55 protein-coding genes and 3 riboswitches (1 of these 58 running past the window's edge) are annotated in these 57,671 nt (G+C 34.5%); of the genes, 48 read left to right on the top strand and 7 right to left on the bottom strand.

The genetic code is table 11. The annotated features are described in order from the left end of the window. The 11 genes from tsaB to T335_RS0119095 all read left to right on the top strand — a co-directional run. Positions 1 to 427, top strand: the 3' portion of a protein-coding gene (gene tsaB, locus T335_RS0119145; protein WP_026478958.1) for a tRNA (adenosine(37)-N6)-threonylcarbamoyltransferase complex dimerization subunit type 1 TsaB. Its footprint begins 290 nt before the window's first position; 427 of the gene's 717 nt are visible here — the last part of the coding sequence; its start codon lies off the left edge, out of view; the stop codon is at positions 425 to 427. Beyond that, on the top strand, positions 427 to 873 hold the full coding sequence (gene rimI, locus T335_RS0119140; protein ID WP_026478957.1) for a ribosomal protein S18-alanine N-acetyltransferase: 447 nt from the start codon (positions 427 to 429) through the stop codon (positions 871 to 873). Before tsaB ends, rimI begins: the two co-directional genes overlap by 1 nt. A gap of 17 nt (positions 874 to 890) precedes the next feature. Next, on the top strand, positions 891 to 1,487 hold the full coding sequence (locus T335_RS0119135) for an ATP-binding cassette domain-containing protein (protein WP_026478956.1): 597 nt from the start codon (positions 891 to 893) through the stop codon (positions 1,485 to 1,487). 493 nt (positions 1,488 to 1,980) lie between these two features. Further along, positions 1,981 to 2,064: riboswitch (cyclic di-GMP riboswitch) on the top strand. A 55-nt stretch (positions 2,065 to 2,119) separates the two neighbouring features. Continuing rightward, positions 2,120 to 2,665 carry a signal peptidase I gene (locus tag T335_RS21380; RefSeq protein WP_051569425.1) on the top strand — a complete coding sequence of 182 codons (546 nt, stop codon included), beginning with the start codon at positions 2,120 to 2,122 and terminating at the stop codon, positions 2,663 to 2,665. A gap of 213 nt (positions 2,666 to 2,878) precedes the next feature. Then, entirely contained in the window at positions 2,879 to 3,745 is an 867-nt protein-coding gene (locus T335_RS0119125) for a SipW-dependent-type signal peptide-containing protein (RefSeq protein ID WP_026478955.1), read from the top strand. Between the two features lie 126 nt (positions 3,746 to 3,871). Next, the gene (locus tag T335_RS0119120) at positions 3,872 to 5,101 is read left to right on the top strand and encodes an S-layer homology domain-containing protein (protein WP_026478954.1); all 1,230 of its coding nucleotides are present in this window, start codon (positions 3,872 to 3,874) and stop codon (positions 5,099 to 5,101) included. A gap of 19 nt (positions 5,102 to 5,120) precedes the next feature. Beyond that, complete coding sequence (locus tag T335_RS0119115; RefSeq protein WP_026478953.1) at positions 5,121 to 6,317, top strand: hypothetical protein; 1,197 nt, start codon at positions 5,121 to 5,123, stop codon at positions 6,315 to 6,317. A gap of 204 nt (positions 6,318 to 6,521) precedes the next feature. After that, entirely contained in the window at positions 6,522 to 7,094 is a 573-nt protein-coding gene (locus T335_RS0119110) for an RNA polymerase sigma factor (RefSeq protein ID WP_051569424.1), read from the top strand. Continuing rightward, entirely contained in the window at positions 7,067 to 7,681 is a 615-nt protein-coding gene (locus T335_RS0119105; RefSeq protein WP_026478951.1) for an anti-sigma factor family protein, read from the top strand. The genes T335_RS0119110 and T335_RS0119105 overlap by 28 nt, the downstream gene beginning before the upstream one ends. Then, complete coding sequence (locus T335_RS0119100) at positions 7,654 to 8,559, top strand: hypothetical protein (protein ID WP_026478950.1); 906 nt, start codon at positions 7,654 to 7,656, stop codon at positions 8,557 to 8,559. Before T335_RS0119105 ends, T335_RS0119100 begins: the two co-directional genes overlap by 28 nt. A 2-nt stretch (positions 8,560 to 8,561) precedes the next feature. After that, positions 8,562 to 9,716: a bactofilin family protein gene (locus tag T335_RS0119095; protein WP_026478949.1), complete on the top strand. Its 1,155-nt coding sequence runs from the start codon at positions 8,562 to 8,564 to the stop codon at positions 9,714 to 9,716. A 33-nt stretch (positions 9,717 to 9,749) separates the two neighbouring features. On the opposite strand, the gene T335_RS0119090 is transcribed toward T335_RS0119095, so the two are convergent. Then, on the bottom strand, positions 9,750 to 9,956 hold the full coding sequence (locus T335_RS0119090) for a hypothetical protein (protein WP_026478948.1): 207 nt from the start codon (positions 9,954 to 9,956) through the stop codon (positions 9,750 to 9,752). Positions 9,957 to 10,215: 259 nt separating this feature from the next. Between T335_RS0119090 and tsaD the strand changes: the two genes are divergently transcribed. Together tsaD and T335_RS22430 are read left to right on the top strand one after the other, a co-directional pair. Next, complete coding sequence (tsaD, locus tag T335_RS0119085; RefSeq protein WP_207640700.1) at positions 10,216 to 11,259, top strand: tRNA (adenosine(37)-N6)-threonylcarbamoyltransferase complex transferase subunit TsaD; 1,044 nt, start codon at positions 10,216 to 10,218, stop codon at positions 11,257 to 11,259. Positions 11,260 to 11,366: 107 nt separating this feature from the next. Next, positions 11,367 to 11,528: a hypothetical protein gene (locus tag T335_RS22430; RefSeq protein ID WP_156943733.1), complete on the top strand. Its 162-nt coding sequence runs from the start codon at positions 11,367 to 11,369 to the stop codon at positions 11,526 to 11,528. Positions 11,529 to 11,873: 345 nt separating this feature from the next. Here T335_RS22430 and T335_RS0119075 read toward each other — a convergent pair whose 3' ends face one another. Beyond that, positions 11,874 to 12,431 (bottom strand): biotin transporter BioY, encoded by a 558-nt coding sequence (locus tag T335_RS0119075; protein WP_026478946.1) that lies wholly within the window; start codon positions 12,429 to 12,431, stop codon positions 11,874 to 11,876. Between the two features lie 62 nt (positions 12,432 to 12,493). Next, a complete protein-coding gene (gene abc-f / locus T335_RS0119070) occupies positions 12,494 to 14,422 on the bottom strand; it encodes a ribosomal protection-like ABC-F family protein (RefSeq protein ID WP_026478945.1) in 1,929 nt (642 codons plus the stop codon). A gap of 715 nt (positions 14,423 to 15,137) precedes the next feature. Between abc-f and T335_RS0119065 the strand changes: the two genes are divergently transcribed. The 3 genes from T335_RS0119065 (at position 15,138) to T335_RS0119055 (ending at position 18,389) form a co-directional block, all read left to right on the top strand. Continuing rightward, positions 15,138 to 16,823 (top strand): L-lactate permease, encoded by a 1,686-nt coding sequence (locus T335_RS0119065; RefSeq protein ID WP_026478944.1) that lies wholly within the window; start codon positions 15,138 to 15,140, stop codon positions 16,821 to 16,823. Between the two features lie 439 nt (positions 16,824 to 17,262). Next, a complete protein-coding gene (locus T335_RS0119060; protein WP_026478943.1) occupies positions 17,263 to 17,910 on the top strand; it encodes a redox-sensing transcriptional repressor Rex in 648 nt (215 codons plus the stop codon). Positions 17,911 to 17,945: 35 nt separating this feature from the next. Beyond that, positions 17,946 to 18,389 carry a MarR family winged helix-turn-helix transcriptional regulator gene (locus T335_RS0119055; protein WP_026478942.1) on the top strand — a complete coding sequence of 148 codons (444 nt, stop codon included), beginning with the start codon at positions 17,946 to 17,948 and terminating at the stop codon, positions 18,387 to 18,389. A gap of 84 nt (positions 18,390 to 18,473) precedes the next feature. Here T335_RS0119055 and T335_RS0119050 read toward each other — a convergent pair whose 3' ends face one another. Further along, positions 18,474 to 18,647, bottom strand: coding sequence for a DUF362 domain-containing protein (locus T335_RS0119050; protein ID WP_026478941.1), 174 nt, complete (start codon positions 18,645 to 18,647; stop codon positions 18,474 to 18,476). A gap of 412 nt (positions 18,648 to 19,059) precedes the next feature. Here T335_RS0119050 and T335_RS0119045 point away from each other — a divergent pair, with 412 nt between their 5' ends. The 16 genes from T335_RS0119045 (at position 19,060) to groL (ending at position 37,828) form a co-directional block, all read left to right on the top strand. Further along, on the top strand, positions 19,060 to 19,875 hold the full coding sequence (locus T335_RS0119045) for an Asp23/Gls24 family envelope stress response protein (RefSeq protein ID WP_026478940.1): 816 nt from the start codon (positions 19,060 to 19,062) through the stop codon (positions 19,873 to 19,875). A 210-nt stretch (positions 19,876 to 20,085) separates the two neighbouring features. Continuing rightward, positions 20,086 to 21,339, top strand: a complete 1,254-nt coding sequence (locus T335_RS0119040; RefSeq protein WP_026478939.1) for a Glu/Leu/Phe/Val family dehydrogenase — start codon at positions 20,086 to 20,088, stop codon at positions 21,337 to 21,339. Between the two features lie 310 nt (positions 21,340 to 21,649). After that, the gene (locus T335_RS0119035; protein ID WP_026478938.1) at positions 21,650 to 22,357 is read left to right on the top strand and encodes a FadR/GntR family transcriptional regulator; all 708 of its coding nucleotides are present in this window, start codon (positions 21,650 to 21,652) and stop codon (positions 22,355 to 22,357) included. Positions 22,358 to 22,906: 549 nt separating this feature from the next. Then, complete coding sequence (gene larA, locus T335_RS0119030) at positions 22,907 to 24,181, top strand: nickel-dependent lactate racemase (RefSeq protein ID WP_026478937.1); 1,275 nt, start codon at positions 22,907 to 22,909, stop codon at positions 24,179 to 24,181. Between the two features lie 177 nt (positions 24,182 to 24,358). Beyond that, a complete protein-coding gene (locus tag T335_RS0119025) occupies positions 24,359 to 25,144 on the top strand; it encodes an electron transfer flavoprotein subunit beta/FixA family protein (RefSeq protein WP_026478936.1) in 786 nt (261 codons plus the stop codon). A gap of 28 nt (positions 25,145 to 25,172) precedes the next feature. Next, positions 25,173 to 26,354, top strand: coding sequence for an electron transfer flavoprotein subunit alpha (locus T335_RS0119020; RefSeq protein ID WP_026478935.1), 1,182 nt, complete (start codon positions 25,173 to 25,175; stop codon positions 26,352 to 26,354). Positions 26,355 to 26,365: 11 nt separating this feature from the next. Further along, complete coding sequence (locus T335_RS0119015; RefSeq protein WP_026478934.1) at positions 26,366 to 27,763, top strand: FAD-binding oxidoreductase; 1,398 nt, start codon at positions 26,366 to 26,368, stop codon at positions 27,761 to 27,763. A 282-nt stretch (positions 27,764 to 28,045) separates the two neighbouring features. Further along, positions 28,046 to 29,311, top strand: a complete 1,266-nt coding sequence (locus T335_RS0119010; protein ID WP_034328937.1) for a uracil-xanthine permease family protein — start codon at positions 28,046 to 28,048, stop codon at positions 29,309 to 29,311. A gap of 220 nt (positions 29,312 to 29,531) precedes the next feature. Then, positions 29,532 to 30,344: a selenium-dependent molybdenum cofactor biosynthesis protein YqeB gene (gene yqeB, locus T335_RS0119005; protein ID WP_026478932.1), complete on the top strand. Its 813-nt coding sequence runs from the start codon at positions 29,532 to 29,534 to the stop codon at positions 30,342 to 30,344. 2 nt (positions 30,345 to 30,346) lie between these two features. Continuing rightward, positions 30,347 to 31,096 carry a glucose 1-dehydrogenase gene (locus T335_RS0119000; protein ID WP_026478931.1) on the top strand — a complete coding sequence of 250 codons (750 nt, stop codon included), beginning with the start codon at positions 30,347 to 30,349 and terminating at the stop codon, positions 31,094 to 31,096. Between the two features lie 109 nt (positions 31,097 to 31,205). Then, entirely contained in the window at positions 31,206 to 32,486 is a 1,281-nt protein-coding gene (locus T335_RS0118995; RefSeq protein ID WP_026478930.1) for a YcdB/YcdC domain-containing protein, read from the top strand. 43 nt (positions 32,487 to 32,529) lie between these two features. Next, a complete protein-coding gene (locus T335_RS0118990) occupies positions 32,530 to 33,441 on the top strand; it encodes a DNA-3-methyladenine glycosylase family protein (protein ID WP_026478929.1) in 912 nt (303 codons plus the stop codon). Next, positions 33,422 to 34,129 carry a DUF554 domain-containing protein gene (locus T335_RS0118985; RefSeq protein ID WP_026478928.1) on the top strand — a complete coding sequence of 236 codons (708 nt, stop codon included), beginning with the start codon at positions 33,422 to 33,424 and terminating at the stop codon, positions 34,127 to 34,129. The genes T335_RS0118990 and T335_RS0118985 overlap by 20 nt, the downstream gene beginning before the upstream one ends. Before the next feature lie 154 nt (positions 34,130 to 34,283). Continuing rightward, positions 34,284 to 35,486: a hypothetical protein gene (locus T335_RS0118980; RefSeq protein WP_026478927.1), complete on the top strand. Its 1,203-nt coding sequence runs from the start codon at positions 34,284 to 34,286 to the stop codon at positions 35,484 to 35,486. A gap of 368 nt (positions 35,487 to 35,854) precedes the next feature. Continuing rightward, entirely contained in the window at positions 35,855 to 36,139 is a 285-nt protein-coding gene (gene groES, locus T335_RS0118975) for a co-chaperone GroES (RefSeq protein WP_026478926.1), read from the top strand. Positions 36,140 to 36,199: 60 nt separating this feature from the next. Next, positions 36,200 to 37,828 (top strand): chaperonin GroEL, encoded by a 1,629-nt coding sequence (groL, locus tag T335_RS0118970; protein ID WP_026478925.1) that lies wholly within the window; start codon positions 36,200 to 36,202, stop codon positions 37,826 to 37,828. A 352-nt stretch (positions 37,829 to 38,180) separates the two neighbouring features. On the opposite strand, the gene T335_RS0118965 is transcribed toward groL, so the two are convergent. The 3 genes from T335_RS0118965 to T335_RS0118955 all read right to left on the bottom strand — a co-directional run bounded on the left by T335_RS0118965 (position 38,181) and on the right by T335_RS0118955 (position 39,066). Then, positions 38,181 to 38,459, bottom strand: coding sequence for a spore coat protein (locus tag T335_RS0118965; RefSeq protein ID WP_026478924.1), 279 nt, complete (start codon positions 38,457 to 38,459; stop codon positions 38,181 to 38,183). Between the two features lie 38 nt (positions 38,460 to 38,497). Next, entirely contained in the window at positions 38,498 to 38,758 is a 261-nt protein-coding gene (locus T335_RS0118960; RefSeq protein WP_330371298.1) for a hypothetical protein, read from the bottom strand. A 107-nt stretch (positions 38,759 to 38,865) separates the two neighbouring features. Continuing rightward, a complete protein-coding gene (locus T335_RS0118955) occupies positions 38,866 to 39,066 on the bottom strand; it encodes a hypothetical protein (protein ID WP_026478922.1) in 201 nt (66 codons plus the stop codon). Positions 39,067 to 39,291: 225 nt separating this feature from the next. Between T335_RS0118955 and T335_RS0118950 the strand changes: the two genes are divergently transcribed. The 16 genes from T335_RS0118950 to purH all read left to right on the top strand — a co-directional run bounded on the left by T335_RS0118950 (position 39,292) and on the right by purH (position 57,544). Then, a complete protein-coding gene (locus tag T335_RS0118950) occupies positions 39,292 to 40,389 on the top strand; it encodes an aldo/keto reductase (protein WP_026478921.1) in 1,098 nt (365 codons plus the stop codon). A 47-nt stretch (positions 40,390 to 40,436) separates the two neighbouring features. Further along, positions 40,437 to 40,640: a hypothetical protein gene (locus tag T335_RS0118945; RefSeq protein WP_026478920.1), complete on the top strand. Its 204-nt coding sequence runs from the start codon at positions 40,437 to 40,439 to the stop codon at positions 40,638 to 40,640. Between the two features lie 10 nt (positions 40,641 to 40,650). Beyond that, entirely contained in the window at positions 40,651 to 41,043 is a 393-nt protein-coding gene (locus T335_RS0118940; RefSeq protein ID WP_026478919.1) for a thioesterase family protein, read from the top strand. Positions 41,044 to 41,171: 128 nt separating this feature from the next. Next, a riboswitch (purine riboswitch) is annotated at positions 41,172 to 41,273 on the top strand. A 576-nt stretch (positions 41,274 to 41,849) separates the two neighbouring features. Next, on the top strand, positions 41,850 to 43,307 hold the full coding sequence (gene guaB, locus T335_RS0118935; RefSeq protein WP_026478918.1) for an IMP dehydrogenase: 1,458 nt from the start codon (positions 41,850 to 41,852) through the stop codon (positions 43,305 to 43,307). Positions 43,308 to 43,357: 50 nt separating this feature from the next. After that, positions 43,358 to 44,890, top strand: a complete 1,533-nt coding sequence (gene guaA / locus T335_RS0118930; RefSeq protein ID WP_026478917.1) for a glutamine-hydrolyzing GMP synthase — start codon at positions 43,358 to 43,360, stop codon at positions 44,888 to 44,890. 127 nt (positions 44,891 to 45,017) lie between these two features. Further along, a riboswitch (purine riboswitch) is annotated at positions 45,018 to 45,119 on the top strand. A 154-nt stretch (positions 45,120 to 45,273) separates the two neighbouring features. Continuing rightward, complete coding sequence (locus T335_RS0118925) at positions 45,274 to 46,608, top strand: NCS2 family permease (RefSeq protein WP_242837331.1); 1,335 nt, start codon at positions 45,274 to 45,276, stop codon at positions 46,606 to 46,608. 244 nt (positions 46,609 to 46,852) lie between these two features. Beyond that, entirely contained in the window at positions 46,853 to 48,034 is a 1,182-nt protein-coding gene (locus tag T335_RS0118920; protein ID WP_026478915.1) for a 5-(carboxyamino)imidazole ribonucleotide synthase, read from the top strand. Then, positions 48,027 to 48,536 carry a 5-(carboxyamino)imidazole ribonucleotide mutase gene (gene purE, locus T335_RS0118915; RefSeq protein WP_026478914.1) on the top strand — a complete coding sequence of 170 codons (510 nt, stop codon included), beginning with the start codon at positions 48,027 to 48,029 and terminating at the stop codon, positions 48,534 to 48,536. Before T335_RS0118920 ends, purE begins: the two co-directional genes overlap by 8 nt. A gap of 46 nt (positions 48,537 to 48,582) precedes the next feature. Next, positions 48,583 to 49,293, top strand: coding sequence for a phosphoribosylaminoimidazolesuccinocarboxamide synthase (gene purC / locus T335_RS0118910; protein WP_026478913.1), 711 nt, complete (start codon positions 48,583 to 48,585; stop codon positions 49,291 to 49,293). A gap of 12 nt (positions 49,294 to 49,305) precedes the next feature. Beyond that, positions 49,306 to 49,545 carry a phosphoribosylformylglycinamidine synthase subunit PurS gene (gene purS, locus T335_RS0118905; protein WP_026478912.1) on the top strand — a complete coding sequence of 80 codons (240 nt, stop codon included), beginning with the start codon at positions 49,306 to 49,308 and terminating at the stop codon, positions 49,543 to 49,545. Between the two features lie 520 nt (positions 49,546 to 50,065). Next, entirely contained in the window at positions 50,066 to 50,746 is a 681-nt protein-coding gene (gene purQ / locus T335_RS0118900) for a phosphoribosylformylglycinamidine synthase subunit PurQ (RefSeq protein WP_026478911.1), read from the top strand. After that, complete coding sequence (gene purL / locus T335_RS0118895) at positions 50,739 to 52,940, top strand: phosphoribosylformylglycinamidine synthase subunit PurL (protein ID WP_026478910.1); 2,202 nt, start codon at positions 50,739 to 50,741, stop codon at positions 52,938 to 52,940. The genes purQ and purL overlap by 8 nt, the downstream gene beginning before the upstream one ends. Next, positions 52,925 to 54,355 (top strand): amidophosphoribosyltransferase, encoded by a 1,431-nt coding sequence (gene purF, locus T335_RS0118890; RefSeq protein WP_026478909.1) that lies wholly within the window; start codon positions 52,925 to 52,927, stop codon positions 54,353 to 54,355. The genes purL and purF overlap by 16 nt, the downstream gene beginning before the upstream one ends. Before the next feature lies 1 nt (position 54,356). After that, positions 54,357 to 55,394, top strand: a complete 1,038-nt coding sequence (gene purM, locus T335_RS0118885; protein WP_026478908.1) for a phosphoribosylformylglycinamidine cyclo-ligase — start codon at positions 54,357 to 54,359, stop codon at positions 55,392 to 55,394. Further along, positions 55,382 to 56,005, top strand: coding sequence for a phosphoribosylglycinamide formyltransferase (purN, locus tag T335_RS0118880; protein WP_026478907.1), 624 nt, complete (start codon positions 55,382 to 55,384; stop codon positions 56,003 to 56,005). The genes purM and purN overlap by 13 nt, the downstream gene beginning before the upstream one ends. A gap of 12 nt (positions 56,006 to 56,017) precedes the next feature. After that, positions 56,018 to 57,544 (top strand): bifunctional phosphoribosylaminoimidazolecarboxamide formyltransferase/IMP cyclohydrolase, encoded by a 1,527-nt coding sequence (purH, locus tag T335_RS0118875; RefSeq protein WP_026478906.1) that lies wholly within the window; start codon positions 56,018 to 56,020, stop codon positions 57,542 to 57,544. The last annotated feature ends 127 nt before the right edge of the window (positions 57,545 to 57,671 follow it).

The raw sequence follows: 57,671 nt of genomic DNA, 5'->3' as shown, positions 1-57,671 counted from the left end.
AGGGCTTGCCTATAATTTAGCCTTTGCAAAGGGTCTTATCTGTCCTATTATTGATGCCCAAAGGGAAACCGTTTATACTGCCCTTTATAAATGGGAAAAAACAGGGTTAGAAGAAGTTATGGAGCAAAGGGTAATGCCTGTTGAGGAATTAATTAATCATTTACATAATATAGGTGAAACGATTATTTTTATAGGTGACGCAGTAGACAAATTTAGAGATCAGCTTCAGGCTAACTTATTAGAAAAAAGCTACTTTCCATCTAATAATTTTATCATTCCACGGGCTTCATCAATTGCAGAATTAGCTAGAAAAAAGGCTTTAAGAAAAGAAATTGCCCAAGCTTCAGAAGTTATACCTATCTACATGCGAAAGTCCCAAGCAGAGAATCAGTATGAAGAGAGAATGAAGGGAAAGGAAGGACAATAATGGAAGCCATAGTAAGAAAGATGGAAATTAAAGACTTAGATGATGTTGTTTTAATCGAAGAAATTTCCTTTCCTACCCCTTGGTCTAAAAGTGCCTTTGAAAAGGAGCTAAAAAAGAACTTATTGGCTAAGTATTTGGTGGTTACTTTAGAAGAAAAAGTAGTTGCCTTTGGAGGCATGTGGCTAATTGTTGATGAGGCCCATGTAACTAATATAGCCGTTCATCCTGATTATAGAGGAAAACAACTAGGTAAGTTATTGGTGGAAGGGATGATTAAAGAGGCCCATAGCATAGGTATGCTTCGAATGACACTTGAGGTAAGACGGTCTAATATTGTTGCACAAAACCTATATAAGGCATTAGGTTTTCTATTTTGTGGAGTACGCCCAGGCTATTATCAAGATAATGGAGAAGATGCCATTATTATGTGGAGAGATATTGAATAATAGGAGATGAAAATCCATTGATTAAGTTAGTGATGGAAGGATTAAATTTAAATATTGAAAAGCCCCAATGGGTAATGATTCAGGGGGACAATGAGGAAAAATTAAAACAAATAGTAGAAATTCTTCTGGGCAATTCTAAAGAGGGTTTAATCGAATATACCTTTAATGGAATAGCAGTTAGTTCTTTTAGCCAACGACAATTAGCAGCCTTTAGAAAAAAAGAGACCATTAATATTTTTCATAATACCTTTTTAGTTGAAAATGATACAGTTGAAAGAAATTTTATGTTACAGTTAAAATTTAGCGGAATTTATCCAACTAAAGCCAAACGGAGAGTTGATCAAGTAATCAATGAGTATAGTCTGATAGATATAAGAAATAAACAAATATCGGAACTGTCTCTTCTTGAAAAAATCAAGGTTAGATTGATTAAAGCTATCATTGCTGATCCGAAGTTAATCTGTGGTCTTTGGCCATCATTTGAAATTAAACAGGTGGATTTAGAAGAGATTAACCAATGGATTAGAAGGATTACCAATATGGGAATTACAGTGGTTTTTTTATTGAAGAATGATCAATTTATTGGTTATGGAGACTTTGTTCTCTCAATCTAATAAGGCTTTTTGATAAAAAGTTTTAAATTAATGATGTTAAGGTATCCCCCATTAGAGCGGGGACCAGAAGTAAAAAGTTAATAGATTATTAATATAGGAGGAGTGTAAACTTCTTCTTTTTTTGTGTTCTTTTTATTCAACGTTTCTATTTTATAGTTTTCAATTTTATATACTTGATGAAATTGGATAAAATCATAACGCTGAATTTATATTCAATTTATGCAATTTCCTTACTTATTGAGAGAAAAAGAAAACATATTATTATTTTTGAGAACATAAAATAAAACAGAAAAAAATGGTGAGGCTAAAATCTCAAAAATGCATAATAAAGCAAGAAGTGTAAATAATGTAAATAATAGAAATGATTTATAGGTATAAAGACCTATTTTTCAAATAAAATATATTAATTTTTAGTAATAAAACAAAAAAATACTACATAAAATAGACAAGCACCATATATTAAAGGACTCATTATATAAAAATTGCTTTATTTTTGAAAGTAGGAAATGAGGATATACGTTCGTAACTTGGGCACCTGGAACGTATGGAGTTTGTGGTGCAACCGACCTACTCTTTTGTAGAAATACAGTAGAGATAGGTTATTTTTTTGAAAAAGAGATCTGGAGGGGCAAATGAAAAAGGGGAATAAGAAATTAAAATGGATTAGCAATGGTTTTATTGGATTACTTGTAATATTAGTCATGGCTACAGTTTTTTCAAATCTACAGGCAAGAAAAAACCCAAATAAAATACCTACTTTAATGGGCTACAGTCCAATGTCTGTGCTAACAGGAAGTATGAGACCTATGTTAGAACCAGGGGATATGATTATTACAAAAAATGTGGCGGCAGAAGAGATAGAAGTGGGGGATGTCATCACCTATCGTGTAGACAGTTACACCTTAGTTACCCATCGGGTGATAGCCATAATCGAAGAAAATGGAAGAATTAATTTTCAGACCCAAGGGGACGCCAATAATACAATTGACCAAAGTTTAGTTACGCCAGAAGCCTTAGTGGGAAGCCTCGTTTTTCGCATTCCAAAGGGGGGTTATCTAGTAAACTTCACTAGAAGTCCTATTGGTTTTTTGGTCTGCATTATCATACCAGTTCTTTTGCTAATTGGACCTGAAGTTAAGAAAATATTATTCGAAGTAGGTAAAGAAAAAAAAGCTTAACTACTTTGAAACAATATATTTGAATTGAATTAAAACTTAAGTTTTAACACAAGAGTATACTTTAGTCCGTAAAAAGGGGTGGTTAAGAGAATTGTAGATAAAAAAATAGATAATCTCGGCAAAGATTATCCATAAAAAAGTGCTTTAAAAATCATATTACTAATATTGTATCGCAAAAAAGTAAAAATATGAAGAGTTCGAGGAGGAAGAAAAATGAACAAGAAGTTACTGATCAGTTTATTATTAATTGGAGTGTTGGCCTTTGGAGCAGGTTTAGGGACTATGGCTTGGTTTACAAATAGTAGTTCAAGTGCTAATAATGTTTTTCAAACTGGTACATTAGCTATTTCTGGACCTGCAAATAAAGATATTTCTTCTACGTTTGATGTAGGTAATATTTATCCAACATGGAGTGATAGTAAAACAATTACAGTTAAAAATACAGGTAGTCTACCATTTAAATATAGAGTAAGTGTAAGTTCTACAAGGGATACACTGCTTTATAAGGGTGAAGATGGATTAAGAATACAAATAGGTGATGGACCTCAAATGCCATTAAATCAGTTAGTTAATTATGATTTAGGGGTAATCGCAGCAGGAGAGCAAGGGCTTTTAAATATTACCTTTAGCCTACCTGCAACAGCAAATAATCAATATCAGGCTTTAAAGGACTCCTTTACATTTACTTTTGAGGCAACTCAAGTAAATGCTCCATGGGAAACTAATAATCCAGATCCAGTAGATCCAGAAGACCCAGAAGATCCAGCAGATCCCATAGTTATTTCAGATGAGACGATGATTAAGGATTGGAATGTAAGAATTGAAAGAGCGGGTGTATCACATAATTATAATGCATTCGTTAGCGGAAGGTTAGTTAATGTTCTTAAATATGATAATGATGATGAGGAAATATCCTATCCAGAAGGAGTCGAGATAGAGTTTACCTATGTGAATGGGCAAGGAAATAATAGGACGGCAAAAGCAACCACAGGAGCTGATGGTAAATTTAATATTAAAATTGACGGCGTACATCAACGTAACAGCAATATAACACCTGTAGGCTATGAAATAGTAGAATAAGTTAATCCAATATATAGCCGGTGCTAACATCGGCTATATATTCAATTTAGTTTTATGAAATTCAAAAGTACTTTGATTTAAGTAGAATGTAAGTATTTTTGAATCTTATAAAAGGAGGCGAATCAATTGAAGGGTTATTATAAGGGTCTATGTTTTTTACTAACTTTTATGATAGTTTTAGGTGTTTTATTTAATTATGGAATTGTAGACACCTTTGGAATAGGCAACAACCATTATGTAGAAGTAAGTACCTATGGTACTGCAAGCCAAGGCGACCCTATGTTTAGTGAAGGATTATGGGCACCGGGAGCAGTAGATAAGGGCGTCATGCGATTATCCAACAATTATTCCCAAAGGGTAAGGGTTAATAATTTAGCACTAACAATTAAACTAGAGCAATTTGTAGATGGCGAATATCAGTTAGTTAATGATCCACAGTTAATAGAAACCTACGCCAAAAATATGTATGTAACTGTTACTCGAGGTAGATTATTAGTATTTGACGAGGTTCTCTTTGATGACAGCTTTTACGAAATGATGTATGAAAAAGGTAATTATAACTTTGAAGGTTATTCCCTTCCAGCTACTAAGCAGTTTAATATAGGGAGAAATAATAATGTTGATTTAGAATATATAGTAAGAATGGCAGAAGGTGGAGGGAATGAACTACAGGGGTTAAAAGCTACTGTAGATTTTATTGTTAACCTTCAAGAGAATCCAGAGTATATAGACGATTATCACCCTATTGAAAGGGTAGTAACCGGGGATGATCTTAATAAGACGAAGGATGAAGTTACTTCTCAAGAAAATGTCCATTGGGCCCATGATTGTATAGAAAAGTTGAAGGAAGAAGGGATTATTCAAGGGTATCCCGATGGAACGATTAGACCCAATAATCTTATTACGAGGGCAGAAACGGCAGTATTAATAGGAAGAGCATTAAAATTAGAAGAAAAGAACAAAGTATTCTCTGGTTACATGGATTTTATACCACCTTGGGCAAGGGGATATATTATAGCTACAACAGAACAAGGAAGCTTTCAGGGATATCCTAGTACCCTAGGCAGAGTTTTTAAAGGAAATGATTACATCACTAGAGAAGAGGTTGCAACTGCCTTAATTAGAGGATTTAATATTGATCTAGATGATGAGAAAGTACTAGACTTCCTAGATGAAGATGAAATAGGAGGTTGGGCCCTTCCTTATATTAGAACAGGGGTTAAAAATGATATTATATTAGGCTATCCAGACCAAACCTTCAAACCAAAGCAAGAAATTACTAGAGCAGAAGTATTTACATTAATTTGTAAAATATTAGATTATCACTCAGAACACTTAGAAAATGAAGAAGAATAGAAGGAGGAGGTGAGAAGTCATGAAAATAAAATGGTCTTCACCAGGTAGGCTCTGCTTCAGGGTTGCAGGTTTCTTAGTAGCAGGTGTGATGGTTAGTATGGTGTTTTTGGGGGCAGTTGATACCCATGCATGGTTTACTTCTCAAGCAAGATCAAATTTAGAAGTAAGGGCAGCTAGTACAGAGGATATTATAAGCGAGATAAAATTAGATTCAGGTATCAATCCAGAGTATATGATCTTAGAAGGCTCAACTAACTTAGAGGCTCGTAGTGGAATGATTTATTTTGAGTTAGAAGGAGAAATAGCAGAGTACCTTCTACATATCAATCCCATAAGAATAGAAGGGGGCTTTACCTACAAAATAGCCCTAGAGCCAAACCTAAATTTATTTCAACACACAAAACTTCTAAATCCATTTAAAAATCAAAAAATAAAAGGGACCTTGCGGGTTAAATACCTGAATGAGTTTATTAATGAACCTATAGAAATCGTCTTTACTAAAGAATATTTAAGAGGTAAGATTATGGAAAATATCCATAGACAAAGCCCAGAAGTAACAAAGCTTAATAGTGATCATGAAGCTAGGACAGAAATTACAACTCTAATGACTTATTTAGCCAATCATCTAGATTGGCAAGAGGCATCTTCTAATTCGAAGCAGATGGTATCCACCCAAGAAATTCTGATGATGAATCGTAGAGAGGTGGAGGAATTAGAAGGAATTGTTTTACGGGAAGTTTCAGTAGAAGCGTTTGAATTTAGTGAAGATCAAAACAAGATAATTAGTATTATTGCACCGACGTTACAAGGCTACATCAAAAATTTATATAGTACAGTTGTTGAGCTAGTGGCAGAGCTAAATGAGAAAATTTTAATTATTGTGGGTTTAGAAAAAAGAGTTGAAGGGTTAGAAGTTGAAAAGGCAAACTTATATATGGAATTAGTGGAAGCCAAGGCCGACATTCAAAGAATTAATGATGAAAACAGCCGATTGATAAGGGAATTAGAAGCTCTTTTAGAAGAAGTGAATGCTGTGCCAGAAACTATTTTACCAGAAGGACCTGATAATCAGGGGGGTGCTGTTCCAGAAGAGGAAGGGCAAGAAGATGAAGAACAAGAGAAGTCAGATCAAGAGAATAAAGAGGAAGACCCTTCTACAGGGATCGATGAAAGTGATCATGAAAAATCTAAAATAAGTGATGAGGATTTAATGTAGTATATATGTATAATTAAGGATATATAGACAGAAAGCAATCTTCTTTTACGAGAGGATTGCTTTCTGCTATTATAGTAAGTAAAGAAAGAATAGTTCTTATTATCCTAGAAAAAGTGGTTAGCAATAATTTAATTTGAGAAATAATAAACTTTTATATTAATTAACCGTAGATAGGTTATAGGGAAAAGAGGTGGTGGATTGAATATGACAGATTGGGAGATTGTACAAGAAATTATTAGTGGAAACAGCCAGTTATTTCGTGAAATTATTACAAGATATAAAAAGGCAGTATATTCCTTATGTTTTCGGATGACCAACAATCATGAAGAAGCAGAAGATCTGTCTCAGGAAGTATTCATCAAAACCTACCATAACCTAAGAAAATATGATTCAAATTATAAATTTTCAACATGGATACTGAAAATTGCCACCAATACCTCTATCGACTATATACGGAAAAAGAAGGTAGAGACAGTACCTCTAGAGGAAGAAATTGAATCAAAACATGAAAGTGCCAGTGCTGAATTAGTTTATCTACATCAACAAAATAAAAATTACATTGAAAAAGCTATAAACGAGTTACCGACAGACTATCGAACCTTAATCATTTTATATCATCAGTATGGATTAAGCTATAAAGAAATCGCTGAGAATACCAACCTACCCATGTCTAAAGTTAAGAATCGAATTCACAAAGGAAGAAGCCTTTTAAAGGATAAACTTAAGGAAATAAAAGAGGAGGGAGCCCAATGGACTGCAAAACAGCTTCAGCTTTAATAATGAGTTATGTTGATGGAACAATTGAAGAAAATGCCCTTGCCGACCTCCAGAAACATATGAAGGAATGCTATCAATGTAGTGAGGAATTTCAACTATTTACTGAGATGGTTAATGGAATTGAAGAACTTCCTATGCTAGAGCCCTCAAATAACTTTGAAACGAATATAATGGAAGCCATCGATCTTGAACTATATACCACTAGAACAAAGAAATTACAGAACTATTCACCTATATTCATTTCATTAGGGATGTATTTAACTTTCCTTGTAACAACTGTAAAGCCAGGGATACAAAAGAATGTTGTGCTAGACTTTATCTCAGCCATCCAGCATCTTACATTATTAAGTAACTTGTGGGAAACGATGGTTGAAAGTAGCTTTCTACTTATGGGGCAACTTCTTCGAGGAACAATGCAATCCATTGTGAAACTAGCAACGTGGAATACCACCAATTTCCTATTGGCATATAGTTTTAGTTTTCTAACTTTGGTTTTGTTGTTAGTCTTAATTAGAAGAACCTTAAAAGGATTATTAAATATAAATGGAGGGGATTTAAGATGGAAGGGAATAAATATGGAAGAGTAGTCTTGTTATCATTGTTAATAATAATTCTATCCACATCAATTGTATTATCTGTGAGTGTGACCACAAGAGGAGACATTGTTGATTTTTTTAGAGATACTAAAGTACCTTCAAATACTGATGTAAGGGGAAATGTAGTTACTCTATTTGGAAATGTAGATATTGAAGGTAATGTAACAGGCGATATCGTTGTTATTTTTGGTAATGTAACTGTGAATGGCACTGTTAGTGGAGATGTTATATCAGTAATCGGGGGTATTACAATAGGTTCTAGCGGACAGGTAAATGGCAGTAGTATTGCAGTATTAGGAAATGGCGTAAATAACCATGGTTTCATAAGACAACAAGAGATTAGTGTATTAGGGTTTTTACCTAGAGAAATGGCACCTATCTCAACCTTACTATTAATCATTTCAATTTTTACTGTCGTAAAGCAAATAATGGCCTTTATTTTATCGGTTATTGCAGTGATCATTTTCAATGATCGGTTAGATAGAATGGCAGCAGGCTTTGGCCATGATGCTGGTAAAAAGTTTTTAATTGGCCTTTTGGTTTACTTTGGAGGATTTGTTGCAATAGCAGTATTGGTTATGACAGTAATCGGTGTTCCTTTGGTAGTTTTATTGATTCCTGCATTGTTTTTAATTGAGTTCTTAGGAAATACGACAGCAAAAATTGCCATTGGGAAAAAAATAGCTCAACGGAGTGAAAAAGAATGGAGTAATTTGATGGAGCTATTGGTAGGATCATTTATATTTTTAGCTCTAGATATTATCATCATTGGGAAATTAGTTACCTTAATTTTAAAATATATTGGCATAGGCGAAATCGTAGAGAGTCGTTTGGGGGAAGCTAAAATAAATGGACCTAAAGGGATATAATTATGAAGGCAGTTATGCAAAAATATAAAAAGATGATACTTATTATAATAATAGTCTCTTTATTTGGAGTAATTGCCTATGGTAATAGTCCCTACCAAGATACATTAAAAATTTATGAAAATGAAACAATTGATGGGGACTTAATTGTGGCGGTTAACCATGCTACCAATGAGGGAAATATAAAGGGAGATTGGATTACTGCAGGTCAACAAATTCGTCACCTAGGGATGATCGGCGGCGATTTAATCGCAGCTGCTAGCCAAATTTTTGTAGATGGTAATGTAAGGGGAAACTTACGTTTAGTAGCAAGAGAAGTGATTATTGGTGGAGGAGAAATTAATCGTAATGCTTCGATATTTGCCTCAAATGTAGGGTTAGAAGAAGATACAATTTTAGATGGAAGTCTTCATGTTTATGCTGGAGACTTAGCATTAAGAGGATTTGTGGGTGGAGATATCATTGGCGGAGTTGGAAATGCAGTGATCAGTGGAACTGTTAAGGGGAACATTAATTTAAGTGTAGATAAAATTTATTTAGAGCCAGGGGCCTACATTGAAGGGAATCTAACCTATATTAGTGAAGAAGAACAATATATCGATACTAAACTGGTAAAGGGGAATATTGAATATCAACCAACTAGGACTAGATCTCATCTTCAAAGGGGTCTTGAGAATATTGCTAGAAGGATAAGAAGAGTCATTAATCTTTTACAGATTCTATTTCTAATCTCATATATTATACTTGGTTTATTTTTGATCAAATTTTTTAAAAAGCCATTAAATAGAGCAACACAACTGATAGACGATCAAAGTGGGATAAGTGTCCTTTTAGGGTTAGGTTTTTTATTTTTAGTTCCTATAGGTGCAATCTTGTTGATGGTAACAATTATTGGAATACCCATTAGTATTTTAGCGTTAGCCCTTTATGGTATTTTAGTTTATTTAGCTAAAATTCCAGTTGCCCTTTGGTTAGGAAAAAAGATAATACGAGATGAAAGCAGGTATTATACCTCATTTATTGTGGGTAATCTTTTAATTGCAACTGTATCGTTAATTCCCTATGGTGGTAAATTGCTGTCGGTTGGAATTACTGCTTTAGGCATGGGTAGTACATTAATTGTAATAAAAAAATATTATAATAAGGAATATGATATATAAAGAATTGGAAAATTAAAATCGATAGCTAAAAAGCTATCGATTTCTATTATGGGGATGATCTTCAGGAATTCGAGGAGCATCCTTGGCAATTGCTAAAATAGCTAAATCTGTAGCAGAAATAGCTTCCAGCATGCCATCGGGCATAACGTTATAATTATGGGGTTGAACAGGTTGAATTTCATTTCTATTTCTATTTTCTAATTCAGGATACCTTTTAACAGGTCGACGTTTCTTAGACATTTTAATCACTCCTTTTTTATAGTATTTGCTATGTAATAATAGAAAATTATAGCTAAAAAATGTTTATAGAATTAATATTATCCAAATAACTAGAGAAAATGTTATAATAAAAAAATATTAAAGAATACTAAATCGTATTTGAGGTATTTGCATAAATCGTATATTAACTCAGGGTTATAGTATTGTGCAATTTCCTCAATTATATAAAAATTACTAGTTTTATTATTGATCTATATTAAATGCAAGGAGAGGACCAATTTTGAAGAATATAAACAATACTACAGAGGATGTTATTACCTTAGCAATAGAGACAAGTTGTGACGAAACCTCTGTAAGTGTACTTAAAAATGGACGAACTGTATTGTCTAATATCATATCTTCCCAAATAGAGCAGCACAGAAAGTTTGGTGGTGTTGTGCCAGAAGTTGCCTCAAGGAAGCATATTGAAAACATTAATCAAGTAATTGAAGAGGCTTTAAAGGAGGCAGAAACCACCTTTGAAGAAATTACCCATGTAGCTGTAACCTATGGTCCCGGTTTGGTAGGGGCATTATTGGTGGGACTATCTGCTGCAAAGGCAATTGCTTTTTCTAAAGAAGTTCCTTTAGTAGGCGTTAATCATATAGAAGGGCATATTTATGCTAATTTTATTGAGCATAAGGAACTGGAACCGCCCTTTATAGCTTTAATTGTGTCAGGAGGACATAGCCATTTAATTTATATGAAGGATTACGGTGAGTATGAGGTCCTTGGTAGAACTAGGGATGACGCTGCTGGAGAAGCCTTTGATAAAGTTGCAAGAGCGTTGGGTTTAAGCTATCCTGGTGGGCCAGAAATCGACCGTTTATCGAAAATTGGTAATTCTGATGCAATCCCTTTTCCAAAGGCTTATTTGGAAGAAGGAAGTTATGACTTTAGTTTTAGTGGTTTAAAATCTGCAGTGCTAAATTACCTTAACAGTGAAAAAATGAAGGGCAATCCAATTAATGAAGCCGATGTGGCTGCTAGTTTTCAACAAGCTGTAATAGAAGTTCTAGCTGAAAAAACCCTTCAATGTGGAATAGAAAAGGGAGTTAACCAAATTGTACTAGCAGGTGGGGTTGCTGCTAATAGTGGTTTAAGGCAGTTACTCTCAAAGAAATGCCAAGAAAATGGTATAGATTTAAAATATCCTTCTAACAAACTATGCACAGATAATGCTGCCATGATTGGTTGTGTTGGTTATTATGATTATATTAGAGGATTAAAGTCTAATTTATACTTAAATGCAGTACCGAATCTTAAGCTGGGACAACGGTTCTAGGGGTTGGAAATTCTTAGGTAAGCTACATATCATTGCCTGTATAAAAGCCATTATCTCCTATGATATAATTAATGGGTAACATATTATATTAAAAGGGGGAAATACTGTTGGAATATCTATCCTGGATGAGAAAAGTTGATACTGATATGAGTAGAAACGATTTATTAGATTTAATTGATAGTATGCATGAAGTGATCAATGCCCTATTAGAAAAGAATCAAGAAAATGATGCAATCATTAAAGAACTAAAAAAAACATTGCAGGCATAAAGGCAATTATACATATTGATTATGTAAATTAAAATCTCCACTATATAAGCTGATAGATGGAGATTTTTTATGAACAAAATTCATTAAATTGTTCACAAGGGATTTAAGATGAAACTGTGGATAATGTGGAATAACTATGGATAAAACCTATATACTCAAATGTTAGTGTGGATAAAGCTGTGGAATCTGTGGATTCTTTGTGGATAAATGTGGATAACTTATTTTATGTGTATAAAATACTTCGTTTTTCGATTTTATTCTACAAGAAACGTTTACATAAGCCCTCAGATAATTATACCTGAGGGCTGTCAAATAATAATGATATTATAATTTTGAATACTCTACTTAACTATTTTTCATTGAAACCTTTAGATTATTTCTTTCTAAAACATGACTAACCTTCATAACGATAGCAGAAGTTAGCACTATTTTAATAAGATCGGGAATAATGTAATTAGCTACTGCTAATAGAAAAGATTGTTCCCAAGTCATAGATGTAACGTATTTAAATTGAATTAGTCCGATACCATAAATAAGAATTAGGGCTAACAACATAGCAATGGTGGTTCTTAAATAGGTAATTTTCTTTTCTGTAATAGATCCAATAACATATGCTGCTAATGGAAAGGATAATAAAAATCCTCCAGTGGGGCCAACTAGTATATGAAGCCCACTACTAAAGTGAGCAAAAACTGGTAGACCGATTGCACCTAGTAATAAATAAATGATAATAGATAGCGATCCTAATTTCCTCCCAAGAATACCTCCTGCTAGGCAAACTGCCACCACCTGCATTGTAAAGGGAACAGGGGAGAAGGGTACTGGAACAGCAATTTGGCTACTTACAGCAGTAAGCGCAGCAAATAAGGCTACTAAAGTCATTTGTTTTACTGAAATTTTCATGTCGATTTCTCCTTTCGTCAACCTATATATCGCTTTTGGTTAACAAAAACAGTTTAACCCGTCTAAGAAGAAATGTCAATAACATTTTCCCATTCCTCGTAAAGTTCATTAATTTTATCTCTAACATTAGTAAGCTGATATTGTACTTCTTTGCTCTTATCTGGGTTTGAATACACTTCCTCTTGGCATAAGAGATCCTCTAGTTGAGAAGCTTCTTCTTCATAATTGATGATATCTTCTTCAATTTTTTTACGTTTTTTAACTAATTCTTTTTGTTTGTTCTTCTCTTCTTTTTCTTTACGTTTTTCTTCTTTAATTTGGGTTTTCGTTTTTTCTTCTATTGGTTCATCGATATTGTCAAATTCCTGCTGTTTCTTTTTATATAAATAATAATCGTAATTTCCTAAGAAGGTTTCACAGCCATTAGGACTGAGCTCAATCACCTTTGTTGCTATCCGATTTAGAAAATAACGATCATGGGAGATTACCAAAACTGTGCCATCATAATTAACAAGGGCCTCTTCAAGTACCTCTTTAGCTAAAATATCTAAATGGTTGGTGGGCTCATCAAGAAGTAAGAAATTTGCCTTTGAAATTAATAGTTTTAAGAGGGATAACCTGGCTTTCTCACCGCCACTTAAAGGTGCTATTGGCTTAAAAACTTCTTCGTCTTGAAATAGGAATGAACCAAGTAAAGATCTAATTTCTGTCTGGGTTTTATTGGGTAAGAGATCCCATATTTCATCTATAATGGTCTTATCCATGTTTAATGATTTTTGTTCTTGATCATAATAAGCTGGTAGAACATTATGTCCTAATTGTATTTCACCCGCTGATAAAGGTAATTCATTCAAGATAATTTTCATTAAAGTTGATTTACCAATACCGTTAGGTCCAATAAGTGCAACTCTTTCTCCTCGATAAATATCAAAGGCTAAATCTCTAAATAAAGGACTACTATCAAAAGACTTAGCCACTTCTTTAACTGCTAAGACATCATTACCACTTTTAATTTGGGTCTCAAATCTAATCTTAGCCCTTTTTTGATGAGTTTGTGGTTTATCTAATCTATCAACTTTATCTAGTTGCTTCTCTTTGCTTTTAGCTCGTTTCATTAATTTTTCGGTGCCATGTTGCTTAAGTCTTCGAATAACGTCTTCTTGCCGATCTATTTCCTTCTGCTGATTTTGATAATTTCTTAACTGCTGTTCTTGAATAACCCTTTTCTTTTCTACAAAAGCTGAATAATTACCGTTATAGCTAGTGATTTCATGATTTTCAATTTCTAGAATGTGGGTAACGATTTGGTCTAAAAAATAACGATCATGGGAGATCATTAAAACGGTACCGCTGTAATCCCTTAGAAAACCTTCAAGCCATTCAACAGCTTGGATGTCTAAATGGTTAGTTGGCTCGTCCAATAAAAGGATATCAGGTTTCGAAAGAAGTAGTTTGGCTAATCCAAGACGGGTTTTTTCCCCTCCACTTAATTGAATTACCGGTTGCAGAAGGTCATCATCAGCAAAACCAAGTCCCTTTAAAACTCCTTTTACTTCACTTCGGAAGCCATAACCATTATTCTTTTCAAATTTTTCTGTGAGAGCAGCATATTCATCCATAAGTTGCGCCAATTCTTTTGATTGGCTAGAATCTTTACCCACTTCAGAAATTTTTACTTCTAAGGATCTTAAGTTTTCTTCCATTTGAATTAAATGAGAGAAGATGGTAAGCGCCTCATCATATACATTGGTATCCTCTGACATAACAGTACTCTGCTCTAAATAACCTAAGACAGTAGACTTAGAAATAAACAGGTCACCTTCATCAAAGGGCAGCTTTCCACAAAGTATATTAAATAACGTAGATTTACCGGCTCCGTTAGCCCCTACAAGACCGACTTTTTCTCCCTTTTGAACGCTAAAAGTAATGTCTCGTAATATAAGATCTATACCAAAATATTTGGTTAATTGGTTACAGGACAAAATAATCATAAGTTTCCTCCTACTAATTAAATATTATCTCTATCATACCAAAAAATGATGAGCCACGAAAGAAGGGGAGTTGGATAAAAAAATGCTTTATCTCAAGATCGGCTTCATTATCAATTTCAATATAGAATTTTAGGTGAAAAAGGATATATATCATGACCTGAAAGATTGTTAAAAAAATATCTTATATAGTAAAGATTGTTAAAAATTAAATTTATTGATTTTTCTGATTTTTATTGATTTATAAATCTAAATAGTTTAGAATAAAAAATATTCAAACAATTAAATGATTGATGTTTAATGGGATTGATGTCATGGAATAATGTTATATCAGCTATTTTTCAATAGCAAAGTACATTTTTTATTTATTCAAATTGGATAGACCACCTTACCATATGACAACTGACCAATTATTCGACAACTTAATTCAGAATATTTAAACCTATTTACTTAATTCTATTTAATAGAAATTATTATATCCAACTAGTCATTAGGTAAACGTTTTCAGATTAGGGTTAGTTCGGTAAATGGTATGACCACATGACCAACCGACCAATATAAGAGTTATCGGTAAGTTTATCCAAGAAAGAACTTATTCTTGATGGAGGGTAACTTATTTTATGCTATAAAACCTAAAAAGGAGGGTAGAGATAATTAATTTTCTGACACTTGGAGAAGGACAGTGGATTTTAAATAAAAATCAAGGGGGAATAAAGTTATGTTATACGCTTTGCTGGCATCATTGCCGATTGTTTTAACGGTTGTTTTAATGGTGGCCTTTAACTGGCCAGCTAAAAAAGTAATGCCATTAGCATGGATTGTAGCTATTGGTTTGGCAGCAGCGGTATGGGGAATGCCATTTCAATGGTTGGCTGGAGCAACAGTTTTTGGGGGCTTAAGCGCATTTAATATATTAATTATTGTTTTTGGTGCTATTTTACTAATGAATACCCTTAAAAATAGTGGAGCTATTCGGGTAATTAATAAAACCTTCTATGGAATAAGTCCAGACCGTAGAGTTCAAGCAATTATTATTGCCTTTTTATTTGGTGCCTTTATAGAAGGGGCTGCAGGTTTTGGTACACCAGCTGCTTTAGCTGGTCCCTTAATGGTTGGACTAGGGTTTCCACCTTTAGCAGCGGCAATGTTAGCCTTAGTAGGAAATAGTACACCAGTAAGCTTTGGTGCAGTGGGTACGCCAATTATCGGAGGAGTTTCTTCCGTATTGGGGTCGCCAGATATTGTTGCACAAATTGAAGGGGCTGGAATGACAACAGCAGAGTTTTTACACCAAGTAGGAATTTGGTCTGCATTACCCCATGCTATAATGGGAATCTTCATGCCTTTAATTATTGTTATGATGATGACTAAACTATTTGGAGAAAAGAAATCCTTTAAGGATGCCTTTGAAATTGCACCTTTTGCAATATTTGCAGGTTTAAGTTTTACTGTACCATACGTAGCAATAGCCTATTTATTTGGGCCAGAGCTTCCATCTTTAGCAGGGGGATTAATCGCTATTGCAATCGTTGTCACTGCTGCTAAAAAAGGTTTCCTACAACCTAAAAAGGTTTGGGATTTTGCTAATAAGTCAAAATGGGATAGTTCATGGGTTGGAGCCGATGAAGTAGCTGCAACCACTGAAGAAAAGACTGCGGATATTAGCCCATTAAATGCATGGTTACCATATATTTTAGTTTCTGTCATTCTAGTAATTACTAGAATACCATCGTTAGGATTAAAGGATCTTCTTACAAGGCCAGAAGTTACCCTTGAATGGGCAGGTATATTAGGCACAGGTTTAACCTATAGATTACAGTACTTATATTTACCAGGAACCGTCCCTTTTATTTTAGTAGCTATATTAACAGGGTTCATGCATAAGATGAAGGGAGAGACAATTAAAGAAACCTGGAAAACATCTTTAAAACAAGTAATTCCTGCTGCGATTGCTTTGACATTTGCTATTGCCATGGTTCAGGTTATGTTGAACTCTGGTAATAATAATTCTGGAGAAGTCGGAATGATGGTGGCTCTTTCAGGCGCAGCTGGCGACTTATTCCAAGGCGTTTGGCCAATATTCTCACCTTTTATTGGAATTTTAGGAGCTTTTATGTCTGGAAGCAATACAACATCAAATATTCTATTCTCAGGTTTCCAATATGGTGTGGCAGATCAGATAGGAATATCAAGAATTGTTATTGTTGGACTTCAAGTTGTTGGTGGCGCAGCAGGAAATATGATCTGTGTCCATAATGTAGTTGCTGCCTGTACAACGGTTGGTGTTTTAGGAAAAGAAGGTAAGGTAATTAGAACTAACGCAATTCCAGCATTTATCTATGCAATTGCTACTGGAATATTCGCTTTCTTAGCCATCTACGTGTTTTTCCCAAATATGTTTTAAAAGTATAAGATTAGTAGCATATCTATTTCATTCAAGTCAACGGGACTGTTTTTACAGTCCCGTCTTGCTGTTAAAAAAACTGATAGTTAAATATCGAATTTTTTTAAATTTTTTTGTAAGGCATATAAATTTTACAGCTATAATCGACTTTAAACCATGATATTTACCCATTTTAGAACCAATTAATCATTTGACAATCGCCGAAATGATTGTTATAATAATATCTAAAATAAAAAATCATAGCAAAAATCATATCAATTTATATTTCATGATTTTGCAATCATATCTTAAGGACTAATTGCTTTTGCTTAAAGTGGGCAAAGTAAGTAAAGTAATGTAAGAACTTTTTCATTAATAATAGAAAGTAAGATGTTTTTTAATAGGTTTAAAATAACAGAATTTTTAAAATATACCATGAAATAGAAGAGGAGGGGTTTTAATGAATAGAGATTTCTCTAATGTCTCTATGGCTGTAATAAGAAGGTTACCTAAATACCATAGGTATTTAAAAGACTTACTTGACAAAGAAGTTTATCGTATTTCCTCAAGGGAGCTCAGTCGATCAATCGGATTCACAGCTTCACAAATTCGTCAAGATTTAAATTGTTTTGGTGGTTTTGGGCAACAAGGGTATGGATATAATGTAGAAGAACTATATAAAGAAATAGGGAAGATTTTAGGCTTAGACAAAACCTATACAACTGTTATTATTGGTGCAGGTAACTTAGGGCAAGCAATTGCCAATTATGCAAGTTTTAACAGATACGGGTTCCAGTTAAAAGCGTTGTTTGATACAAATCCAAAACTAATTGGAATGAAAATTAGAGATACCGAAATCCTTGACTTAGATGATTTAGAAGATTTTATCCAAAAAAATAATATAGAAATAGGGTTTATTTGTACCCCCAAGGAAGTTGCTCAAGATGTTGCTGATAAACTAACTTCAGCGAACATAAAAGGAATTTGGAACTTTGCACCAGTAGATTTAAAAGTACCAAAGGATGTTATAGTTGAAAATGTTCACTTAAGTGAGAGTTTATTTATTCTATCTTATTTATTGAACGAAAAGGAGTTATTAAATAGCTAGTTAGATTAAATCCATCGACTGATAAAGGTGATGCAATGCGAAATTATTACTTGGAGATTCAACAGTATCTAGAAAAATTCATTTATAATGTCATTATATTGGATAAAAAGGGAATCAAGAATAATGGAGACTCCCTTTCTATGACCGAGATATTAATTCTAAAGACACTGGGGGATCAAAAAGAAAAGAAAATGTCCGATATTATTGAAGAGTTTAATATTGATAGAAATACCTTCGGGACAATTGTCACACGATTACAAAGTCAGAATTATATTATAAAAAAGAAATCCCTTGAAGATAAGCGGGTACAGGTATTATTATTAACTGATAAAGGTAAGCAAGCCTTTGAGCAAATTCTTTTGAAAGAAAAGGATATATTATTTACATTACTTAATGACTTTACTTTTAATGAAGAGAAGGCAATATTAAAGTTTTTAGTAAAAATCGATTTATTAAAGAAAAATACTGGTCTAATATAAGTAAAGAAATTAGAAAATTAACATGAAAAAGCCAAATAAAAAAAGAGACAGTCTAACTGTCTCTCATTTTTTATGTATTGATAATTATTCAGCTGGTACTGGAGCATCAACTGGACAAACGTTAGCACAGGCTCCACAGTCGATACAACCATCTTGATCAATTACATAAATGCTGTCTCCAGCAGAAATTACATCAACTGGACACTCTGGTTCACAAGCTCCACAACTAATACAAGCATCATTAATAGTATATGCCATTTTTATTTCCTCCTTCACTTTTCTTATAGTTTTACATGAATTTATAATTTGTATACATGTATTATACCAATATAAAAAAAAATACAACAGTAAAAAAGATTGTTTTTGATAAAAAAATGCTAAAATATAATGATTATCATTGTAATTATATGGGGGAATTACATAGTTAAGCGTAAATTTATATGATTGTAGTATGAAAACTTTGCTGCTTACGATACAATACAAGACTCAACTTTCATCTATGCATATAAAGAATATAAATTAAGCCGATGGTATGATGAAATTTCCCATTGTACAAAAAATATTTTGTAATAAATAATTATTTGTATTTACTAATGATATAATTGAAATATGGCAATTATATTAAAGTGTGGTACAATAAAAGCAAATATATTTATCAGGAGGAAGCTAAATGAAGATTTATGTACTGGTTGGCGCCAGTGGAACTGGTAAAAGCTATCAGGCAATCTCCTTAGCGAAAGGGAAAAAGATAGCCTATATAATTGATGATGGTTTATTAATAAAGGGGAATAAAGTTCTTGGAGGATACTCAGCTAAGCGGGAAAAATCTAAAATGGCTGCAGTAAAGCGTGCTTTATTTATTGATGATCATCATAAAAACGAAGTGGCAGAAATTATTAAGCGGGAAAACCCTAAATCTATCTTAATTTTAGGGACTTCTGATAAAATGGTGAATAGTATTGTGAAAAGACTTGATCTTGGGACAATTAGTCTGCGCTTTTATATTGATGAAATTTCCTCCCAAGATGATATAAAAATAGCTAAAAAATTTAGAATGCAAGAAGGAAAGCACGTTATTCCAGTACCGACATTTGAAATAAAGAAGGATTTCTCTGGTTATTTCCTAAACCCCTTAAGAGTATTTCGTAATTTAGGTAAGGGTGATCATGACGAAATAGACGAAAAATCTGTTGTGCGTCCAACCTTTAGTTATATGGGAAAATATACCATTTCAGATAGAGCAATAAGGGAATTGGCATACTTTGCTATAATGAAGGTAGACGGAATTCATAAAATCAATCACATTGATATTGATAATCTATCATCAGGAATCGTCATTAATATCAGTTTAGTGGCTATATATGGCTATCCAATTAAGTCAGTTATGGAAGCAGTTCAAAGCCATGTAAATACAGAAGTAGAAGGGATGACTTCACTGAATATTCTATCAATAAATGTTTTCGTTAAAAACTTAATAATCCTATAATAATTGGTTTACAATCTAAATTTTAAATGATATAATGCAAATGTAAGTGAGGAACAAGCTGTAAGTAAAGGAATTATTACGAACATATTTACGGTAGAGGAATGTTAAAAAAATAACAATGAAAACGTTTTTAGGAAGAATGATTCTTCTTAGAATAGATGTCTAGTTTTTGCATTTATTTAAAAACATATCTTTTAGGAGGGTATTTAAATGTCAGAAAAAACGTTAAATCCATTTGAAATTGCCCAGCAGCAAGTAAAAACAGCTTGCGACAAGCTAGGTACAGATCCAGCAGTTTATGAAATCTTAAAGAATCCACAAAGAGTATTAGAAGTTGCTATTCCTGTAAAAATGGATGATGGAAGCGTTAAGTCTTTCATTGGTTACAGATCTCAACACAATGATGCAGTGGGTCCATTTAAGGGTGGAATCAGATTCCATCATGATGTAACAAGAGACGAAGTTAAGGCGCTTTCAACTTGGATGACATTCAAGTGTGGAGTTGTTGGAGTTCCATACGGTGGAGGAAAAGGTGGTATTACAGTTAATCCTTCAGAATTATCTAAAGGAGAATTAGAAAGATTAGCTAGAGGATTCTCAAGAGCAATTTCTCCAATCATTGGCGAAAGAAAAGATATTCCTGCTCCAGACGTAAATACTAATGGTCAAATTATGGCTTGGTTTGTTGATGAGTATGAAAAAGCTACAGGTAGATTTGAGCCAGGTGTATTCACTGGTAAACCAGTAAACTTCTATGGTTCTTTAGGAAGAACAGAAGCTACAGGTTACGGAGTAGCTATCATGGCTAGAGATGCTGCTAAGAGAATTGGGTTACCATTAGAAGGAGCAACTGTTGCTATTCAAGGTTTTGGTAACGTAGGAAGCTATGCAGCTTTATATATGGAAGAAATGGGTGCTAAAATTATTGCTGTATCTGACCATACTGCATGTATTAGAAATGTTAATGGATTAGATGTTAAAGCATTAATCGAATATATCGCTACAAATAAACAAGTAAAAGGATTCCCAGGAGCAACTGAGGAGTTACATAGAGATGAACTTCTAGTAACAGAATGTGACATCTTAATGCCTTGTGCCCTTGAGAACCAAATTACATCTAAAAATGTAAATGACATCAAGACTAAGATCATTAGTGAAGGTGCTAACGGACCAACTACTCCAGAAGCTGATAAAGTTTTATTTGAAAAAGGAATTATCGTTATTCCTGATATCTTAGCTAATGCTGGTGGAGTTACTGTATCATACTTTGAGTGGGTACAAAACTTAATGAGATATACTTGGTCTTTCGAAGAAGTTCAAACTAAGCAAGAGCAATTAATGGTTAAAGCTTTTGATGAAATTTGGTCTTTAAAAGAAGAGCATAAAGTAGATATGAGAACTGCTGCTTACATGATGTCAATTAAGAGAATTGCAGATGCAATGAAGTTAAGAGGCTGGTACTAAGATAAATATATTTTATATAAAAAAATCGGATGTCGCTGACATTCGATTTTTTTTATATTACATAGGAAATTATGGTCTTTTAAAGCTAAACGTCATAATTTTTCGTAATGTATTTCAACACAAGTCTACCACTAGATCTTTCACCTAAAGTTATCTTTAAATCTCCCGAAGAAGACTTCTTTATTAAATATTTTTAGTAAAATAACAATATTATTACTATTTCATTTCTTATGGTATACTATAAATAATAGACAAATATATTAATATATTTAAGATATATATTAATTGCGTGAAGGTAAGGAGTGAAATTATGTTTAGTCCGATAAAAAGTACTAAAGTATATGAACAGGTAATTCATCAAATACAGAGTATGATCGCCAATGGAGACTTAAAGTCTGGAGATAAGTTACCATCAGAAAGACAATTGGCAGAAGAACTGGGAGTTAGTAGAACTTCTGTTAGAGAGGCATTGAGAGCGCTACAAATAATTGGGTTAATAGAGGTAAGACAAGGAGATGGAAACTTTATTAAGGAAAGTTTTGATACATGTTTGTTTGAACCATTATCAGTTATGTTTATGTTGCATCAAAGTAAACCACAAGAAATTGTTGACTTAAGAAGAATTATAGAAGTAGAAACAGCTACATTGGCCGCTAAGCGCATAACTGATGAAGAAATAGAAGAGTTAAGAGGAATCATTCAAGAATTAACTATTTTAAGCGAAGCTGAGGATGAAAAAAACAGTGTGAAGGTAGATAAAGAATTCCATTATAAAATAGCCCGTGCTTCTAAAAATATGATTCTATTAAATATATTAAATGTAATTTCTGCCCTAATGGATAGTTTTATTGAAGATGCAAGGGGTATGATCTTAGTTAATCAAAAAAATAAGTCTATACTAATAAAGCAACATCAAAAAATATTTTATGCAATTGAAAAAAGAGATCCTAAAGAGGCTGCTGAGGCTATGGGAGTACATATGGATTTAATTATAGAAGGATATTTAAACCATGTTTAGGGTTTTACAAACAAATTAACTCTATTCGATTAAGTACTTCATTTAATGATGATAACAATAACAAAAAAAATCGCAGAAATTAGTTTTGCGATTTTTTTGTGCAAATTACATCATATTTTCCCTTATGGCCAAGTTGTTAAGTAGTCTTGTTCTCTATTATTATTTTAGTGGTTATCCAAAGAAGTTATCCAATTTTGCAATAATTGTTAATATAATGTCAAAAAAATAAAGTTTTTACTTTGGTTACTTAGAGAAAAAATAACTATAGAAAGAACTTTTTCATTAATATGATAAAGGGGATAGTCTTTAAAAAGCCAAAATCTAAGGTTTTGACAACAGAAAAAATGGAGGGGGAGTCAAATAATGATTTAAAAGATTAGCTATTAAAAATTAAAAGTGAAATAGTATGTTAAAAAAAAGATAAATATTGAAATCTTTTAAATTTTGTGATAATTTAATAGATATACTGGTAAGACCATATTACCAAAACAAAATTTTAGTAAGAAAGAAATCGTATTACTGGTCTACCAAAACAAAGGGGGAGTCTATTTGGCAACAATCAAAATTCCTTATGGACGTACATTGATTACAGCAGAATTACCCGATGAAAATTTAATAGGTGTTCTAGAGTCAAAAGCCCATCACTTTAAAAGTCAGTTAACCCAAGAGGAAATCGTTAACAAAGCTCTAGATCAACCAATTGCTAGCGAAAGGTTAGAGGACTTAGTAAAAGGGAAAAAGAACATGGTCATAATTACTAGTGACCACACAAGGCCTGTGCCTAGTAAAGTTACAATGCCAATAATGCTTAGACGGATTAGAGCAGTTAATCCAACAATTGATATTAAAATTTTACTAGCAACAGGATATCATCGTCCCACTACTAAAGAAGAGATGATTGATAAGTTTGGACTAGAAATAGTTCAGCAGGAAGAAATTATTAACCATATCTCCCAAGACCAAGAAAGTCTTGTTAAAGTGGGGATTTTACCATCTGGGGGGGAACTATGGTTAAATAAATTAGCCATGGAAACAGAACTGTTAATAGCTGAAGGCTTTATCGAACCCCATTTCTTTGCAGGGTTTTCTGGTGGAAGAAAGAGTGTTTTACCAGGAATTGCAGGAGCACAAACTGTCTTGGCTAACCACTGTTCGGAGTTTATTGCCAGCGATTTTGCGAGAACAGGAGTTTTAGAGAATAACCCTATCCATAGGGACATGATTTATGCAGCTGAAAAAGCAAAACTAGCTTTTATCTTAAATGTAGTCATTGATAGTGACAAGAAAATAATCAATGCTTTTTGTGGAGATAGCCTATTGGCCCATCAAGAAGGTTGTAAATTTGTTAACGACTTATCCAAAATAGATAAATTAAAGGCAGATATTGTGATTTCTTCTAACGGCGGATATCCCCTAGATCAAAACATCTATCAAGCGGTTAAGGGAATGACTGCAGCTGAGGCGTGCTGTGACCAAGAAGCGGTTATTATTATGGTTGCGGCTTGTAATGATGGTCATGGAGGGGAAGCCTTCTATAGATCAATGGCAGAAGCTTCTGGACCAAGGGAAGTGTTAGAACAGGTTATTCAGATCCCAAGAGACAAAACTAAACCTGATCAGTGGGAATATCAAATATTAGCCAGAATCTTAGATAAATATAAAGTAATCATGGTAACAGATCAGTGTGATCCACAAATGATAAAAGATATGCATATGGATCATGCTTATACCTTTGAAGAGGCACTAAACAAAGCCTTTGAAATAAAAGGAAGAGATGCAAAAATTACTGCAATTCCTGATGGTGTGTCTGTTATTGTACAATAAGTAACATTAGTTTTGTAGTTTTTTCATCTAAAGTCATCTTTCAATCTTCTGAAGGATAGCTTTGATTTAATAAATAATATAATAATTTTAATTTATTTTGATTATGAAGCAATCGTTTTCATAATCAAAAATTTGCTAAACTGGTAATACCATAATACCATTAATAGGAGGGAGAATATGGAAATCGTTGTTTGTATTAAACAAGTTCCAGGTACAACAGAAGTAAAGGTAGATGAAAAGGGTAATTTAATACGTGACGGAATTGATTCGAAAATGAATCCATACGACTTATACGCTGTAGAAACAGCCCTTAAAATTAAAGAGGAACAAGGGGCTAAGGTAAAGGTAATTACGATGGGACCACCTCAATCGGAGACAGTTATTAGAGAAGCTTTTATGATGGGGGCAGATGATGGGTATTTATTGACAGATAGAAAATTTGCCGGTGCTGATGTTTTGGCAACTGCTTACGCTCTAGCCCAAGGAGTAGAGAAAGGTGGCAAACCTCAATTAATTATTTGTGGAAAGCAAACTACAGATGGAGATACTGCACAGGTAGGTCCAGAAATGGCAGAATACTTAGGGATTCCCCATGTAGCCAATGTTAAAAAAATTGTGGAGTTAAAGGAAGATTCAATCGTAGTAGAAATTGATATGCCTAACACCTTAGAAACAGTTGAAGTACAATATCCTTGTCTAATTACTGTTGAGAAGGGAATTTTCCAACCAAGGCTTCCTTCCTACAAGCTAAAGAAGGCGACAAAAGATAAGGGGATAGCATATTTAAGCTTAAAGGATCTTAACGATCAAGATGAAAAACAGTATGGAAATAGTGGTTCTCCAACACAAGTGGAAAGAATCTTCCCACCTGAAGCTAACACAGACCATGAAAAATGGACTGGTGGGGGTAAAGAATTAGGCGAAAAAATGTTTGTGAAATTATCGGAACTAAAGTTTGTTTAAATATTGATAGAGGATTAGGAGGGAGTTTATGGCAGGGATAATTGTAAATCAAGGAAGAATTACTGATATTGAAGGGGCAATTAAATTATGTCCATTTAATGCTATCGAAGATAATAACGGCGTTGTTGAAATAAATGCAGCCTGTAAACTGTGTATGATTTGTGTTAAGAAGGGACCAGAAGGAGCCTTTGTTTTTCAAGAAGATGAAAAAATAGAGATCGATAAGAGTAAGTGGACGGGTGTGGCAGTATATGTTGATCATCTTGAAGGAGAAATTCATCCTGTTACTTTAGAATTAATTGGTAAGGCAAAAGAGTTAGCAGCTAAAATCAATCATCCTGTTTATGCTGTATTTATCGGTAAAGAAGTTAAGGATAAAGCAGAAGAGTTACTACATTATGGAGTAGACGAAGTGTTTGTTTATGATAATCCAGAACTTAAGGACTTCAGAATAGAGCCCTATACAGCTGCCTTTGAAGATTTTATAGAGAAGGTACAACCGTCTATCGTATTAGTTGGAGCAACGACCCTAGGTAGATCTCTAGCTCCAAGGGTAGCGGCTAGATTTAAAACAGGGTTAACAGCAGATTGTACAATATTAGATGTGAAAGAAAATACAGATCTAGTGCAAATTAGACCAGCCTTTGGTGGAAATATTATGGCACAAATTATTACACCAAATCATAGACCACAGTTTGCAACAGTTAGATATAAAATATTTAACGCACCAGAAAAGATAGACACTTTCGATGGTAAAATTACCTTATGTGAATTACCACAAGAAAGATTTGAGTCAAAAATTAATGTACTAAAGATTAAACAAAAAGAGTTGGAAGAAAATATTTCTGATGCAGAGGTAATTATTGTAGCCGGCAGAGGAATCAAAAAAGAAAAAGACTTAGAGATGATTAATGAGTTAGCTCATGCCCTAGGAGCACAGGTGGCTGTAACAAGGCCTCTAATCGAAGCAGGGTGGGGAGACCCAAGAAAGCAAATTGGGTTAAGTGGTAGAACCGTTAGACCAAAGTTAATCATAACTTGTGGTGTATCGGGAGCCGTACAATTTAAAGCAGGGATGCTAAATTCCGAGTATATCTTTGCAATTAATGAAGACCCAAGTGCACCAATATTTGATGTTGCCCATTACGGTATTGTTGGAGATATCTATGAAGTAATTCCAAGTCTATTGGAAAAAATCAAATCAATATAGGGGTGAAGAAGATGAATTATAAAAAAGTTGATGAAAAGGATATTCAGTTTTTAGTATCCCTTTTAGGAGAAAATAGAGTGTTTGTTGGTGAAGCCATCAATGAAGATTTTAGTCACGACGAATTAGCTAGTATTAAAAGAATGCCAGAGGCTTTAGTAGAGCCATTAAACACAGAAGAAGTATCCCAGATAATGAAATATGCCAATGAAAATAATATTCCAGTAACTCCAAGGGGCCAAGGAACAGGATTAGTAGGTGGAGCAGTTCCGTTACATGGCGGAATACTTGTAAATATGAGTAAAATGAATAAAATATTAGAATTAGATGAAGATAATCTTACATTAACAGTAGAACCAGGGGTTCTCTTGATGGAAATTAGTAAATTTGTTGAAAGTCATGATTTATTTTACCCACCAGATCCTGGTGAAAAAAGTGCTACAATAGCAGGGAACATAAATACAAATGCTGGTGGAATGAGGGCAGTAAAGTATGGTGTTACAAGAGACTATGTTAGAGGACTAGAAGTAGTACTGCCTAATGGAGAGGTTATTGAAGTAGGTGGAAAAATTGTTAAAAACAGCTCCGGCTATAGCTTTAAAGACCTTATTGTTGGATCAGAAGGAACTTTAGGTATCGTAACAAAGGCGATCTTAAGACTTCTTCCACTACCAAAGAAGGCCATTAGTTTATTAGTACCTTTTAACTCATTAGAAGAGGCGATAGAGACGGTTCCTAAGGTAATTAAGTCTAAATCAATCCCAACGGCAATTGAATATATGGTGAGGGACACAATATTATCGGCTGAAGAGTTTCTAGGAAAGCCTTTTCCAGATAAATCTGCGGATGCTTACTTACTTTTAACCTTTGATGGAAACTCTAAGGAAGAAGTAGAAAGAGCATACGAAAGTGTTGCAGAAATCTGCCTTGAAGCTGGTGCTTTAGACGTTTATATTTCAGAGACTCAAGAGAGACAAGAATCTATTTGGTCGGCAAGAGGAGCCTTCTTAGAAGCTATAAAAGCCTCTACTACAGAGATGGATGAATGTGATGTTGTTGTACCGAGAAATAAAATTGCAGAGTTTGTTAAGTATTCTAATGAACTTCAAAAGGAGTTTGATATTAGAATTAAATCCTTTGGCCATGCTGGAGACGGAAACCTTCATATTTATGTGTTAAGGGATGAGTTGGGTCAAGAAGAATGGGATCAAAAATTAAAAGATGTATTTGATTGCATGTACAATAGAGCGAGAGAGTTAAATGGGCAAGTTTCAGGCGAACACGGTATTGGATTTGCTAAAAAAGGTTATTTATGTGAATCTATTGGAGATCAGTATCTTACATTAATGAGGGGTATTAAAGCAACCTTCGATCCAAATAATATTTTGAATCCAGGCAAGGTTGTGGGATAAACTTAATATAAAAAGTGAAAAACAAAGTCCAAAGGCTGAATATTCCCTTTGGGCTTTGTTTTTTCATAGAAAATAAAGAATATATAAAATTAAGACTGAATATTATTACATAAGAGCCTGTCACAATATCATGGGATAGGTATGGGAAAGTATGTCCTAAAGTGGATAAAAAGTAACAACAAAAAGAATAATAAAATCATAATTAAAATTATATTAAGTGTGAGAATATCTAGACACCTAGTTAAGACATAAGAAGAAGCTTATTATGAAAGGGGAGGTATTATGAAGAAAGGCAGGGAGACCCACGACGAACCTATGACAATCATTAGAGAAGAAGACACATTACCAATGAATAAAATTGTAATTCTAGGTATTCAGCACGCTTTTACAATGTTTGGAGCCACGGTTTTAGTTCCCATTATTACGGGATTAAATCCAGCGGTAGCACTATTTATGGCAGGAGTAGGAACCTTAATATTTCATTTAATTACAAAAGGGAAAGTACCGGTATTTTTAGGCTCATCTTTTGCATTTATTGCTCCCATCTTAGCTGTTGCTACCCATCATAACTTTGCAGTTGAGGGTAGTCCAGAAGTGGGTTTGGCCTATGCACAAGGGGGGCTCGTCGTTGCAGGAATAATCTACATTATGGTTGCAGCATTAGTTTATGCCTTCGGATATCAACGAATCGTTTCTTATTTTCCACCTGTGGTAACAGGCCCTATTATAATGGTAATTGGATTAAAATTAGCTCCTGTTGCTATTGATATGGCATCAGAACATTGGACACTAGCCATTGTTAGCTTTTTAATTGTTGCAATAGTTAGCGTATTTGGGAAAGGATTTTTAAAACTATTGCCAGTTATGTGCGGACTAATAGGGGGCTACCTTGTAGCTGTCATAACAGGAAATGTTGAATTTGCTCCTGTCGTCAACGCTAAAATTATAGGTATACCAGAGTTTGTTATGGCAAAATTTGATTTTCAAGCAATTATGATTATCGCCCCTATAGCTATTGCCACAATGGTAGAACATATAGGGGATGTATTAGCTATAGGTGCCACTGTAGAGAAAGATTTCATGGAATCACCAGGACTTCATAGAACAATCTTAGGGGATGGAATAGCCACATCATTATCGGCTATGTTTGGAGGTCCAGCTAATACTACTTATTCAGAAAATACAGGAGTTTTGGCCCTGACAGGAGTACATAAATCTCTAGTAATGAGAGCTGCAGCAGTTTTCGCTATTATACTGGGAATCGTACCTAAATTAGGCGGTATCATTGCGACAATTCCTACAGCAGTTGTAGGAGGGATATCTATTATACTATTTGGTATGATTGCGGCTATTGGAGGTAGGACATTAGTAGAGAATAAAGTAGACTTTGGAAAATCTAGAAACCTAATTATTACTGCAGTTATTCTAGTTTTAGGTTTAGGAGGAGCTGTATTACCAATAGCAATTGGAAACTTTGCCTTTGACATGGAAGGAATGGCATTAGCAGCTATAGTAGGAATTGTTTTAAATAAGTTGTTACCAGATTAATATTAGCCCTAACATTTATTATAAGTAACGTCCTCTACAACGGGGGCGTTTTTTTTGATAAAAACTGTTGGTAAGTAAAACAGGAATTGTCAGAAAAGTATAGAATTAATAATGTATATTATAAAGTTAGCACCAAAGGACTATTGCTTTTGAGAACTTATTAGTTAATGTTTAGCAGAGAGGGTATAGACCAATTGGGATAAGAAAAGAGGGACGGGTCATGGATAATAGGGATAATAATTTAGTGATTATAAAAGGAGCAGGGGATATTGCTTCTGCAGTGGCTCATAAGTTGGTCCGATGTGGGTTTAAAGTTATTATGACAGAGATAGAAAAACCAACCTGTCTTAGAAGAACTGTTTCCTTTGCCAATTGTATCTATGAAGGGACATGGGAAGTGGAGGGGATTAGGGCCAAGAAAGTAAAAGATTCTGTTGAAATAGAAAAAGTATTGGCTCAAGGAGATATAGCAGTGGTAGTAGACGATAAATGTAGTATAAAAAATGCAGTTAAACCTATCACTATAATTGATGCTGTCTTAGCAAAAACAAATACAGGAACACAGATGGGGGATGCTCCCTTGGTGATCGGATTAGGGCCAGGTTTTACAGCAGGAGAAGATGTAGACTTGGTGGTGGAAACCAACAGGGGGCACAACTTGGGAAAGGTTATTTTGGTTGGGAAAGCTGAAGCAAATACAGGTATACCTGGTAATATTGGAGGATTTTCAAAAGAACGTGTTCTTAGGGCATCTTGCCATGGCAGGATTTATCATATAAAGCGTTTAGGTGATTTGGTAATGATGGGAGAAACAGTCGCAACGATAAACCATATTCCTGTAAAAACCTCTATTTCAGGGGTTATTAGAGGGCTTATATATAACGGGTTAGAGGTGCAGGAGGGGGCTAAAATAGGAGATGTTGATCCTAGAGGAAATAGGGATTGGGTTTACACAATATCCGACAAGGGACGATGTATTGCTGGTGGTGTATTAGAAGGCATTATGATGAAGGGTAATAGAAGGGGGTTATAGAGATGTCCTATCAAAATAAACGAGTTGTTGTAACAGGTGGGGGACAAGGCATTGGTAGAAGCATTGCTTTAGAATATGGAAAAGCAGGAGCTAACGTAATTATTGCTGAGGTTAATGAAGCTATGGGTAGCAAACTTGAAAATGAAATGAGGTCCCTTGGCTATAAAGCCACTTTTATTAAAACTGATATCGCTAAAGAGTCGGATGTTAAGTATATGGTCTCTGAGGCAATTAGACTCTATGAAGGTATTGATATTTTAATAAACAATGCTGCTGTTTCCTATGGACAAAAAGATCCCTTGGAAATAGGCTTGGAAGAATGGAATAGGGTAATTAGTGTCAACTTGACAGGAGCATTTCTCTGTACTAAACATTGTGGTACAATAATGAAGCTACAGGGGGGTGGCAGTATTATCAATATTGCCTCAACCAGAGCCCTGATGTCGGAGGCTTATACGGAGGCATATACAGCTTCTAAGGGGGGGATTATTTCGTTAACCCATGGCCTTGCTATTTCATTAGGACAATATGGCATCAGGGTTAATTCTATTAGTCCCGGATGGATAGAATGTGGAGATTATCAAAAATTAAGGAAGATAGATCACCTTCAGCATCCAACTGGAAGAGTAGGTAAACCAACAGATATAGCAAAACTATGTCTATATTTAACTTCTAAAGAAGCTGCCTTTATTACAGGTAGCAACTTCACCGTAGATGGAGGTATGACAAAAAAGATGATTTATGAAGCGTAATGCTGAAAATATAGTCTAGCTATTGATCTTTTATGGGAAGACTTTGTTCTATTCTTATACAACATATTATGTTATTATTAATAGAGAATGGGCTGGGAGGGAAGCTAACATGGGGCATCTTAAAAAGTATGGTATTTTAATACTCTTAGTGATTAGTTTAACATTTAATTTAACAAATTTTTTAAAGTTGAAGGATGTAAATCAAAAAATGGAGGAGACAAATAAAGTTGTATCTCAACAAGTAGAACGGGGAATTCGACAAAGTATGAGATTAACTGATGAACTAATAGATAATCAGTCTCAACAAACATTGCAAACATTACAAAGATCAATGCAAGACCTGACTTTATCCTTTGGCCATTGGCTAAATATTAATCAAACTGAAAGAAGTCGAAATAAAAGACTAGAAAGGGGACTTTCTGGTATTGAATCGATGCGAAATGTTGTGGTACACCACTTAAATAATCAATATACTGCTAAAAACAATCTTTTAGACGAGTATGACATTGAGCTTTTAAGACAGGTATACGATAATTTAGATCGATTATTAAAAGTTTACTATAATATAAATGAGCGATTACCAGAACTGAAGATTTCAAATAATTCAGATGGAGGACTAGAGCAAGTAGCAGCTAACATTGAAGAGATGACACGCCTTTATCGCCATAGTATTGTACCTAATCACTATCCTAATTATGTGAGTCTGCAAGGGGCAGTGGAAGAAGCTTATAGTCAATTTCCAAAGCTAAAGGAATTGAAATTAGAAGATCATTCAGAGATACAAATAAGAGACGGAGTTCATTCATACCAATTAAAGTTTATTGATCAAAAGGAATTAGTCTATACTGTAGCAGTTGATGCTATTAATTTAGGTATAAGAAACTATGAAGTCCATCGTGAATCGGAAAAAAGAAGTAATGTTTCTAGACAGGAGGCATTAAAGATCGCCGAAGAATTTTTACAACAATTCTATCAAGAAGATGTTGTGACAGAGTTTTTTGAACTTGCTGAAGCAGAAAGTAGTAAAATATATGCCTTTAGATTTACACCAGTAATTGAAGAGATCAAAGTGGTTTCAGATGCCTTTAATATTAATGTATCTTGCCAAGGCGAAGTAGTGAAGTATACCAATGAATTTATAGGTAGTAATCATCCTAACTATACAATTGGTTTTACAACAGAAGAAATTATTGAAAAAGACCAAGAAGTTCATGGGGAATTACAATATGAAGGGTTAAGTATTATTCGTTCTTTCTTAACTCGCTATAGACCGAAGATGGCCTATACCTTTAGGGTAATAAGTAATGAACAACAGATGTTAGTATTTTATGATGTTGAAACAGGAAATCAAATTTATAATTTATACTATATATATGAAGAAATAGAGTAGGAAGTAATGGAAGGTTAAGGGTAGTGTGTAGAAGGAGGGTATCATGAAATTTAACATGATAGAAAGAGACAATAGTGTGATACTGATTAATGCAGAAGATTTTGAACCCAAACATATATTTGAATGTGGACAGTGCTTTAGATGGGATCAAGAAGCTGATGGTAGTTACACCGGTGTAGCCTTTAATCGAGTAATTAATGTAAAGAAAGAAAATAATGAAATTATTATTGATAATACAAATAAAAAAGATTTTGAAGAAATTTGGACAAGCTATTTTGATTTAGAAACTAATTATGGAGCAATTAAAGATCGGTTAGTGATAGATGATCCTGTTATGAAGCAGGCTACTACCTTTGGTAGTGGCATTAGGATACTACGACAGGATTTATGGGAGACGGTTATTTCTTTTATTATATCTGCTAATAACAATATTCCTAGGATTAAAAAAATTGTTAATTCAATGAGTGAAAAATATGGAGACTTTATCGGCACTTATAAAGGTAAGAACTATTATTCTTTCCCTAAACCAGAAGTAATTGCCCAATTGACGAAGGATTCTCTTATGTCATGCAACACAGGATATCGTGCAGCTTATATTATTAATACTGCTATTCAGGTCTCAGACAATGGTTTAATAGTAGGGGACTATCAAAATCCGGCTGATGGGGATTATCTGAAAAAATTAATGGAGTTAAATGGTGTAGGGCCAAAAGTGGCAAATTGTATTGCCTTCTTTTCGCTAGGTAAACTAGAGGCATTTCCGATAGATGTTTGGGTAAAGAGACTCATGGAGCATTTCTATTTTTGTCAAGAAACCCCAGGTGGAGAAATACAACGGTTTGCAAAAGAAAAGTTTGGTCAGCATGCGGGTTATGCCCAACAATATTTATTCTACTATGGTAGGGAATTAGGAATTGGTAAGGGGGACAAAAAGGATGTTCGGGACAGTCGTTAATGCAGTAGCAATTGCAGCAGGAGGTCTAGTAGGCATATTATTAAGAAAAGGAATTCCAGATCGTTTTAAGAAAACAATTATGCAAGGTCTTGGACTAAGTGTTTTTGTAATTGGTCTTTCAGGTACATTTAAGAGCGAAAATATTTTATTAATGATCTTTAGTGTCGTAATTGGTAGTATTATAGGTGAAGCTTTAGCCATAGAAGATAAATTAGAGAAGCTGGGAAAGTGGTTGGAGCGAAAGTTTAGCAAATCAGAAGGATCTATTGCAAAAGGTTTTGTGACTGCCAGTTTAATCTATTGTGTAGGGGCTATGGCTATTGTTGGGGCTTTAGAAAGTGGTCTTGCAGGGAACCACGAAACCTTACTTGCAAAATCCCTTATAGATGGTGTTTCTGCTATTGTATTTGCATCCACATTAGGTCTTGGGGTGTTATTATCATCTATTCCAGTGTTTATTTATCAAGGGTTTATCACCATTACTGCCACCTTTATTCGACCCTTCCTAACAGAGTTAGTTATTGCAGAAATGTCTGCAATAGGAGGGCTACTAATTATGGGGATTGCCATGAATATCTTAGAGATTAAAAAGATTAATGTTGGGAATATGTTACCTGCAGTTTTTCTGCCAATTGTATTTTATTGGGTTTATCCTTATATTACAATGCTATTAGAAGTGATTAAGTAAAAAATTATGCTAAAGGGCTGTCTCAAAACAATTAAACTGAGATGCCCTTTTTGTATCATCTACAGTCTCTAACTTTTATTCAAATAACTAATTAATAGTGCAATAAGTATATATACTGTATTTATCACACTAATCTTTATAGGGGGCTTTAGAAGTGGGATATAAGATAATTAAAATATCAACATTAGGTTTCAAAAAAGATGAAAAAATGATTCATCCATTAAAAATTTATAATGAAGAAGTAATTTGTGCAGGAAATAAAGGTATTTATATTTTTTCAAACAATGAGTTGATAAAAAGAATTGGAGTAAATATAGTTACCTTTTTATCAAAACCCTTTGTAGAAAATAGTGAAAGATTCCTTTTTGCTTCTTTAGATAAAAGCAGAGAAACCTATCATATCCAATTAAATCAATTTAGATATAAAACCAAAGAAAGAGAGGTTTTATTAGATATTACTACTCCTTTTATAGAAAAGGAAGAGGTGCGATACTTTCTTACTAACGGGTTTCTATATTTTAGGCATGTGGATGAAGAAAATGTTTTGTTAGGATTAAAAGGTTCTAAACTAGCTAAAGGTTTTGAAATTAAATATAAACAACAGGATACAGTAATTGAAATTGATAAAAATAATTCTTTTTATCAAAACTACATTATAAGAATAGCCAAAAAACAATCACTATATATTCCAGAAATTACATATAGTGTTTTTAGATGTACTTTAATAGAAAATGATAGACTGAAATTTATAGTAGCTGATGAAATCGGGTTAAGCAGAGGAGAAAGATTAAAAGAAATTGAATACAGTAATAAACATAGTACAAATAAGTCCATAGATGAAAACATAACAGTAGTTATTTTTGAAGAGAAAGATAAATTCAAAAGAAAAGTGCTTGACTTAGGCAGTTCTAATATAAATAATATGGTAAAAATTGTTGCAATAGAAGACAACAGAATTGTGTATGAATCTATAGATTTTCTAGAAGACAAGAAACATCTAATTTTTAATAATCTTTTCACCAAAGAAAAAATTATTAAAGAGATTAAGATTGAATATGACTTTAACAGTATAATGGATTATTATAATATATTTAAATGGAATGAGAGCTATTACATATTAGATTTAGATTATCATTTTGTTTATTTAAAAAATGTCTTAAAGGATCAAGCAGATTATAGGTATCCAAGGAAGCTTGGTCATCTAGATTCTTTTATTGATGGGGAAAATATTATTATCGAAGATAATATAAATCTAGAGAGTCATATTTATAATCTTAAAGAGGAGAGATATAAGACCTTTAAAGGACGGTTGTATTACTCAAAAAGTGATAATGTATTGGTACTTATTGATAAATAACTCCTAGTCCCCATTTAAATAGCTTGTTTTAAAGGGGACTTTTTATTTGTTTGAGTAGGAAGATTATTTTGATGCTTCTAACCATCTTAAATGGTTGAATTTTGTATTTTTACTGCTGATAATACGGAATTATCTGAATTGAAGTAAAAATAAATGAAATAATTAGAAAAACAATGAAATAGTAAAAAAAACGTATCTAAATGATTATAAAATCATGTAATTGGATATATTAGCCTTTAGAGGGATTTGCTTGGTTTCTTACTTTTATATAACATTATATTGTGATTAGCACTCATTAATGAAGAGTGCTAATAATATGCTAATAAAAAATAAAAAAATAAATAAAAAAACATTAAGGAGGGTTAATTATGAACATTAAACCTTTAGGTGACAGAGTAGTAATTAAGAGATTAGAGGCTGAAGAAAAAACTAAGAGTGGAATCGTATTGCCAGGTAGCGCAAAAGAGCAACCTCAAATGGCTGAAGTAATGGCAGTAGGGCCAGGTGGAATGGTTGAGGGTAAAGAAGTAACGATGGAAGTTAAAGTAGGGGATAAAGTAATATTCTCTAAATATGCTGGTACTGAAGTAAAGCATGATGGTATCGAGTATACAATCTTAAGACAAAATGATATTTTAGCAATCGTTGAATAGGCTCTTTTATAAAAGAGATTACTTAATAGGGAAAACATAAAATTTCGAGGAGGTATTTTCATGGCTAAAGAGATCAAATTTGGAGAAGAGGCACGCCGTGCATTAGAAGCAGGGGTAAATAAGCTTGCAGATACAGTAAAGGTTACATTAGGACCAAAGGGAAGAAACGTAGTAATTGATAAGAAATTCGGTTCACCACTAATTACTAACGATGGTGTAACGATTGCAAGAGAAATCGAATTAGAAGATGCATTTGAAAATATGGGAGCACAATTAGTTAAAGAAGTTGCTACAAAAACTAATGATGTTGCTGGAGACGGTACAACTACAGCTACTTTATTAGCTCAAGCAATTATCCGAGAAGGAATCAAAAACGTTGCTGCTGGTGCAAACCCAATGATCTTAAAGAAGGGGATCCAAAAATCTGTAGATGTAGCAGTAGATAAATTAAGAGAGATCTCTAAACCAATCGAAAGCCAAGAAGCAATTGCTCAAGTTGGTGCAATCTCTGCAGGAGACGAAGAAATTGGTAAATTAATTGCAAACGCAATGGAAAAAGTAGGTAAAGATGGGGTAATTTCAATTGAAGAATCTAGATCTATGGGAACTACTTTATCTGTTGTAGAAGGAATGCAATTTGATAGAGGATATTTATCACCATACATGGTAACAGATACAGAGAAAATGGAAGCAGTATTAAACGATCCATACATTTTAATTACAGATAAGAAGATCAGCAACATCCAAGAAATTCTTCCAATCTTAGAGAAGATTGTTCAACAAGGTAAAAAGCTACTGATTATTGCAGAAGATATTGAAGGCGAAGCTTTAGCAACTCTTGTTGTAAACAAATTAAGAGGAACATTTGAGTGTGTAGCTGTTAAAGCTCCAGGCTTTGGTGATAGAAGAAAAGCAATGTTAGAAGATATCGCAATCTTAACAGGTGCTACAGTAATTTCTGAAGAATTAGGCTATGAATTAAAATCTGCAACTGTAGATATGTTAGGTACAGCAAGAACAGTTAAGGTAGATAAAGAAAATACAACAATTGTAGAAGGTGCTGGAAGCGAGAAGGCTATCAAAGATAGAGTACATCAATTAAAAGTTCAAATCGAAGAAACTACTTCTGAATTTGACAAAGAAAAATTAACTGAAAGATTAGCTAAGTTATCTGGTGGAGTAGCTGTAATTGAAGTTGGAGCTGCTACAGAAACAGAGTTAAAAGAAAGAAAACTAAGAATTGAAGATGCATTAAACGCTACTAGAGCAGCTGTAGAAGAAGGTATTGTAGCTGGTGGTGGTACTGCTCTAATCAACGTAATTAAGTCTGTTGAAACTCTTTTAGATACAACTGAAGGAGACGAAAAAACAGGGGTTATGATTATTAGAAGAGCCCTTGAAGAGCCAGTAAGACAAATCGCAGCTAATGCAGGTTTAGAAGGTTCTGTCATTGTTGATAAAGTAATGAATTCTGAAATTGGTATTGGATTCGATGCTTTAAATGAAAAGTATGTTGATATGATTGAAGCAGGTATCGTTGACCCAACTAAGGTTACTAGATCAGCATTACAAAATGCAGCTTCTGTATCGGCAATGTTATTAACGACAGAAAGTGCAATTACTGATATTAAAGAAGATGAACCAGCTGGTATGCCAGGAGGCATGGGCGGCGGAATGCCAATGATGTAATAAATAGAAACACGATGTAATAAATAGAAGCATTTAATGAGATAGATACTGGGGTTAATAGGTGATTATCACCTTAAAAATCACTAAATCACTATATGAATTTCAAATTGTGTCCAATCTAAGGTAGAACTGCTATTTAGATTGGACACTTTTTTCTATTAATTTTACAATAGCTAAGCGCCTAAAGTAATAATAAGTTAAAGTAAAAAGTTAAACCTAATTAGTTGGAATGGTAGAGAAGTAAAGTTCGATATTAAAGAATGGGACTGAAAGCATATAATCTCATCAAATAAAACCTAGGTCAGCGTGTAATCTACACATACTTACCTAGGTGTCTATTTGTCTGAGTTAACTACTGTAACTGATTTTGTTCTTGATTATACTTAGTTTTAGCACTTTGAACATCTTGAGTTTGTGCCTTTTTAGTCTGATACCAGCCTCTTTGTTGCATTGCATCAAAGATTTGATATTGGATGTTTTGAGTATCATTTAAACAACTGGTTAAGTGTTGTCTTAAATTTTGGCAAGATGCTTCTGTAATGCCAGTGTTATAGGCAGAACAAACTTGTTTTTCAGAAGCTAATAAATCATTCATTAATTCTTTTTCTGATAAACTTCTTTGATGAGTCATGTTTAAAGCCTCCCTTAAGTTTAATTAGTCGAAAAAAATTATTGATGAGAATTTAGATAGTTTAGTAATTCATTGTAATGTTGCTTGTGTTTTTGAGCAGCTTCTTGGCAAAGGTTCTTTAGTTGAGTATCTGTACAATAGTTAGCATAAGTGGAAAACTTTTTGTTCATTAGAGATTCATAACCTAATTGGTCTTCTAGAATTTTTAAATTATTAGAATCCAATTGCATATTTCCTTGTTGATTATTCATACCTTGTTGATTTTGATTCATGTTTTGGTTATTCATATTTTGCTGCATATTGACCCTCCCTTAAAGATGTTTTTTTAGTTCCTTTTATATTATTAGAAAAGATGGGGTAAGATATATCTTGTAATTTAAGCCATTAATCAAATACATAAACTCATTTATTTTAGATGATGGTCTTCCTTACTATGGTTTTTTTCATGATCTTCTCTATTTTGATCCATTACTAAAGGAGATGTTGACTGTTCTACAGTATGCCATCCATCGGTAACGTTGTATAATGGAAACTCGTGTCTGATGGCAGCATTATTGCGACTATTGTTAAACCAATTATCAGTTAGCTTTTTTAAAAAATCTCCCATATTTTAAACCTCCTTTAAATTTTTTATAAAATAATTTAAGAATAGAACATAGGATGTTAGGATGCAGTTTCATCCATTAATATTTTTCGTAAATAAAAAGTAATTAACCTAGCCAATACATTCCGTAGTTGGTAAAAAAAATATAAACAAATTTGGAAATTTTTCGAAATTAATTTATAATATAAGTAGAATTACTTGTAGGTTAGACTAAGGAGGTAGGAGAAAATGCAATACAGAGAGTATGGTAGTACAGGTAAAAAAGTATCTGTTATTGGTTTTGGAGGGATGCGTTTTGGGGAAGACGAAGATTATGGAGCAGAAGTTGTAAGAAGAGCCAATGCCCTTGGAATTAACTACTTTGACACAGCTCCCTTCTATTGTAAAGACAGAAGTGAATACATATTTGGAAAAGCATTTAAGAATATGCCAGGAGAATTTTATGTCTCAACTAAAAGTAGTGTTAATAAAGAAGCTACAGCCGACCAAGTAAGATGGAGAATTGAAAACTCTTTAGAACGAATGGGAGTCAATAAAATTAATTTTTTCCATATGTGGTGTGTAATGGACTTAGACCAGTACGGAAGAGTTATGGCGCCAGGGGGCCCTTATGAAGGTGCTCTAAAGGCAAAGGAAGAGGGTTTAATTGATCACTTGGTGATTTCTACCCATTGCAAAGGTTCAGATATAAGAAAAATTATAGAAGATAAAGCTTTTGAAGGGGTTTTACTAGGGTATAATGTTCTTAATCATCCCCATAGACAAGAGGGTGTAGATGCTGCTATAGAACATAATATCGGAGTTGTAACTATGAATCCTCTTGGGGGTGGGTTAATCCCTCAGCATCAGCATTATTTTAGTTTCTTAAAAAGCCATGAAGACGAAACTGTTCCCCAAGCAGCCCTACGTTTTAATGCAGCTCAAAAGGGAATCACTGTTGTTTTAGCAGGTATGGGGACTATCGAAGAGGTAGAAGAGAATGTAAAAACGGTTGAAAAACCTTTAATGATTTCAGCAGAAAAGGAAAAGGAAATTCAAGAAAAGGTTGGTACAGGCATTAATACTTTATGTACCACCTGTGGCTATTGTTTAAAATGTCCAAAAAAAATTAAAATAAGTAGCTATCTAGAGGCCTATAACCTTTCTATACTAGATGGGCCAGAAAGAATGATGGAACATCTAAATTGGTTAAAGGATAGAGGAAATCTAAAGGAAGAAGATATCTTACCAGCTGAATGCATTGCCTGTGGTATTTGCGAAGGGCTTTGTACTCAGAAATTACCTATTATAGAAAGACTTAAGGAAATGGCAGAGGTTGTAAAGTAATATTACTAAGGGAAATTGATAAATAATAATAATACGGGGGGACCAATATGGAAAATGAAGCGGTAAAAATAGAAATAAACGGGAATGAACTAATTTGTCCAGTCTGTAAACATGACGAATTTTGGACAAGAGAGACGTTAATGAATACAGCAGGGGCAACATTTTTAGGTTTTGATTGGGCCAACAAGGCAGCAACTAATTATGTTTGTGATGAATGTGGTTATGTTTACTGGTTCTTAGAAAAAAGATAGGGGTGATAAAATGGAATTTAATTTAAAAGTGGGCATGGAAGGTAAGTTAGAAATAATTGTATCAGAGAAGGACACAGCTGAAGCCTTTGGCAGTGGTGGGGTTAAGGTTTATGCCACTCCTTTAATGATTGGTTTAATGGAAGGGGCCGCCCTAAAGGCAGTAGATCCCCATTTGCCAGAAGGCTTTGCGACGGTGGGTACTCATTTAGATGTAAAACATTTAGCTGCTACACCCGTTGGGATGAAGGCTTATGCAACTGCAGAACTATTAAAAGTAGAAGGAAAAAAATTAACTTTTAAGGTGGAAGCCTTTGATGAAAAAGACAAGATTGGGGAAGGCACCCATGAGAGATATATTATTCAATTGGATAAGTTTATAGAAAGAGTAAACCAGAAAAAATAAGTAAGAAAAATTGAATAAAATACCAATTATGCAATTTTTATTTGGTAAATAATTTAAATATAATTAATATGTAGAAATTAATCGAATTATATCTTGACATCTATATACCCATCTGATAACTTAGTTAATAACAATTTAATCGATTCACTCATATAAGGCCGAAAATAGGGTTCGGCAGTTTCTACCAAATGACCGTAAATCATTTGACTATGGGTGGAGTTATTATATTAAGATATCAATGGGTAAACAAGATTAGAGAGACTAATCTAAATAACCTATGGTTGTAATGCAACCCGTATAATAATTTCACTCCTAATGGAAATGAAATTGTTATGCGGTTTTTTTTATATCAATAGAAAAGTTTGTCTCTAATTATTTTTAAGAAAAAAAGAACCTTACGTAATGAGTTTCAACGAAGTCATCTTTATATATTTAGGTAGGAAGACTTTGTTATAACGAATAGGAAAGTTTGTCTCTAATTATTTTTAGAAATAAAGAACTTTACGTAATGAGTTTCAACGAAGTCATCCTTTATATTTAAATAGGAAGACTTCGTTATAACGAATAGGAAAGTTTGTCTCTAATTATTTTTAGAAATAAAGAACTTTACGTAATGAGTTTCAACGAAGTCATCCTTTATATTTAAATAGGAAGACTTCGTTATAAATTCCATAAGTTATGGGAAATCTTTTATTAGTGTAGTTATTTGAAAGTTGGTTCATACCATAACCCAGAATTTATATTGGTTTATCTTTATTTTAAAAAATTCATTATATATATTTTCAAATCAAAGGGAGGAATACACGATGGAGGACAAATTAGTAAAAGAAGGTTTAACTTTTGATGATGTTTTATTGATACCTGCAAAATCAGAAATATTGCCTTATCAAGTGGATATCAGCACCAATCTTACAAAGAAGATTAAATTGAATATACCATTAATGAGTTCTGGAATGGATACTGTAACAGAAGCTAAAATGGCCATATCTATGGCTAGAGAAGGTGGTGTTGGAATCATCCACAAGAATATGACCATTGAAGAGCAGGCTCTAGAAGTGGACAAAGTTAAGAGAAGTGAGCATGGTGTAATCGTAGATCCTTTCTTTTTATCGCCAGAACATGCAGTTGCAGATGCCTTAGAATTAATGGAAAGATATCGAATTTCAGGAGTTCCCATCGCAACAAGAGGAAAATTAGTTGGAATCATTACAAATCGAGATATTCGTTTTGAAAAGAACTATCAAAGACCAATTTCAGAGGTAATGACAAAAGAAAACTTAGTGACGGCTTTAGAAGGAATCACCATGAAGGAAGCAGAAGAAATTCTGATGGGGCATAAAATAGAAAAATTACCTATAGTAGATGAAAATGGAATGTTAAAGGGATTAATAACAATTAAAGATATTGAAAAAGCAATTAAGTATCCTAACTCAGCTAAGGATGAACAAGGTAGACTTTTAGTTGGAGCAGCAGTCGGTGTAACTAATGATATGGTAGAGCGGGTAGAAGCATTATATCATGCAAAGGTAGATGTCATTGTTATCGACACAGCCCACGGCCACTCTAAGGGTGTTATTGATGCCGTTAGAAATGTAAAGGCTAAGTTTCCAGAACTTCAAGTCATAGCAGGAAATGTTGCTACAGGTGGAGCAACGGTAGAATTAATAGAAGCTGGAGCTGATGCAGTTAAGGTTGGTATTGGACCGGGTTCAATCTGTACAACTAGAGTTGTGGCAGGAATAGGAGTACCACAAATAACTGCAATCTATGATTGTGCAAAGGCGGCTAAACCTTTTGGTGTCCCAGTAATTGCCGATGGTGGAATCAAGTATTCTGGCGACATTCCAAAGGCCATTGCAGCAGGGGCGGGCGTAGTGATGGTTGGATCATTATTCGCTGGTACAGAAGAAAGTCCTGGAGAAACAATTATCTATAAAGGAAGAAGCTTTAAGTCCTATCGAGGAATGGGATCTATTGCTGCCATGAAAAAAGGTAGTAAAGATCGATATTTCCAAGGAGAAAATCAAAAATTAGTACCAGAGGGAGTAGAAGGAAAAGTTCCTTACAAAGGTCCATTAAAGGATACGGTATATCAATTAATTGGTGGATTAAGAGCCGGTATGGGTTACTGTGGAACCGAGTCAATCGCATCCCTTCAAGACAATGGTAAGTTTATTAGAATTACTGGTGCTGGTTTAAGGGAAAGTCACCCCCATGATATCACCATCACAAAAGAATCCCCCAATTATAGTATAAGCGAATAATTAAGATTTCTATATAGATAGATCATTGCCAACTGGAAAGGATGAATAAAATGAATAATGAATTAGTACTGGTTTTAGATTTTGGTGGACAATATAATCAGTTGATAGCTAGAAGAGTTAGAGAATTTAATGTTTATTGTGAGGTAGTACCCTATAAGATAACCCTTGAAGAGATAAAAGAAAAGAACCCAAAGGGTATTATTTTTACTGGTGGGCCCTCTAGTGTTTATGGCGAAAATGCACCTAAATGTGATCCAGAAATCTTTAATTTAGATATCCCTATCTTAGGAATATGCTATGGTGGTCAATTAATGGCAGAAACCCTTGGAGGGAAGGTAAATAGAGCTAAAAATAGAGAATATGGTAAAACTGCTCTAAAGCTTAATGAAAGTTCCTCACTTTTTAAAGATATTAAACAAGACTCCATTTGTTGGATGAGTCATACAGATTTTATAGAGAAAGCACCAGAAGGGTTTATTATTACAGCCTCAACAGCTGATTGTCCAGTGGCAGCAATGGAAAATGTAGAAAGAAGCCATTATGCAGTACAATTTCACCCAGAAGTAGAGCATACGGAAAATGGAAGGGAAATGATTAAGAATTTCCTATATGAAGTTTGTAAATGTGAAGGAATATGGACCATGAAAAACTTCATAGAAGAGGAAATAAAGGCGATTCAAGAACAAGTGGGAGATAAAAAAGTACTTTGTGCCTTATCTGGTGGGGTAGACTCCTCTGTAGCAGCGGTATTAGTTCATCAAGCAGTTGGAGAAAATTTAACCTGTGTATTTGTTGATCACGGACTTTTAAGAAAAGATGAAGGCGATTGGGTAGAAGAAATCTTTAAAAATAAATTTAAAATAAATTTTATTAGAGTGAATGCAAAAGACCGTTTTATGGGAAAACTAGCAGGAGTATCTGATCCAGAGAAAAAACGTAAGATTATCGGTGAAGAATTTATCCGTTTATTTGAAGAAGAGGCAAGAAAGCTTGGAGAAATCGACTATCTAGTGCAAGGAACATTATATCCAGATATCATTGAGAGTGGTACTGACACAGCAGCAGTTATTAAAAGTCATCATAATGTAGGCGGACTGCCAGAAGACATGCAGTTTGATCTAATAGAGCCTTTTAAATACCTATTTAAAGATGAAGTAAGGGAAGTTGGAACAGAATTAGGATTACCCGATGAAATTGTATGGAGACAGCCCTTCCCAGGCCCAGGACTGGCAGTTAGGGTATTAGGTGAACTAACAGATGAAAAACTGCATATTGTAAGAGAAGCAGATGCTATCGTTCGTGAAGAGATTAAAAATGCAGGTCTTGATCGTGAAATCTGGCAATATTTCGCTGTGCTACCTAACATTAAAAGTGTAGGGGTAATGGGGGATGAAAGAACCTATGCCCATACGATAGGGATTAGAGCGATAACTAGTTCCGATGCCATGACAGCAGATTGGGCACGTATTCCTTTTGAGGTTTTAGAAAGAATGTCAAGAAGAATTGTCAATGAAGTAGAAGGGGTAAATCGAATTGTGTATGATATAACTTCGAAGCCACCATCAACAGTAGAATGGGAATAGACGAATATTAAACAACAAAATATATAATATAGTTCGATATATGGCATATTTATATCAAAAATAACAAGAAAATATTCGAAAATATATTGACCTAAGTAAATTCATTTGGTACAATAAATTTAGGTTGATAAACATTTGAATATTGACTCGTATAATGTCGATAATAGGGTTCGACAGTCTCTACAGAATGACCGTAAATCATTCTACTATGAGTGAAAGTGTACCTAGGGTTCCATCCTACATAATGGAAAGGTCCGAGCGGTACAGGCATTAATAGATGCTACACCGAGGGGAGAAAAGCCCGGGCGGATAGGTTTCACTTATAAGTTGCCTATCCTTCCGGGTATTTTTATGCAACTAACATTAAAAAGGAGGATTTTACAGTGTCACAATCATTTTTAGAAAAACAGTTTAAGCTAGAACAAAACAAAACAAATGTAAAAACAGAAATTATTGCAGGTATTACTACTTTTATTACAATGGCTTATATTTTATTTGTAAATCCTGACATATTATCACAAGCAGGAATGGACTTTAATGCAGTATTTATGGCTACCTGTTTATCTGCTGCTATAGGAACATTAATCATGGGCTTATATGCAAACTTACCCTTTGCCCAAGCACCAGGAATGGGGTTAAATGCATTCTTTACCTATGGCGTTGTTATGCACTTAGGATATACTTGGCAACAAGCTCTAGCAGCTATTTTTATCTCTGGAATCTTATTTATTCTTCTTACAGTTACAGGCGTTAGAGAAATGATTGTTGAAGGTATTCCAAATTCGTTAAAACATGCCATCGGTGGTGGTATTGGTTTATTTATCGCTTTATTAGGTTTTAAAAATGCAGGAATCATAGTAAGTAATCCAGCGACTTTATTAGCATTAACAGATTTTAAATCAGCTGGTCCTATTCTTGCGGTAATTGGTATAACTATTACTGGTATTTTAATGGCTAAAAAAGTTAAAGGTGCAATTTTAGTTGGTATTGTGGCAACGGCATTACTTGGAATCCCAATGGGCGTAACTAATACGGAAGTAATGGCTTTCTCATTAGATATCTCTCCAACTCTTTTTAAATGGGACTTTGCAGGTTTATTAGATATTGGGAATGCAGGAGTTGTAGGTGCAATTACTAGTGTTCTTACGGTTGTAATTTCCTTCAGTTTAGTAGATATGTTTGATACAATTGGTACGTTAATTGGAACTGGTTCAAGAGCAGGAATGTTAGATGAAAAAGGTAAACTACCTAATATGAACAGAGCATTATTAGCAGATGCTGTGGCAACTTCAGCTGGTGCAGCCTTAGGAACATCTACAGTTACAACATTTGTTGAGTCTGCTGCTGGGGTAGCAGAAGGTGGAAAAACAGGTTTAACTTCTGTGACAACAGGTGTATTATTTATTCTTTCAGTATTCTTAGCTCCCTTTGCATTAATGGTACCAGGGGAAGCAACTGCACCTGCGTTAATTATTGTAGGGGTTCTGATGATGGGTTCTGTAAGACAAATTAATTTTGATGACTTCTCAGAAGCACTGCCAGCCTTCTTTACTATTGCCTTAATGCCTTTCTCTTTCAGTATTGCTGAAGGTATTGCAGCAGGGATCATCTTCTACTGTATTATTCAGTTAGTATTAGGTAAAGGTAATAAAGTGCATCCTACAATGTATATTCTAGCAATTTTATTCATCCTAAGATTTACAATTCTTCCTCACTAAGAAGGAATGGAAATTAAGCAGCTAAGATTCCTTAGCTGCTTTTAATTTCAAAATTATAGGTACAAGTTTACAAAACTTTAAAATATTACAAGGATGATTCAAATAATAGATGATTTAAAAATAGGACAGAAGATTGAAAATAAATTGATGTGATGATTTAAAGATAAATTATAATTTAAACAAAATGACGATACAAGCTTAAACAATGCAAATTGAATTTTAGATTAAAAGAAGGGGGATAAAAATGGAGACAGAAGTAAATCAAATGAAGGTCGGAATAATTGGTGGCGGACAATTGGGCAAAATGATGGTTTTAGAAGGCAAGAAGTTTGGAATATATTTTGTTGTGCTAGACCCTAATCTAGACTGTCCAGCAGCTTCCATTGTAGATGAGCTTGTTGTAGGAGATTTTTATGACCCTTTAAAAATAAAAGAACTAGCCGAAAAATGCCATGTAGTTACTTATGAGTTTGAACATATTAATGCTGAAATTTTAATTCAATTGAAGACGGATGGCCATAAAATTTATCCATCACCTGAAACCCTTAAGAAGATACAAGACAAAGCCATACAAAAAGAGTTTTTAAGAAAACATGGGATTGCAGTTGCTAACTTTACAAAGGTTAAAGCTGATTCAGTTGAAGATTTATCAGAAGTAATAGAAAGCTACGAATATCCCTTATTGTTAAAGAGTTGCAGAGGTGGATATGATGGAAAGGGAAATTATTTGATTAAGTCTAGGGATGATATTGATACAGCCTATACCACCTTAGGAAAGGGTGTTTGGGACTTAATGATTGAAGAGTTTGTTCCCTTCACTAAAGAAATATCCGTTGTGGTTGCAAGGGGACATAGGGGTGAAATGAAGGTTTATCCTCTATGTGAGAATATCCACGAAGATAACATCTTAAGAACAACAATTTTTCCTGCTAGGGTGGACTCTAGTATAGAGGAAAAGGCCCAAAGGTTAGCCTTAAAGACAATGGAAGTATTAGAGGGGATCGGAGTATTTTGTATTGAAATGTTTGTAACTAGAGATGGGGAAGTGCTAGTTAACGAAATTGCACCCCGTACCCATAACTCTGGACATTATACCATAGAAGGTTGCACAGTATCTCAATTTGCTCAACATATCAGAGCGATATTAGAACTACCCTTAGGAGATGTTAAGTTAGTTAATCCAGGTGTCATGATAAACTTACTGGGGGAAGCAGGCTACAAAGGAAAAGCAAAATTAGTGGGTGGAAGAGAAGCCTTAGAACTTCCTCAAGTTTTTATCCACTACTACGGGAAAACCAATACTGCTCCCCAACGAAAAATGGGACATATAACAGTATTAGGGGATTGTTTAGAAGAAGCATTGGTTAAAGCAGAAGGGGCTAAGAAAGTAGTTAAGGTCATTGGAGAGGAGGTTATTTATGAGTAGTGTTGTTGGAATAATCATGGGGAGCGATTCGGATTTACCCATCATGAAGGAAGCAGCAGAAATATTAGACATATTAGAGGTATCCTATGAATGTACGATTGTTTCAGCCCATCGAACTCCTGAAAGAATGTTTCAGTATGGGAAGGAAGCAGAAGAAAAAGGTATTAAGGTAATTATTGCAGGAGCAGGTGGAGCAGCCCATTTGCCAGGAATGGTAGCTTCTTTAACTAACTTGCCAGTGATAGGAGTACCAGTAAAGAGTAAAAATCTAGATGGGATAGATTCCCTATATTCAATTGTACAAATGCCCCCCGGTGTTCCAGTAGCAACGGTAGCCATTAATGGCAGTAAAAATGCAGGAATACTAGCTGCCCAAATTATTGCTTTACAGGATGAGAAGGTTAAGAAGAACTTAAGGGAGTATAAAAAACAACTGAAGGATATGGTTGAGGAAAAGGCTAAAAAACTTGAGGAAATTGGATATCATGAATATTTAAAATAAAGTTGGAGTTTAGTTCAAACCTATATAAGTAAAGGGGAGAGGTAAGATGGAATTAAATAAGCTAGAAATGTTGTATGAAGGTAAGGCGAAAAAGGTATATAAAACTGATGTGGAGAATCAATTAATTGTTACCTATAAAGATGATGCCACAGCCTTTAATGGTGAAAAAAAAGGTAGCATTGGAGAAAAGGGAGCTGTTAACAATCAAATGTCGGCTATACTATTTCAACATTTAGCTGAAATGGGAATAGAAAATCATTTTGTCGCTCTATTAAACGAACGAGAAATGCTAGTTAAAGCAGTTAAAATATTACCCTTAGAAGTAATTATTAGAAATGTTACAGCAGGGTCAATGGCGAAAAGATTAGGTTTAGCAGAGGGGATTGTTCTTGAAAAGCCTGTTTTAGAGTTTTGCTACAAGAACGATGAATTAGGAGACCCTTTAATTAATGACGACCATGTTACTTCTTTAAAATTGGCAACTGCTGAAGAAGTGATTTATATAAAAGAATTAGCTTTAAAGGTAAATGAAGCACTAAAGGAAATCTTTTTAAAGAAAAACCTTAGATTAATCGACTTTAAATTAGAATTTGGACTGTATGAAGGAAAAGTTATATTGGCAGATGAAATTTCTCCCGATACCTGTAGGTTGTGGGATTTAGATACAAATGAAAAATTAGATAAAGATCGTTTTAGAAGAGATTTAGGTAATGTTGAAGAAGCTTATCAAGAAGTATTAAAACGAATTAAGAAATAGGAGGAAGATAAAATGAAAGCAAAAGTATATGTTACCCTAAAGAAGAGTATCGCAGACCCTCAAGGAACAGCAATTCAAGGTGCATTAAAGAAGATAGGTTATCCTAACATTGAAGAAGTTAGAATAGGTAAATTAATTGAGTTAGATTTAGGAGAAGTTTCTCAAGAAACTGCAGCGCAACAAGTGAAGGAGATGTGTGAGAAATTGTTGGCGAATACGGTGATTGAGGATTATCGATTTGAGTTAGAGTAAGGTATGGAAAATTATATACCCATTCCTATAGTTGCTAATATGAAACATTCTTACAACTCATTTTCGATAAAAAATCTAGAATTTGCAAACTCGGTACCCCTCAGACATGCAAATTCCTTAACGATTTCTAATCTGCATTCGTTGAGAATGTTGGTCATATGATCAAATATACTCCCTTGGTATATAAATTTTCTATTGTAAAAAATAAAGAGATAAGGCAGTAAAGATAAAAAATTGGTTTGTTGTTAAGGTTCTTATGGATATAGAGTAAGGAAAATAATATACCCATTCCTATAGTTGCTAATATGAATAGGGATTTCTTTATCATATAAGGTGTAAAAGATTGAAAAAATCAAAGATCTAAATAGAATACAAAGGGCAAAGCGCACCGAAAAGTATTTTAAAAGATCATTTAAAATAGCAACAAAAAAGAATACTAGAAAAGAAAATCATTAAAGAAATTTAAATATAAGTAGGAAACTAACTACCGTAACAATTTTAAAAAATAGGAGGGCTAACGATGAAATTCGGAATAATCGTTTTTCCAGGTTCAAATTGTGATATTGACTTCTACCACGCCTTTAAGGATGGTTTTGGTGAAGATGTAGAATATATTTGGCATGATACAGAGAGTATAGATGAATTTGATTGCATTATTTTACCAGGGGGCTTCTCCTATGGCGACTACCTTAGATGTGGGGCTGTTGCTGGCTTTTCAAAGGTTATGGAATCGGTAAGAAAGCATGCTGAAGCGGGGAAACTGTTAATTGGTGTCTGTAATGGATTTCAAATTTTAACAGAAATGAGACTTTTACCAGGAGCTTTAGTACGAAATCAAAACTTAAAATTTATTTGTAATACGGTAGGCATTAAAGTTGAAAATAACGATAGTCCTTTTACAAATCAATGTGAAAAGGGACAAGTTTTAAATATACCAATTGCCCATGGGGAAGGTAACTATGTGGCAGATGAAGAAACTTTAAAGCAATTGAAGGAAAATGGACAAATTCTATTTACCTATGCTGAAAACCCAAATGGTTCTCTTTTAGATATTGCAGGAATCTGCAATAAAAAAAGAAATGTAATGGGAATGATGCCCCATCCAGAGCGGGCTTGTGATGTTCTTTTAGGCAATGAAGATGGAAGATTTATTTTACAATCTATTATTACTCATTTAAAGGGGGAAATGCAAAATGAATAAACCCTATGAAGCTGTTGGTTTGACAGCAGAAGAATATGCTAAAGTAGTTGAATATCTAAATAGAGAGCCAAATGAATTAGAGTTAAACATGTATGGTGTTATGTGGTCAGAACACTGTAGCTATAAGCATTCAAGGTCATTATTTAAGCACTTTCCCACAACTGGTAAGCGAGTATTACAAGGACCAGGAGAAAATGCAGGTATTGTTGATATTGGTGATAATCTAGCCATCGCCATGAAGATTGAAAGTCATAATCATCCATCAGCAATTGAGCCTTATCAAGGGGCAGCAACTGGTGTTGGTGGTATTATTAGAGATATTTTTGCTATGGGAGCAAGACCAATTGCCCTACTAAATTCACTACGTTTTGGTGATGTTGAAAATAGCGAAAGGGTAAAATATCTTCTAGAAGGAGTAGTAGAAGGTATTGCTGGTTATGGAAATTGTATTGGGATACCAACAGTTGGTGGAGAAGTAAATTTTAATAATTCATATAACGGAAACCCTTTAGTAAATGCCATGTGTGTAGGGGTAATAGAACATGATAAAATCCATCGTGGAAATGCTTCTGGGGTTGGCAACTCAATTATGTATGTTGGAGCCGCTACAGGTAGAGATGGTATGGGAGGAGCAAGCTTTGCTTCTGTAGAACTATCTGATGAGTCTGAGGAAAAAAGGTCAGCTGTTCAAGTAGGCGATCCCTTCATGGAAAAATTATTAATGGAGGCTTGTCTAGAATTATTACAAACAGGTAGTGTTGTTGGGATACAAGATTTAGGGGCTGCAGGGCTAACCTCTGCCTGCTGTGAAACTGCCACTAGAGGTGAAGGTGGTATGGAAATAGACGTATTAAAGGTTCCCCGTAGAGAAAAGGGAATGTTACCGGTAGAGGTAATGATATCTGAATCCCAAGAAAGAATGCTGATTATCGTTGAAAAAGGCAGAGAAGATGAAGTAACTAAAATAGTTGAAAAATGGGGCCTCCATTCTGTTATTATCGGAAAAGTAACTGACAATGGACGTCTAATTGTAAAAGAAGGGGACGTAGTTGTTGGAGATATGCCTGCCCATAGCTTAGATTCTTCTGGAGCACCAAAATACTATAAAGATTATGAAGTACCACAATATTATAGAGATGTTAAGAAGTTTACTAGTTCTGATGTAGAAGAACCAACTGACTTAAATCAAACAATAATGGAGTTACTAAAATCACCAAATATTGCAAGTAAGGAATGGGTCTATAAGCAATACGACCATATGGTTAGAACCAGCACTGTTGTTAAACCAGGTTCTGATGCCGCTGTTTTAAAATTAAGGGGTACAAAGAAGGGCATCGCCTTAACCACCGACTGTAACAGTAGATATTGTTATCTTGACCCTAGAGAAGGTAGTAAAATTGCTGTAGCCGAGGCAGCAAGAAATATTGTAGCCAGTGGTGGAAAGCCAATAGCTGTTACCGACGGGTTAAACTTCGGAAACCCAGAAAAACCAGATCGTTACTGGCAATTTAGAGAAAGTATAGTAGGAATCGGAGAAGCCTGCCGAGAACTAGATACTCCTGTAATCAGTGGAAATGTAAGTTTATATAACGAAACGGAGAGTCAAGCAATTCATCCAACCCCAATGATTGGTATGGTGGGAGTGTTAGATAATGTAGAAAACCATTGTACAATGGCCTTTAAATCTGAAGGGGATGTTATAATCCTTGTTGGAGATACAAAGGATGAAATTGGAGGAAGTGAATATCTAGCTAGAATCCACAATTTAGAAATGGGAGAAGTACCCCACTTAAACTTTGCTCTAGAAAAAAAGGTTCAAAATTTTGTATTAGAATCAATTGAAAAGGGCTTATTAGAATCTGCCCATGACTTAAGTGAAGGTGGGTTAGCGATAGGGCTAGCAGAATCCTGTATGGATCATGGGGTAGGTGCTACAATTAATCTTGAAACTAAACTAAGAAAAGATGTCGCTTTATTCTCGGAAAGTCAGTCTAGGTTTATCATAACAGTTAAAGCGTCGGTGCTTGAAGAGATTGAAGGTAATTTATTAAGGGAGAAGATCCCCTTCACTCGACTAGGTGAAGTTGCAGGAAAAGAACTTAAAATTAATATTAATAGCGAAGAAGTAATTAATTTATCGGTTAATCAAATGGAGGATGCATGGAGAGGGGCATTAGAATGTTTGATACATTAAACCTTGATAAGCTGAAGGAAGAATGTGGTGTTGTTGGCGTCTACAGAAATAAAGATGTAGAAGTAGCTAGAATGGTTTATTATGGACTCCACAGTCTACAACATAGAGGACAGGAAAGCGCAGGAATTGCCACCACCAACGGCATCCATTCCCATTTTCATAAAGGAATGGGATTAGTACAAGAGGTATTTAATGATGAAGTCTTTGCTAAGTTAAAAGGTCATATCGGAATAGGTCATGTTAGATACTCTACTACAGGGGAGAGCTACGTGGCCAATGCCCAACCCCTTGTGGTAAAGTACCGTAGAGGAAGTATAGGTCTTGCCCACAATGGTAATTTAGTTAATGCTGCATTGTTAAGGGAGCGTTTAGAGGATGACGGTATTGTTTTTCAAACCACCATCGATAGTGAGGTTATTGTTAATCTAATTGCGAGATTTAGTAATGAAGGTATGGTTTATGCCATTGAAAGAACAATGGACTTAATTAGAGGAGCCTATGCGTTAGTGGTCATGACAGAAGAACAATTAATTGGTGTTAGAGATCCCCATGGCTTAAGACCCCTTTGTTTAGGTAAAATGGATGAAGGTTATGTTCTAGCTTCTGAGAGCTGTGCGTTAGATGTTTTAGGAGCTGAATTTGTAAGGGATATCGAGCCTGGGGAAATTGTCGTGATAGATGAAAATGGCTATAAAATAAAGAAAATAGAAAAGCAAATTAAAAGAGCATCTTGTATATTTGAATATATTTATTTTGCAAGGCCCGATACAACTTTAGATGGAGTGGGTGTTTATCAAGCAAGAATGAATGCAGGGAGAATCTTAGCTAAAGAGCATCCAGCTGAGGCAGATATGGTTATTGCAGTACCAGATACTTCTATACCTGCTGCAATTGGTTATGCTGAAGCTTCTGGAATACCTTATGGAGAAGGATTTATCAAGAATAGATATATTGGAAGAACCTTTATACAACCAGATCAAAGCTTAAGGGAAGCAGCTGTAAGATTAAAACTAAATCCTTTAAAACAGAATATTGAAGGGAAAAGAGTTGTTATGATTGATGACTCAATTGTTAGGGGAACCACCAGTAGACAAATTGTAAACTCCCTTAAGAAAGCTGGAGCAAAAGAAGTCCATGTAAGAATCAGTTCGCCCCCTGTATCCCATAGTTGCTACTACGGAATTGATACCCCAGACCGCAACCAATTGATAGGGGCAATTAAGACGGTAGAACAAATCAGAAGAATTATTGAAGCCGATAGTTTAGGATATATCAGCTTAGAAGGATTAGTAAATTCTACAGGACTACCTACTGAGTCCTTCTGCCATGCATGTTTCAGCGGGGATTACCCAATTAATGTGATGAAGGAAAATGATAATTTTAAGTTGTTTGAGAGACTTAAAGGGGGTAACTAATATGGAAAATATGACCTACAGCAGTGCAGGTGTAGATACTGAAGAAGGCCAAAGGGCTGTCAATTTAATGAAGGAACATGTTAGAGGAACCTTTACCCCTGGAGTCTTAACGGATATCGGTGGTTTTGGTGGTCTTTTTAAGCCAGACTTAACAGGAATGAAGGAACCCATTTTAGTTTCTGGAACTGATGGTGTTGGAACAAAATTAAAGATCGCCTTTATGATGGACAAACATGATACCATTGGTGAAGATTGTGTTGCAATGTGCGTTAACGATATCCTATGCCAAGGTGCTCAACCTCTTTTCTTTTTAGACTATGTTGCCACTGGGAAGCTCAAGGCAGAGGGTGTTTCAGAGATTGTAAAGGGTGTAGCAGAGGGGTGCAAAAAGGCTGGTTGTGCTCTAATTGGAGGAGAAACAGCAGAAATGCCAGGTTTCTATTCAGATGGTGAGTACGATGTGGCAGGTTTTACAGTTGGCATCGTAGATCAATCAAAGCTAATTACAGGTAAAGAGATTGAACCGGGGGATATGATTATTGGGTTACCATCAAGCGGAATCCATAGCAACGGATACTCCCTTGTAAGAAAGTTATTTTTTGAAGTGAAGGGAATGACAAGTGAAACGCCGATAGAAGCCCTGGGTAAAACCTTAGGAGAAGAACTATTAACTCCAACAAAAATATATGTAAAACCAGTATTAGCCCTATTAAAAGAAGTAGATGTAAAGGGAATTGTTCATATCACTGGTGGTGGGTTCGACGAAAATATCCCAAGAATCTTACCAGAAGGAGTCAATGCTTCTATCCAATTAGATAGTTGGAAGATGCCTCCAATTTTTAGTGTGATTCAAGAAATGGGTAATATTTCAACAGAAGAAATGTATAAAACCTTTAATATGGGGATCGGTATGATGTTGGTGGTAAAGGCTGAAGAAGTAAATAAAACCCTTGAAGTGTTAAAAGGACAAGGTGAAGAGGCTTATTTAATTGGAGAAATAACACAAGGTCAAAGACAGGTGGTTTTATGTCAAAAATAAAAATAGCAGTTTTAATCTCTGGGGGAGGCAGTAATCTTCAGGCCTTAATCGACAGTATTGAGAAGGGTGATATTGCTGCTGAAATTAAATTGGTAATATCGAATAAAGTAGACGCCTATGGACTAACGAGGGCTTCAAACCATCATATAAAGACAGTGGTGCTAGATCGCCATACCTATCCTAATTTAGAAGAGCGGGATTCAAAACTGTTGGAAATTTTACAGAAGGAAGAAATTGATCTAGTTGTTTTAGCAGGTTATTTGGCAATTCTCCCCTCTAGTTTCATTGAGACCTTCTCCAACCGAATCATTAACATTCATCCTTCCCTTCTTCCCAGCTTTGGGGGAAAGGGGTATTACGGACTCCGAGTGCATGAGGAAGTAATTAAAAGAGGTGTTAAAGTGACAGGGGCTACGGTACATTTCGTAAATGAAGAAACCGATGGAGGTCCAATTATTCTCCAAGAATCAGTAGGAGTTGAGTTTGAAGATACAGCAGAAGCAATTCAAAAGAAGGTTCTAAAAATAGAGCATCAGTTACTACCTTTGGCTGTAAAACTCTTTGCAGAAGGTAAAATTGAGGTAGTGGGGAATCGGGTTAAACTATTATAATGAGGTGATGACATGATTAAAAGAGCGTTAATTAGTGTTTCGGATAAAAGTGGTATAGTGGAATTTGCAACTAAACTGTCTCAACTGGGAGTTGAGATCTTATCTACGGGAGGAACTGCTAAGTTATTAAGAGAAGAAGGTATTAATGCAATTGATGTTTCTTCTGTAACTGGATTTCCAGAATGCTTAGATGGTCGAGTGAAGACCCTTCATCCTGTAATCCATGGGGGAATATTAGCTATTAGGAACAATCAACAACACATGGAAACCCTAAATGAGCTAGAAATTACGCCGATTGATTTAGTAGTAATTAATCTATATCCCTTTAAAGAAACGATCTTGAAGGAAGACGTTGCCCTTGAAGAAGCCATTGAAAACATTGATATAGGTGGACCGACAATGCTTCGATCTGCTGCAAAAAATTATACTGATGTAACGGTCATCATCGACCCTCAAGATTATGGCAAGGTATTAGAGGAAATTAAAGCAGAGGGTAATACGAGTTATGATACCAGATATACCCTTGCTCTAAAGGTTTTTCAACATACAAGCCATTACGATACCCTTATTGCTAACTATCTTGCAAAAGAGGTTAACCCATTCCCCAAAACCTTAACCATGACCTACGAGAAGGTACAAGACCTTAGATACGGAGAAAATCCCCACCAGAGGGCAGCTTTTTATAAAGAATTTGGAAAAGAAGTGGGTAGTCTAGTTGAGGGGAAACAATTACAAGGTAAGGAATTATCCTTTAATAATATTAATGATGCCAATGGAGCATTAGAGCTTTTAAAGGAGTTCGATTTACCCACAGTAGTTGCTGTAAAGCATACCAACCCTTGTGGGGTAGCTTCAGCAGATAGTATCTTAAATGCTTACAAAAAAGCCTATGAAGCCGATCCTCAATCTATATTTGGTGGAATAATCGCTACTAATGGAACCATAGACGGAGAAACAGCAAACTTAATGAAGGATGTATTTTTAGAAGTAATTATTGCTCCAAGTTTTACCGAAGAGGCATTAGAAGTATTTAAGGCTAAGAAAAATGTTAGATTGATTCAATTAGAGAACATAAAGGCTAATCATGACTCCTTGGAGATTAAAAAGGTTTTAGGAGGAATCTTAGTTCAAGAGAAAAACAACTCTTTAATGGATAAATTTGAGGTAGTAACGGAAAAAAGCCCTTCACAGAAGGAAAAAGAAGACTTAGAATTTGCCTTTAAAGTTGTTAAACATGTAAAATCTAATGGCGTTGTTTTGGTAAAAGATCAGCAGACAGTAGCTATAGGTCCGGGCCAGGTTTCAAGAATCTGGGCATTGGAAAACTCCATTACCAACGCTAAACTAGACCTAAAGGGTAGTGTACTGGCTTCAGATGCCTTTTTCCCCTTCTCAGATTGTGTTGAAGCAGCCGCTAAGGTTGGTGTAACAGCTATCATTCAACCTGGGGGCTCTATGAAGGATACCGACTCTATCAAGGCATGTAATGAAGCTGGACTTGCAATGGTGTTTAGTGGGATGAGGCATTTTAAACATTAAAGGGTAAAAATATGATACAACGTCATGGAGTTTCCTACATGGATCATTCTAACAACTTATTCAATAGTAAATCCTAAAATTTGCAAACTCACTACGTTCAGACATACAAATTTTTAACGGATTAACA

It is taken from the genome of Alkaliphilus transvaalensis ATCC 700919 (assembly GCF_000621485.1).
In the GTDB taxonomy this organism is placed as follows: Bacteria; Bacillota; Clostridia; order Peptostreptococcales; family Natronincolaceae; genus Alkaliphilus; species Alkaliphilus transvaalensis.
The sequence above is the reverse complement of the archived record's forward strand: the minus strand, read 5'-3'. Positions and strand labels throughout refer to the sequence as shown.

Excerpts from the sequence above, each read along its gene's own strand:
- abc-f (WP_026478945.1), bottom strand. The coding sequence starts at position 14,422 with ATGATTATTTTGTCCTGTAACCAATTAACCAAATATTTTGGTATAGAT.
- T335_RS0119020 (WP_026478935.1), top strand. The coding sequence starts at position 25,173 with ATGGCAGGGATAATTGTAAATCAAGGAAGAATTACTGATATTGAAGGG.
- T335_RS0118940 (WP_026478919.1), top strand. The coding sequence starts at position 40,651 with ATGGAATTTAATTTAAAAGTGGGCATGGAAGGTAAGTTAGAAATAATT.
- T335_RS0119055 (WP_026478942.1), top strand. The coding sequence starts at position 17,946 with ATGCGAAATTATTACTTGGAGATTCAACAGTATCTAGAAAAATTCATT.
- T335_RS0118945 (WP_026478920.1), top strand. The coding sequence starts at position 40,437 with ATGGAAAATGAAGCGGTAAAAATAGAAATAAACGGGAATGAACTAATT.
- T335_RS0118990 (WP_026478929.1), top strand. The coding sequence starts at position 32,530 with ATGAAATTTAACATGATAGAAAGAGACAATAGTGTGATACTGATTAAT.
- T335_RS0118950 (WP_026478921.1), top strand. The coding sequence starts at position 39,292 with ATGCAATACAGAGAGTATGGTAGTACAGGTAAAAAAGTATCTGTTATT.
- T335_RS0119090 (WP_026478948.1), bottom strand. The coding sequence starts at position 9,956 with ATGTCTAAGAAACGTCGACCTGTTAAAAGGTATCCTGAATTAGAAAAT.
- T335_RS0118960 (WP_330371298.1), bottom strand. The coding sequence starts at position 38,758 with ATGCAGCAAAATATGAATAACCAAAACATGAATCAAAATCAACAAGGT.
- T335_RS0118965 (WP_026478924.1), bottom strand. The coding sequence starts at position 38,459 with ATGACTCATCAAAGAAGTTTATCAGAAAAAGAATTAATGAATGATTTA.
- T335_RS0119040 (WP_026478939.1), top strand. The coding sequence starts at position 20,086 with ATGTCAGAAAAAACGTTAAATCCATTTGAAATTGCCCAGCAGCAAGTA.
- T335_RS0118920 (WP_026478915.1), top strand. The coding sequence starts at position 46,853 with ATGGAGACAGAAGTAAATCAAATGAAGGTCGGAATAATTGGTGGCGGA.
- purQ (WP_026478911.1), top strand. The coding sequence starts at position 50,066 with ATGAAATTCGGAATAATCGTTTTTCCAGGTTCAAATTGTGATATTGAC.
- rimI (WP_026478957.1), top strand. The coding sequence starts at position 427 with ATGGAAGCCATAGTAAGAAAGATGGAAATTAAAGACTTAGATGATGTT.
- T335_RS0118955 (WP_026478922.1), bottom strand. The coding sequence starts at position 39,066 with ATGGGAGATTTTTTAAAAAAGCTAACTGATAATTGGTTTAACAATAGT.
- yqeB (WP_026478932.1), top strand. The coding sequence starts at position 29,532 with ATGGATAATAGGGATAATAATTTAGTGATTATAAAAGGAGCAGGGGAT.
- guaB (WP_026478918.1), top strand. The coding sequence starts at position 41,850 with ATGGAGGACAAATTAGTAAAAGAAGGTTTAACTTTTGATGATGTTTTA.
- T335_RS0119095 (WP_026478949.1), top strand. The coding sequence starts at position 8,562 with ATGAAGGCAGTTATGCAAAAATATAAAAAGATGATACTTATTATAATA.
- purF (WP_026478909.1), top strand. The coding sequence starts at position 52,925 with ATGTTTGATACATTAAACCTTGATAAGCTGAAGGAAGAATGTGGTGTT.
- T335_RS0119105 (WP_026478951.1), top strand. The coding sequence starts at position 7,067 with ATGGACTGCAAAACAGCTTCAGCTTTAATAATGAGTTATGTTGATGGA.
- T335_RS0119065 (WP_026478944.1), top strand. The coding sequence starts at position 15,138 with ATGTTATACGCTTTGCTGGCATCATTGCCGATTGTTTTAACGGTTGTT.
- T335_RS0119000 (WP_026478931.1), top strand. The coding sequence starts at position 30,347 with ATGTCCTATCAAAATAAACGAGTTGTTGTAACAGGTGGGGGACAAGGC.
- T335_RS0119125 (WP_026478955.1), top strand. The coding sequence starts at position 2,879 with ATGAACAAGAAGTTACTGATCAGTTTATTATTAATTGGAGTGTTGGCC.
- purN (WP_026478907.1), top strand. The coding sequence starts at position 55,382 with ATGTCAAAAATAAAAATAGCAGTTTTAATCTCTGGGGGAGGCAGTAAT.
- T335_RS21380 (WP_051569425.1), top strand. The coding sequence starts at position 2,120 with ATGAAAAAGGGGAATAAGAAATTAAAATGGATTAGCAATGGTTTTATT.
- purH (WP_026478906.1), top strand. The coding sequence starts at position 56,018 with ATGATTAAAAGAGCGTTAATTAGTGTTTCGGATAAAAGTGGTATAGTG.
- T335_RS0119050 (WP_026478941.1), bottom strand. The coding sequence starts at position 18,647 with ATGGCATATACTATTAATGATGCTTGTATTAGTTGTGGAGCTTGTGAA.
- T335_RS0118985 (WP_026478928.1), top strand. The coding sequence starts at position 33,422 with ATGTTCGGGACAGTCGTTAATGCAGTAGCAATTGCAGCAGGAGGTCTA.
- purS (WP_026478912.1), top strand. The coding sequence starts at position 49,306 with ATGAAAGCAAAAGTATATGTTACCCTAAAGAAGAGTATCGCAGACCCT.
- T335_RS0119075 (WP_026478946.1), bottom strand. The coding sequence starts at position 12,431 with ATGAAAATTTCAGTAAAACAAATGACTTTAGTAGCCTTATTTGCTGCG.
- T335_RS0119045 (WP_026478940.1), top strand. The coding sequence starts at position 19,060 with ATGAAGATTTATGTACTGGTTGGCGCCAGTGGAACTGGTAAAAGCTAT.
- T335_RS0119025 (WP_026478936.1), top strand. The coding sequence starts at position 24,359 with ATGGAAATCGTTGTTTGTATTAAACAAGTTCCAGGTACAACAGAAGTA.
- guaA (WP_026478917.1), top strand. The coding sequence starts at position 43,358 with ATGAATAATGAATTAGTACTGGTTTTAGATTTTGGTGGACAATATAAT.
- T335_RS0119035 (WP_026478938.1), top strand. The coding sequence starts at position 21,650 with ATGTTTAGTCCGATAAAAAGTACTAAAGTATATGAACAGGTAATTCAT.
- T335_RS0119100 (WP_026478950.1), top strand. The coding sequence starts at position 7,654 with ATGGAAGGGAATAAATATGGAAGAGTAGTCTTGTTATCATTGTTAATA.
- purC (WP_026478913.1), top strand. The coding sequence starts at position 48,583 with ATGGAATTAAATAAGCTAGAAATGTTGTATGAAGGTAAGGCGAAAAAG.
- T335_RS0119115 (WP_026478953.1), top strand. The coding sequence starts at position 5,121 with ATGAAAATAAAATGGTCTTCACCAGGTAGGCTCTGCTTCAGGGTTGCA.
- T335_RS0119110 (WP_051569424.1), top strand. The coding sequence starts at position 6,522 with ATGACAGATTGGGAGATTGTACAAGAAATTATTAGTGGAAACAGCCAG.
- purL (WP_026478910.1), top strand. The coding sequence starts at position 50,739 with ATGAATAAACCCTATGAAGCTGTTGGTTTGACAGCAGAAGAATATGCT.
- groL (WP_026478925.1), top strand. The coding sequence starts at position 36,200 with ATGGCTAAAGAGATCAAATTTGGAGAAGAGGCACGCCGTGCATTAGAA.
- purE (WP_026478914.1), top strand. The coding sequence starts at position 48,027 with ATGAGTAGTGTTGTTGGAATAATCATGGGGAGCGATTCGGATTTACCC.
- T335_RS0118995 (WP_026478930.1), top strand. The coding sequence starts at position 31,206 with ATGGGGCATCTTAAAAAGTATGGTATTTTAATACTCTTAGTGATTAGT.
- T335_RS0119010 (WP_034328937.1), top strand. The coding sequence starts at position 28,046 with ATGAAGAAAGGCAGGGAGACCCACGACGAACCTATGACAATCATTAGA.
- T335_RS0119060 (WP_026478943.1), top strand. The coding sequence starts at position 17,263 with ATGAATAGAGATTTCTCTAATGTCTCTATGGCTGTAATAAGAAGGTTA.
- groES (WP_026478926.1), top strand. The coding sequence starts at position 35,855 with ATGAACATTAAACCTTTAGGTGACAGAGTAGTAATTAAGAGATTAGAG.
- purM (WP_026478908.1), top strand. The coding sequence starts at position 54,357 with ATGGAAAATATGACCTACAGCAGTGCAGGTGTAGATACTGAAGAAGGC.
- T335_RS0119015 (WP_026478934.1), top strand. The coding sequence starts at position 26,366 with ATGAATTATAAAAAAGTTGATGAAAAGGATATTCAGTTTTTAGTATCC.